Origin of the sequence: Streptomyces sp. NWU339 (assembly GCF_003143855.1) — a bacterium.
Classification (GTDB): Bacteria; Actinomycetota; Actinomycetes; order Streptomycetales; family Streptomycetaceae; genus Streptomyces.
In genome coordinates this window covers 111,110-167,811 of sequence record NZ_QFRK01000010.1, presented here as the reverse complement: position 1 = coordinate 167,811, position 56,702 = coordinate 111,110, and the positions used below count along the sequence as shown (strand labels likewise).

The 56,702-nt window shown below is 71.2% G+C and carries 52 protein-coding genes and 3 pseudogenes (2 of these 55 running past the window's edge); 35 read left to right on the top strand and 20 right to left on the bottom strand.

From position 1 onward, the window contains the following. The 9 genes from ctaD to DIZ27_RS15045 all read left to right on the top strand — a co-directional run. Positions 1-571, top strand: partial view of a cytochrome c oxidase subunit I gene (gene ctaD / locus DIZ27_RS15085; RefSeq protein WP_258308386.1) — the 3' end only. The gene continues 1,121 nt to the left of window position 1, outside the view; the window shows 571 of its 1,692 coding nt (coding positions 1,122-1,692); its start codon lies off the left edge, out of view; it ends in the stop codon at positions 569-571. A gap of 3 nt (positions 572-574) precedes the next feature. Further along, complete coding sequence (locus DIZ27_RS47075; protein WP_258308374.1) at positions 575-922, top strand: hypothetical protein; 348 nt, start codon at positions 575-577, stop codon at positions 920-922. Between the two features lie 122 nt (positions 923-1,044). Then, entirely contained in the window at positions 1,045-1,254 is a 210-nt protein-coding gene (locus DIZ27_RS15075; protein ID WP_109378912.1) for a hypothetical protein, read from the top strand. Continuing rightward, complete coding sequence (locus DIZ27_RS15070) at positions 1,245-1,496, top strand: hypothetical protein (RefSeq protein ID WP_109378911.1); 252 nt, start codon at positions 1,245-1,247, stop codon at positions 1,494-1,496. Before DIZ27_RS15075 ends, DIZ27_RS15070 begins: the two co-directional genes overlap by 10 nt. Then, a complete protein-coding gene (locus tag DIZ27_RS15065; RefSeq protein WP_109378910.1) occupies positions 1,493-1,861 on the top strand; it encodes a helix-turn-helix domain-containing protein in 369 nt (122 codons plus the stop codon). Before DIZ27_RS15070 ends, DIZ27_RS15065 begins: the two co-directional genes overlap by 4 nt. 154 nt (positions 1,862-2,015) lie before the next feature. Beyond that, the gene (gene uraD, locus DIZ27_RS15060; protein WP_109378909.1) at positions 2,016-2,525 is read left to right on the top strand and encodes a 2-oxo-4-hydroxy-4-carboxy-5-ureidoimidazoline decarboxylase; all 510 of its coding nucleotides are present in this window, start codon (positions 2,016-2,018) and stop codon (positions 2,523-2,525) included. Positions 2,526-2,532: 7 nt separating this feature from the next. After that, positions 2,533-2,928 (top strand): hydroxyisourate hydrolase, encoded by a 396-nt coding sequence (uraH, locus tag DIZ27_RS15055; protein ID WP_109378908.1) that lies wholly within the window; start codon positions 2,533-2,535, stop codon positions 2,926-2,928. A gap of 4 nt (positions 2,929-2,932) precedes the next feature. Beyond that, positions 2,933-3,868, top strand: a complete 936-nt coding sequence (gene pucL / locus DIZ27_RS15050; protein ID WP_109378907.1) for a factor-independent urate hydroxylase — start codon at positions 2,933-2,935, stop codon at positions 3,866-3,868. 26 nt (positions 3,869-3,894) lie between these two features. Further along, positions 3,895-5,289 (top strand): 8-oxoguanine deaminase, encoded by a 1,395-nt coding sequence (locus DIZ27_RS15045; RefSeq protein WP_109378906.1) that lies wholly within the window; start codon positions 3,895-3,897, stop codon positions 5,287-5,289. Positions 5,290-5,304: 15 nt separating this feature from the next. Here the strand turns inward: DIZ27_RS15045 and DIZ27_RS15040 are convergent, their stop codons facing one another. From DIZ27_RS15040 to DIZ27_RS15025, 4 genes are all read right to left on the bottom strand, one after another. Next, positions 5,305-5,997, bottom strand: coding sequence for a peptidoglycan recognition family protein (locus tag DIZ27_RS15040; RefSeq protein ID WP_109378905.1), 693 nt, complete (start codon positions 5,995-5,997; stop codon positions 5,305-5,307). Between the two features lie 131 nt (positions 5,998-6,128). Continuing rightward, entirely contained in the window at positions 6,129-7,010 is an 882-nt protein-coding gene (locus DIZ27_RS15035; RefSeq protein WP_109378904.1) for a lysozyme, read from the bottom strand. A 310-nt stretch (positions 7,011-7,320) separates the two neighbouring features. After that, entirely contained in the window at positions 7,321-7,743 is a 423-nt protein-coding gene (locus DIZ27_RS15030) for a thioesterase family protein (RefSeq protein ID WP_109378903.1), read from the bottom strand. 58 nt (positions 7,744-7,801) lie between these two features. Next, positions 7,802-8,434, bottom strand: a complete 633-nt coding sequence (locus DIZ27_RS15025) for a hypothetical protein (RefSeq protein WP_109379005.1) — start codon at positions 8,432-8,434, stop codon at positions 7,802-7,804. Between the two features lie 134 nt (positions 8,435-8,568). On the opposite strand from DIZ27_RS15025, the gene DIZ27_RS15020 reads away from it, so the two are divergent. Both DIZ27_RS15020 and DIZ27_RS15015 read left to right on the top strand, forming a co-directional pair. Next, positions 8,569-9,360: an IclR family transcriptional regulator gene (locus DIZ27_RS15020; RefSeq protein WP_258308373.1), complete on the top strand. Its 792-nt coding sequence runs from the start codon at positions 8,569-8,571 to the stop codon at positions 9,358-9,360. 286 nt (positions 9,361-9,646) lie between these two features. Continuing rightward, positions 9,647-10,957: an aromatic acid/H+ symport family MFS transporter gene (locus DIZ27_RS15015; protein WP_109378901.1), complete on the top strand. Its 1,311-nt coding sequence runs from the start codon at positions 9,647-9,649 to the stop codon at positions 10,955-10,957. A 140-nt stretch (positions 10,958-11,097) separates the two neighbouring features. On the opposite strand, the gene DIZ27_RS15010 is transcribed toward DIZ27_RS15015, so the two are convergent. After that, complete coding sequence (locus DIZ27_RS15010; RefSeq protein ID WP_109378900.1) at positions 11,098-12,306, bottom strand: pyridoxal phosphate-dependent aminotransferase; 1,209 nt, start codon at positions 12,304-12,306, stop codon at positions 11,098-11,100. A gap of 90 nt (positions 12,307-12,396) precedes the next feature. On the opposite strand from DIZ27_RS15010, the gene DIZ27_RS15005 reads away from it, so the two are divergent. Then, a complete protein-coding gene (locus DIZ27_RS15005; RefSeq protein WP_109378899.1) occupies positions 12,397-13,035 on the top strand; it encodes a winged helix-turn-helix transcriptional regulator in 639 nt (212 codons plus the stop codon). 90 nt (positions 13,036-13,125) lie between these two features. Here DIZ27_RS15005 and DIZ27_RS15000 read toward each other — a convergent pair whose 3' ends face one another. Genes DIZ27_RS15000 through DIZ27_RS14990 form a run of 3 tightly spaced genes read right to left on the bottom strand, consistent with a single transcriptional unit; the run spans position 13,126 to position 16,830 of the window. Further along, on the bottom strand, positions 13,126-13,956 hold the full coding sequence (locus tag DIZ27_RS15000) for a hypothetical protein (RefSeq protein ID WP_109378898.1): 831 nt from the start codon (positions 13,954-13,956) through the stop codon (positions 13,126-13,128). Next, positions 13,956-15,230 (bottom strand): VWA domain-containing protein, encoded by a 1,275-nt coding sequence (locus DIZ27_RS14995; RefSeq protein WP_109378897.1) that lies wholly within the window; start codon positions 15,228-15,230, stop codon positions 13,956-13,958. The genes DIZ27_RS15000 and DIZ27_RS14995 overlap by 1 nt, the downstream gene beginning before the upstream one ends. Positions 15,231-15,285: 55 nt before the next feature. Next, positions 15,286-16,830 (bottom strand): IucA/IucC family protein, encoded by a 1,545-nt coding sequence (locus DIZ27_RS14990; protein ID WP_109378896.1) that lies wholly within the window; start codon positions 16,828-16,830, stop codon positions 15,286-15,288. Between the two features lie 97 nt (positions 16,831-16,927). Between DIZ27_RS14990 and DIZ27_RS14985 the strand changes: the two genes are divergently transcribed. From DIZ27_RS14985 to DIZ27_RS14940, 10 genes and pseudogenes are all read left to right on the top strand, one after another. Next, positions 16,928-18,487: an IucA/IucC family siderophore biosynthesis protein gene (locus tag DIZ27_RS14985; RefSeq protein WP_109378895.1), complete on the top strand. Its 1,560-nt coding sequence runs from the start codon at positions 16,928-16,930 to the stop codon at positions 18,485-18,487. A 308-nt stretch (positions 18,488-18,795) separates the two neighbouring features. After that, on the top strand, positions 18,796-19,578 hold the full coding sequence (locus DIZ27_RS14980) for a CoA transferase subunit A (protein WP_109378894.1): 783 nt from the start codon (positions 18,796-18,798) through the stop codon (positions 19,576-19,578). A 1-nt stretch (position 19,579) separates the two neighbouring features. Continuing rightward, positions 19,580-20,239: a CoA transferase subunit B gene (locus tag DIZ27_RS14975; protein ID WP_109378893.1), complete on the top strand. Its 660-nt coding sequence runs from the start codon at positions 19,580-19,582 to the stop codon at positions 20,237-20,239. A 178-nt stretch (positions 20,240-20,417) separates the two neighbouring features. Beyond that, positions 20,418-21,956 (top strand): PHB depolymerase family esterase, encoded by a 1,539-nt coding sequence (locus DIZ27_RS14970; protein ID WP_109378892.1) that lies wholly within the window; start codon positions 20,418-20,420, stop codon positions 21,954-21,956. A 13-nt stretch (positions 21,957-21,969) separates the two neighbouring features. Then, on the top strand, positions 21,970-22,224 hold the full coding sequence (locus DIZ27_RS14965) for a hypothetical protein (protein WP_146228947.1): 255 nt from the start codon (positions 21,970-21,972) through the stop codon (positions 22,222-22,224). Positions 22,225-22,391: 167 nt separating this feature from the next. Continuing rightward, entirely contained in the window at positions 22,392-23,189 is a 798-nt protein-coding gene (locus DIZ27_RS14960; RefSeq protein ID WP_109378890.1) for a 3-hydroxybutyrate dehydrogenase, read from the top strand. A 95-nt stretch (positions 23,190-23,284) separates the two neighbouring features. Further along, entirely contained in the window at positions 23,285-24,679 is a 1,395-nt protein-coding gene (locus DIZ27_RS14955; protein WP_109378889.1) for an MFS transporter, read from the top strand. 156 nt (positions 24,680-24,835) lie between these two features. Then, entirely contained in the window at positions 24,836-26,836 is a 2,001-nt protein-coding gene (locus DIZ27_RS14950; RefSeq protein ID WP_109378888.1) for a GAF domain-containing protein, read from the top strand. A 35-nt stretch (positions 26,837-26,871) separates the two neighbouring features. Continuing rightward, positions 26,872-27,675, top strand: coding sequence for an SAM-dependent methyltransferase (locus DIZ27_RS14945; RefSeq protein WP_109378887.1), 804 nt, complete (start codon positions 26,872-26,874; stop codon positions 27,673-27,675). Between the two features lie 74 nt (positions 27,676-27,749). Then, positions 27,750-28,398: pseudogene (locus DIZ27_RS14940) on the top strand (transposase); the annotation flags it as partial. A gap of 69 nt (positions 28,399-28,467) precedes the next feature. Here the strand turns inward: DIZ27_RS14940 and DIZ27_RS14935 are convergent. The 6 genes from DIZ27_RS14935 to DIZ27_RS14910 are packed head-to-tail and all read right to left on the bottom strand — an operon-like array spanning position 28,468 to position 34,013. Next, complete coding sequence (locus DIZ27_RS14935; RefSeq protein WP_181383532.1) at positions 28,468-29,367, bottom strand: alpha/beta fold hydrolase; 900 nt, start codon at positions 29,365-29,367, stop codon at positions 28,468-28,470. Then, entirely contained in the window at positions 29,364-30,422 is a 1,059-nt protein-coding gene (locus tag DIZ27_RS14930) for a branched-chain amino acid ABC transporter permease (protein ID WP_109378886.1), read from the bottom strand. The genes DIZ27_RS14935 and DIZ27_RS14930 overlap by 4 nt, the downstream gene beginning before the upstream one ends. Beyond that, positions 30,419-31,345 carry a branched-chain amino acid ABC transporter permease gene (locus DIZ27_RS14925; protein WP_109378885.1) on the bottom strand — a complete coding sequence of 309 codons (927 nt, stop codon included), beginning with the start codon at positions 31,343-31,345 and terminating at the stop codon, positions 30,419-30,421. The genes DIZ27_RS14930 and DIZ27_RS14925 overlap by 4 nt, the downstream gene beginning before the upstream one ends. After that, the gene (locus DIZ27_RS14920; protein ID WP_109378884.1) at positions 31,345-32,085 is read right to left on the bottom strand and encodes an ABC transporter ATP-binding protein; all 741 of its coding nucleotides are present in this window, start codon (positions 32,083-32,085) and stop codon (positions 31,345-31,347) included. The genes DIZ27_RS14925 and DIZ27_RS14920 overlap by 1 nt, the downstream gene beginning before the upstream one ends. Further along, entirely contained in the window at positions 32,085-32,825 is a 741-nt protein-coding gene (locus DIZ27_RS14915; RefSeq protein WP_109378883.1) for an ABC transporter ATP-binding protein, read from the bottom strand. The genes DIZ27_RS14920 and DIZ27_RS14915 overlap by 1 nt, the downstream gene beginning before the upstream one ends. A 3-nt stretch (positions 32,826-32,828) precedes the next feature. Then, positions 32,829-34,013: a substrate-binding domain-containing protein gene (locus tag DIZ27_RS14910; protein ID WP_109378882.1), complete on the bottom strand. Its 1,185-nt coding sequence runs from the start codon at positions 34,011-34,013 to the stop codon at positions 32,829-32,831. A gap of 1,160 nt (positions 34,014-35,173) precedes the next feature. Here DIZ27_RS14910 and DIZ27_RS14905 point away from each other — a divergent pair. Beyond that, positions 35,174-36,442, top strand: a complete 1,269-nt coding sequence (locus DIZ27_RS14905) for a MalY/PatB family protein (protein WP_109378881.1) — start codon at positions 35,174-35,176, stop codon at positions 36,440-36,442. A 79-nt stretch (positions 36,443-36,521) separates the two neighbouring features. Further along, the gene (locus tag DIZ27_RS14900; RefSeq protein WP_109378880.1) at positions 36,522-37,241 is read left to right on the top strand and encodes an IS6 family transposase; all 720 of its coding nucleotides are present in this window, start codon (positions 36,522-36,524) and stop codon (positions 37,239-37,241) included. A gap of 170 nt (positions 37,242-37,411) precedes the next feature. Here DIZ27_RS14900 and DIZ27_RS14895 read toward each other — a convergent pair whose 3' ends face one another. The 3 genes from DIZ27_RS14895 to DIZ27_RS14885 all read right to left on the bottom strand — a co-directional run bounded on the left by DIZ27_RS14895 (position 37,412) and on the right by DIZ27_RS14885 (position 40,444). Further along, the gene (locus DIZ27_RS14895; protein ID WP_109378879.1) at positions 37,412-38,002 is read right to left on the bottom strand and encodes a cadmium resistance transporter; all 591 of its coding nucleotides are present in this window, start codon (positions 38,000-38,002) and stop codon (positions 37,412-37,414) included. Between the two features lie 1,033 nt (positions 38,003-39,035). Next, entirely contained in the window at positions 39,036-39,272 is a 237-nt protein-coding gene (locus DIZ27_RS14890) for a hypothetical protein (protein WP_109378878.1), read from the bottom strand. A 44-nt stretch (positions 39,273-39,316) separates the two neighbouring features. Next, positions 39,317-40,444, bottom strand: a complete 1,128-nt coding sequence (locus DIZ27_RS14885; RefSeq protein WP_109378877.1) for an inorganic phosphate transporter — start codon at positions 40,442-40,444, stop codon at positions 39,317-39,319. A gap of 665 nt (positions 40,445-41,109) precedes the next feature. Between DIZ27_RS14885 and DIZ27_RS14880 the strand changes: the two genes are divergently transcribed. The 4 genes and pseudogenes from DIZ27_RS14880 (at position 41,110) to DIZ27_RS14865 (ending at position 44,080) form a co-directional block, all read left to right on the top strand. After that, entirely contained in the window at positions 41,110-41,316 is a 207-nt protein-coding gene (locus DIZ27_RS14880) for a DUF6417 family protein (RefSeq protein ID WP_109378876.1), read from the top strand. Positions 41,317-41,621: 305 nt separating this feature from the next. Continuing rightward, positions 41,622-42,611 carry a hypothetical protein gene (locus DIZ27_RS14875; RefSeq protein WP_109378875.1) on the top strand — a complete coding sequence of 330 codons (990 nt, stop codon included), beginning with the start codon at positions 41,622-41,624 and terminating at the stop codon, positions 42,609-42,611. 238 nt (positions 42,612-42,849) lie between these two features. Next, a pseudogene (locus DIZ27_RS47070) lies at positions 42,850-43,140 on the top strand (XRE family transcriptional regulator); the annotation flags it as partial. A 157-nt stretch (positions 43,141-43,297) separates the two neighbouring features. Beyond that, entirely contained in the window at positions 43,298-44,080 is a 783-nt protein-coding gene (locus DIZ27_RS14865; RefSeq protein ID WP_109378874.1) for a DUF899 domain-containing protein, read from the top strand. 285 nt (positions 44,081-44,365) lie between these two features. Here the strand turns inward: DIZ27_RS14865 and DIZ27_RS14860 are convergent, their stop codons facing one another. After that, positions 44,366-44,782, bottom strand: coding sequence for an alpha/beta hydrolase (locus DIZ27_RS14860; protein ID WP_258308372.1), 417 nt, complete (start codon positions 44,780-44,782; stop codon positions 44,366-44,368). A gap of 92 nt (positions 44,783-44,874) precedes the next feature. On the opposite strand from DIZ27_RS14860, the pseudogene DIZ27_RS14855 reads away from it, so the two are divergent. The 3 genes and pseudogenes from DIZ27_RS14855 to DIZ27_RS14830 form a co-directional block, all read left to right on the top strand. Beyond that, positions 44,875-45,561: pseudogene (locus tag DIZ27_RS14855) on the top strand (IS6 family transposase); the annotation flags it as partial. Positions 45,562-45,912: 351 nt separating this feature from the next. After that, on the top strand, positions 45,913-46,827 hold the full coding sequence (locus DIZ27_RS14845; RefSeq protein WP_109378873.1) for a HipA family kinase: 915 nt from the start codon (positions 45,913-45,915) through the stop codon (positions 46,825-46,827). Between the two features lie 674 nt (positions 46,828-47,501). Next, on the top strand, positions 47,502-50,033 hold the full coding sequence (locus DIZ27_RS14830; RefSeq protein WP_109378872.1) for an ATP-binding protein: 2,532 nt from the start codon (positions 47,502-47,504) through the stop codon (positions 50,031-50,033). Between the two features lie 8 nt (positions 50,034-50,041). Here the strand turns inward: DIZ27_RS14830 and DIZ27_RS14825 are convergent, their stop codons facing one another. Next, positions 50,042-50,794 carry a DUF4118 domain-containing protein gene (locus DIZ27_RS14825; protein WP_109378871.1) on the bottom strand — a complete coding sequence of 251 codons (753 nt, stop codon included), beginning with the start codon at positions 50,792-50,794 and terminating at the stop codon, positions 50,042-50,044. A 258-nt stretch (positions 50,795-51,052) separates the two neighbouring features. Here DIZ27_RS14825 and DIZ27_RS14820 point away from each other — a divergent pair, with 258 nt between their 5' ends. The 4 genes from DIZ27_RS14820 to kdpC are packed head-to-tail and all read left to right on the top strand — an operon-like array spanning position 51,053 to position 55,562. After that, positions 51,053-51,142, top strand: coding sequence for a potassium-transporting ATPase subunit F (locus DIZ27_RS14820; RefSeq protein WP_109378870.1), 90 nt, complete (start codon positions 51,053-51,055; stop codon positions 51,140-51,142). A 1-nt stretch (position 51,143) separates the two neighbouring features. Beyond that, on the top strand, positions 51,144-52,808 hold the full coding sequence (gene kdpA, locus DIZ27_RS14815) for a potassium-transporting ATPase subunit KdpA (RefSeq protein ID WP_109378869.1): 1,665 nt from the start codon (positions 51,144-51,146) through the stop codon (positions 52,806-52,808). Next, complete coding sequence (gene kdpB, locus DIZ27_RS14810; protein ID WP_109378868.1) at positions 52,805-54,913, top strand: potassium-transporting ATPase subunit KdpB; 2,109 nt, start codon at positions 52,805-52,807, stop codon at positions 54,911-54,913. The genes kdpA and kdpB overlap by 4 nt, the downstream gene beginning before the upstream one ends. A 13-nt stretch (positions 54,914-54,926) precedes the next feature. After that, positions 54,927-55,562, top strand: coding sequence for a potassium-transporting ATPase subunit KdpC (kdpC, locus tag DIZ27_RS14805; RefSeq protein WP_109378867.1), 636 nt, complete (start codon positions 54,927-54,929; stop codon positions 55,560-55,562). Between the two features lie 144 nt (positions 55,563-55,706). On the opposite strand, the gene aceB is transcribed toward kdpC, so the two are convergent. Then, positions 55,707-56,702: the 3' portion of a malate synthase A gene (aceB, locus tag DIZ27_RS14800; RefSeq protein ID WP_109378866.1), read on the bottom strand. The gene runs 630 nt beyond the window's last position; the window shows 996 of its 1,626 coding nt (coding positions 631-1,626); its start codon lies off the right edge, out of view; it ends in the stop codon at positions 55,707-55,709.

Here is a 56,702-nt window from a genome sequence, read left to right as displayed (position 1 = left end):
GTTCCTCTTCGGCGGGCTGACCGGAGTCATCCTGGCCTCGCCGCCGCTGGACTTCCACCTCACCGACTCGTACTTCGTCGTCGCGCACTTCCACTACACGGTCTTCGGCACCGTCGTGTACGCGATGTTCGCCGGGTTCCACTTCTGGTGGCCGAAGTTCACCGGCAAGATGCTCGACGAGCGCCTCGGAAAGATCACCTTCTGGACGCTCACGGCGGGTTTCCACCTCACCTTCCTGGTCCAGCACTGGCTGGGCGCCGAGGGCATGCCCCGCCGGTACTCGGACTACCTGGCGGCCGACGGCTTCACCGCCCTCAACACCCTGTCGTCGATCGGGTCGTTCCTGCTGGGCATGTCGCTGCTGCCGTTCTTCTACAACGTGTGGCGGACGGCCAAGTACGGCGAGAAGGTCGAGGTCGACGATCCCTGGGGCTACGGCCGCTCCCTGGAGTGGGCCACGTCCTGCCCGCCCCCGCGCCACAACTTCACCTCCCTGCCCCGCATCCGGTCCGAATCCCCCGCCTTCGACGTACACCACCCGGAGATCGCCGCCATGGAGACGGTGGGCTGAGCCGTGTCCCATCCAGTCCTGGCCCTCGGCGCCGCGGCGGTGACCGCGGCCGGCTCCGTCTGGTACGTGCCGGCCCTCGTGGATCTGCGCGCGGGGGCCGACCGGCCCGCGTCCCGTCGTGCCGAGGCGGTGGCCTGCCTCAGCGGCTGGAGCACGCCGGCCGTCGTCGCCGTACTCCTGTTCGTGACCGGGGGCTGGTGGCTGCCCTGTGCGGCGGCCCTGACAGGTTCGACCGTCGCGACCGGCCTCTGGGCCCGTGCCGCCGTCCACCGCCGGCGCAGCGCACACGAAGCGGCCCGCCTCTGGGCACAGCTGTGCCGTCCCGGCCCCGCCCGCACGCCGGAGGAGTGAACGACAGGACCTCCTCGAGGCGATGACCTCGCGTCCACCTCGGGAGCCGCAGCAGTCGGTGCGGCTGCGACCACTTCGTCTCCGCCGTCCTGCTGATCGCCGCGGGGGAGTCCGTTAAGGTCGTGCCGGAGCGGCCGGGGCACACCGACGCCGCGATGACCCCGAACGCCCACAGCCACCTCTTCCCCGATCCGGAACAACGGACCGGGGCGGCGGTGGGACGGGCGTTCGGCGCCCTGACGGGAGGAAGTGCCCCGAATGTGCTCTCTCGGCCGGAGGACCGAGAGAACGAGCAGGTCGGAGCCGACGTCATGGGGGAGCAGTGCGATTGAGAGTGGAGTTCACGACCGAGCCCTTCGACCTGGACGAGGCGCCCGCGCACGCGGTGGCGGCCCGGGAGGTCGTGGAGGCGGCCGAGCTGGACTCGGTGGACGTCGGGCCGTTCGGGAACACCGCGGAGGGCGGCGCGGACACGGTGCTCACCACCGTCGACGCCCTGCTCCGCCGGTCCCTGGAGGCGGGTGCCACCCGGATCTCGCTCCAGGTCAACGTGATCGCGGAGGGCGAGGAATGAGCGGCGCGGCGGACGAGCCGTTCATCGCGGCCGTCAAGCCACTCGTCGACGCCATGGGCGGGCAGCTGCTCCCGCCCGACGAGGCCGGTCCCGACGACGTCGTACTCGTCTGGGAGGGGGTCGACGCCGTCGCCGTGCGCCTGCCCCAGCTCGCCGACTCCCTCGATCACATGCTCGCCGCCCTCGAGCGCCGGCAGGGCAGACCCCTCGCCGAGCTGGACCGCAGGGCCAAGCAGGAGATCGTACGGAGTCTGGAGGCGCGCGGCGCCTTCGCCGTACGGCACGGGGTGGAGACCGTGGCGAGCGCGCTCGGCGTCAGCCGGTTCACCGTCTACAACTACCTCAACCGCGAGAAGGGCTCCTGAGCCCTGACCAGGGCGTACGAACCGCTCATGGCGCTGCGTGGCGTGGTGGCCGTCCGCCAGTTTTCAACAAACTGTTGACGTGACGGCCCGTGGCGACGTTAGCTGTCGGCACGCCCGCTCAGCACCGAGGCCGCTCGCGGCCGGGGAGGCCACCGTGACGTCCACTGCCACGCCGCCGGGCCTGGCCCGCTTCAACGCGCTGGAGGAGCCGGCGGCCCTCGCCGCCCTCCACGAGGCGTGTGCCTCCACGGCGTGGGCCCGCCGACTGCTCGCCGACCGGCCCTACGCCACCGCCGACGACCTGTACGCCGCCTCCGACGCCGCCGTGAGCGGGCTGAGCGCGGCGGACCTCCAGGAGGCGATGGCCGGGCACCCGCCGATCGGCAGGCCCCGGCCCGGCGACCCGGCCTCGCAGCGGGAGCAGAGCGGCATGACCGCCGCGCCGGACCGGCTCAAGGCGGAGATGCTCGAACTGAACCTCGCCTACCAGGAGAGGTTCGGCCATGTGTTCCTCATCTGCGCCACTGGCCGGACCGGCGAGCAGCTGCGTGACGCGCTGACCGCGCGCCTGGGCAACACGCCGGAGCGGGAGCGCGGGATCGTCCGCACCGAACTGGGGAAGATCAACCGCATCCGTCTGGCCCGACTCGTCGACGAGGACTGACGCAGAGATGAGCACCGACACCACCGCCTCCGTGTCCACGCACATCCTGGACACCAGCGTCGGCCGCCCCGCCCGGGGCGTCGCCGTCCACCTCTCCGCCCGCTCCGGCCGGCAGGCGCCCTGGCAGGCGCTCGGCGGCTCCGCGACCGACGCGGACGGGCGGTGCAAGGACCTCCCGGTGCCGCCGGAGGGAACCACCCACCTGCGGCTCGACTTCGCCGTGGAGCCGTACTTCACCGACCAGCGGGCCGAGGCGCGGCAGGACGCCCCCGCGGACCGGGACGGCGGCGCCGGGGTGTTCTTCCCGGAGGTGGCGATCACGTTCGCCGTCGTACCGGGCGAGCACTACCACGTACCGCTGCTGCTCAACCCGTTCGGCTACTCCGTATACCGAGGGAGCTAGCAAGATGACCGACACCTCCAGCCCTGCCCGCCCCGTGGTCCTGGGCCAGAACCAGTACGGCAAGGCCGAGAACCGGGTCGTCAGGATCACGCGGAACGGCGCCACCCACCACATCAAGGACCTGAACGTCTCCGTCGCCCTGTCCGGCGACATGGAGGAGGTCCACTACTCCGGCTCCAACGCCAACGTCCTGCCGACCGACACCACCAAGAACACCGTGTTCGCGTTCGCCAAGGAGCACGGCATCGAGTCCGCCGAGCAGTTCGGCATCCACCTCGCCCGGCACTTCGTCACCTCTCAGGAGCCCATCCACCGGGCCCGCATCCGCGTCGAGGAGTACGCCTGGGAACGGATCGCCACCTCCGACGCCCACGAGGGCGAGCACTCCTTCGTCCGCAAGGGCCAGGAGACCCGGCTGACGCAGGTCACCTACGACGGCGAGCGGTGGGAGATCGTCTCGGGCCTGAAGGACCTGACGGTGCTGAACTCCACCGACTCCGAGTTCTGGGGCTACGTCAAGGACAAGTACACGACGTTGAAGGAGACCCACGACCGTATCCTCGCCACCTCGGTCGCCGCCCGCTGGCGGTTCAACTGGACCGGCGACGAGCAGCAGATGCCCGACTGGGAGACGTCCTACGAGCGGACCAAGCAGCACATGCTCCAGGCATTCGCCGAGACCTACTCCCTGTCCCTGCAGCAGACGATGTACCAGATGGGCGCGCGGATCATCGACCACCGCGACGAGATAGACGAGGTCCGCTTCTCCCTCCCCAACAGCCACCACTTCCAGGTGGACCTGGAACCCTTCGGCCTCGAGAACGACAGCGAGGACGGCGCCGTCTACCTCGCCGCCGACCGCCCCTACGGTCTGATAGAGGCCACGATCCTGCGGAACGGCTGTGAGGCGCTGATACCGGCGGACCTCACCAACCTCTGAGGGCAGAAGGGACGAACGGACGCATCATGGCACCGGACCAGCACACCGTCACAGAACGCGTCGTCATCGAGAACTGCGCGATCGCGACCGTCGACGCGCAGGACACCGAGTACGCCTCCGGGCACCTCGTCCTGGCCGGCCACCGCATCGAGTCCCTCGGCGCGGGCAGGGCACCCGACGGCCTGGAGAACGTCGTACGCCGTATCGACGCCACCGGGCATCTGGCGACCCCCGGCCTGGTCAACACCCACCACCACTTCTACCAGTGGCTCACCCGGGGCCTGGCCACCGACCACAACCTGTTCGACTGGCTCGTCGCGCTCTACCCGACCTGGGCGCGCATCGACGAGCCGATGGTGGACGCGGCGGCCCGGGGATCCCTCGCGATGATGGTCCGCGGCGGCGTGACCACCGCCATGGACCACCACTACGTCTTCCCGCGGGGCACCGGCGACCTGTCCGGCACCATCATCCGCGCCGCCCGTGACATGGGGGTGCGCTTCACCCTCGCCCGCGGCTCCATGGACCTCGGCGAGAAGGACGGCGGACTGCCCCCGGACTTCGCCGTCGAGACGCTCCAGGACGCCCTCGCCGCGACCGAGGAGACCGTCCGCCGGCACCACGACACCTCCTTCGGTGCCATGACCCAGGTCGCCGTCGCACCCTGCTCACCGTTCTCCGTCTCCACCGAACTGATGCGGCAATCAGCGGAGTCGGCCCGCGGACTCGGCGTGCGCCTGCACACCCACGGTTCGGAGACCGTGGAGGAGGAGAAGTTCTGCCACGAACGGTTCGGCATGAGCCCGACCGACTACTTCGAGTCCACCGGCTGGCTCGGCGAGGACGTGTGGATGGCGCACTGCGTCCACATGAACGACTCCGACGTCGCCGCCTTCGCCCGTACGAGCACGGGCGTGGCCCACTGCCCCTCCTCCAACGCCCGCCTCGCCGCGGGCATCGCGCGCGTCCCCGACCTGCTGGCGGCCGGCGTCCCGGTCGGCCTCGGCGTGGACGGCACGGCGTCCAACGAGTCCGGCGAACTGCACACCGAACTGCGCAACGCCCTGCTCGTGGGCCGCCTCGGCCCGCACCGCGAAGCGGCCCTGACGGCACGTCAGGCGCTGCGTCTGGGCACCTATGGAGGCGCCCAGGTGCTGGGCCGTGCCGCCGAGATCGGCTCGCTGGAGCCGGGCAAGCTCGCCGATCTGGTGCTGTGGCGGATGGACACCCTCGCCCACTCCTCCATCGCCGACCCGGTGGCCGCGCTGGTCCTCGGCGCGGCGGCCCCGGTCACCGCGTCGTTCGTCAACGGCCGTCAGATCGTGGAGGACAGCCGGCTCCGCACGGCCGACGAGGACGAGATCGCCCGCTCCACCCGCGCACAGGCCCGGCGACTGGCCCGGATCGCCGCTCAGACCTGAGCACGGGCCGGGCGGCTACGCCAGAGCAGCCCCGACCTCGTCGCGCAGCCGGGGCAGCATGTCGTGGAACACCCCGGGGCAGAGGGTGTCGCCGTAGTCCTTGTGACCGTGGAGCCGCGTAGCGGGGATGCCGTAGCGCGCGCAGGTGTACGCGCACAGGGCGACCAGCACCTCCCACTGCGCCTGCGGAGGTGTGGCGCCCGCGTGGTAGGCGCCCTCGTTGGCGATCCCGACGGCCTGGTCGTTCTGCCCGGAGGTGTGGGCGCCGAGGACGAAACCGCTCCCGCCGGTGAGGGCCTGGAGGCTGCCGTGCCGCCCCTCGGTGATCCAGCCGCCCCGGCTGACCAGGAAGTGGTAGCCGGTGTCGACCCATCCGTTCTTGTCCATGTGCAGGTCCTGGACCCAGTGGGCGTGGGAGTGGGCCTGGGCGCGGGAGAAGTCGGAGGTGTTGGCGCTCACCGTGTGGTGGACGATGATCCGGCTCGGCCGGTACGACAGCCGGCTGATGCTTCCGCGTGGTGAACGGGCGCCCCAGGCACGGGTGCTGTCGATGTCCGGCTCGACGGCGTCGGCGGCCTTCGCGCCACCGGCGCTCCGCGCCCGGGCGGTGCTCTGTGCATGGGCGGTGCCCGGCAGGGCGGTGGCGGCGGCCAGGCCGGCCGCACCGGCGAGCAGGAGACGGCGCCGGAGCGCGTTCTCGGCGTTCACGATCGCTCCTTGGGGGAGACGGTGGGGGGAAACGGAGGAGCCGACGGGGTCGGCCGTCGGCTCCACCGCGTGATCGCGTGCTGGGGGAGCGGCGAGGAGGGGTCCCCTGCCGGTGCCGGATCGGGTGCCGGTTACGTGTTGTTGGCGAGGGCCAGGAGCCGGTCGCGCGAACCGTTGAACTGGTTGCGGTCCACGTTTCCGGAGACGCCGCTGACCGAGCCGGTGCTGGTGTACTGCCACACCGTCCAGGTCGGGAAACCGCTCGGGATGGTCGGGGACGACGCCGAGGTCCAGTGCGCCACCCACAGCGGGCTCTTGCCGGACATGCCGGTCCAGTTGCCGGTGCAGGTGTTCCACCAGCCGGACGTCGTGTAGATCACCGCGTCCCGGCCGGTGCGGGACTTGTAGGTGGTGTAGAAGTCGTTGATCCAGGTGCGCATCTGCGTGGTGGACAGGCCGTAGCACATGGCCCCGTAGGGGTTGTGCTCGATGTCCAGGACACCCGGCAGGGTCAGGTTGTCCCGCGACCAGCCGCCGCCGTTGGAGGCGAAGTAGTTCGCCTGGACCGCCCCGCTGGAGATGTCGGGGCGCGCGAAGTGGTACGCGCCGCGGATCACGCCGGCGCCGTGCGCGGCCGGGTAGTTGGTGTTGAACCGCGCGTCCTTGTAGCTGGTGCCCTCGGTCGCCTTGATCCAGGCGAACTGGATGCCGGAGTTGCGCACCGAGGTCCAGTTGATGGCGCCCTGCCAGTGCGAGACGTCGATGCCCTGGACGCCGTCGGTCGGGGCCATGGTGCCCATCGACGGCGGTTCCGCGGGGACGTCGTGGACCCGGGCGCCCACACCCATGTACGCCTGGCCCGGCTTGACCTTGACGCGGTCCTTGTCGGGCTGGGGCGCGGCGGCGGTGTTGGACGCAGTGGTCGCCGTCAGTGCGAGAGCCGCGACGAGGACGCCGAGCGCCGTGGTCGCCCGTCTGCGGGGGCCGGTCGGGCGGTTGGGGAACGAGAACATGACTGCCTCCGGTACGCATGTGGGGATGAGAGGAGGAGGTGCCGACGGCCCTGCCACCTGGACAGAGCCGCGCTGTTCCGTACTTTGACGTGCGCGCGTCATTAGTTAGGCACGGGGGTTCTACGCGTGTAAAGCCCTCACGGCCGCCTCTGGAGGTCTGGTCCTCTGGAGGTTCGGGCGGCCTGGGGAATCGCCGTCCGACGGCGGAAACTTTCACGCCGTGAAAAACGCGGTGAGGGCGGAAGCGGCCCCGACGTGGCGGCCGGATGCACGGGGCGAGCGGGATGCCGCCCCGTGCGCCGACGCCGTCCTACAGCCCGAACAGGCCCGGATCCTCGGCCAGTTTCCGGAAGACGTCCTGCGGGCTCGGCACCAGCTTGCGTTCCTTGAGGTCCAGTACGCCGCCGACCGCCGTGATCTCGGCGGCGACCGTGCCGTCCGCCTTGGTGATGGTCTGCTCGATGCGGAACGTCTTGCCGGTGCCCCAGGTGAAGGCACAGCTCACGTCGACCTCGTCACCGGCGAGCAGCTCCCGCTTGTAGCGGATGGTGGTCTCCAGGGCGACCGGTCCCACACCCTGCCCGATGAGGCCGGACTGCGTGATCCCGGCCTCCTGGAGCAGCGACCAGCGCGCGTGCTCCGCGTAGTTGAGGTACACGGCCTGGTTGAGGTGGCCCTGCACGTCGGTCTCGTATCCACGCACGGTCACCCGGACGGAAAACGGCTCGCTCACTGGTTTCCTTTCAAGCCTGCTCGATTCGTTGCCCTGACCACCGATCCTGGCACGCCCCTCACACCCGGCGCGGGGAGGCCAGCAGATACCGTGCCCGCGTCCTCGGCTCCGTGTACTCCCCGACCTGCCATCCGGCCCGCTCGAGCGTTCCGGCGCAGGCCCGTAGCGCCGTGCCGTCCGGCTCGTGCACGGCGACCGCCTCCGGCTGCGGGGTCCCCCGCACCCGGTAGCCGCCCTCGGTGTCCCCGACGGCCGGATCGTGTCCGGCGGCCTCCAGGGCGAGCGCGGCGGCCTGCACCAGGTGCGAGCGTTCCCAGGCGCAGGGCCGGTCCGTCGCACCGTCGGGGTTGGTCATCCTGCGCAGCTCCAGCATGCCCTGCCAGGCGCCGCGCACCTCCCGGAGCCGAGCCGGCCCGGTCCCGGGAGCCGTGTCCTCGCCACCGACCCGTGCCGCGAACACCCCGGTGGTGGCGGGCTCGGGCGTGGGCTCGGTCTTCGCTTCCGCCTCCGCGTCCCGTGCCCTGTGCCCCGCGGGCGTCAGGAAGTGATGGTGCGGCGCCCGCGGATGCCGGAAGGCGAGCCCGCGCCTCACCAGCGCGGCAAGCTGCGCCTCCGTCCCCTTCAGGCGCCCGGTCACGGGATCGGCGCCTTCGATGACCCGCCGCAGCCCCGCACTCAACGCTCTCGTCACCACAGCCCCCGAACCCCGACCGGCCGATCGTCCCTTTCAATCTTTCGAAGACTACGACCGGGCGCTGACACTCCCGGCGTCCGGAGCCCCGGCGCGATGCGTGCCGCTCCATGAGCCGGTCGTAGAATTCTGCTGTGAAGAACTCAGATCGTACGTCGCAGCCCGGAGCGGAACCGCGGAACGCGGGCGGTAAACCCGCGCAGGGCCTGGAATCCGTGGAGAACGCCCTCTCCCTGCTGCTCCTGCTCCGCAAGCAGGGGCGCGTGCGGCTGAGCGAGGCCGCCGACGAGTTGGGTGTGGCCCGGTCCACGGCCCATCGTCTGCTCTCCACCCTGCGCGGGCGCGGCTTCGCGGTGCAGGGCGCCGACAAGGTGTACCGGCCCGGCCCCACGCTCTACCGCCTGGGGGTGTCCCAGCGCTCCGAGTACGACCTCGTGGAAACCGCCCGGCCGCACATGCTGTGGCTCAACGGACAGCTCGGCGAGACGGTGCACCTGGCGGTCCGGGCCGGTGCCGAGGCGCGCGTCCTGCACAGCATCGAGGGGACGCACGCACTGCGCGTCGGCAGCCGCGCCGGCGTGAATCTGCCCGCGCACCTCTCCGCCGGCGGCAAGGCGCTCCTCGCCGACCTGGGCGTCTCCGAGCTCGCCGACATCTACGGCACCCGGCACGCGGCGCAGGCGGACACCGACCCCGAGACACTGCACCGCACGCTCGCGACCGTCCGCAGGCGGGGCTACGCCGTCAATATCGGGGGCACCGAGCGCGGCATCTCCGCGGTGGGCGCCGCCGTGCGGGAGCCGGGCGGCCGCGCCGTGGCGGCGATGATCGTCTCGGCCCCTTCGCTGCGCTTCACCCGCGCCCGTCTCGGTGATGCGGCCGCTGTGCTCGGGGAGGCGGTGCGCCGCATGGAGGGGGCACTCTGAGCCGGCGGCCGGTGTCCGCGTACGCGCACGGCCGAAGCGAAGGAGCATGGTACGGCGGCAGGCCCCTGGCGCAAAGGGGTGCTCCCCCCTGTACCGCAGAGCGGAATTACTGGGCAGTTTTATTGCTCTCTACGCAACAGGGCTGCTTCCATGCTGGTCACCGATGGGTCATTCGCTTGTCGCCGGAAGGACACCGGGGTCTGCGGAGCCGCCCACCGTGTCGGTGCTCCGCATCGCGGCCCGCCCGGCTCCCTTCCCCCACCTCTCCGCGACAGGACGTGGCCGCATGACCACCGATGTTCAAGCCCCCGCCTCCGCCCGGCCCCCGGCTCCGGACCCGACGGACCGGCGCACCCGCGCCCTGACGCTTGCGGTCGTCGCCCTGTGCACGGCGGCGATCACGGTCGAGGGGTTCGACCTCATCGTCTACGGCGTGGCGATGCCGTCGATGCTCGCCGACTCGAACCTGGGCCTCGACAAGTCCCTCGCCGGAACTCTCGGCAGCCTCGTCTATCTGGGCATGCTCATCGGCGCCATCGTCTGCGGGCCGCTCGCCGACCGTTTCGGCAGGCGTCGTCTCGTGCTGGCATCGGGAGTGATCTTCACCCTGTTCACCGTCGGCTGTGCCGTCGCCGCCACGCCCTGGCAGTTCGGTCTCTTCCGGCTGCTCGCCGGCATCGGCATGGGCGGCGTGATGCCGTCCTGTGTGGCCCTGGCGAAGGAGTACGCGCCGCGCGGCCGCTCCGCGCTGGTGGCGACCGTCGTCCTCGCGGGCGTTCCGGTCGGCGGCGTGCTCGCCGCGCTCACCGCCGCGGCCTGGGGCGAGACCCTCGGTTGGCGCGGCCTGTTCGGTGCCGGCGCGGCGCTGTCGACGCTGGTGTTCGCCGGCGTGTACGCCCTGCTGCCGGACTCGCGGCCCGGAGCGGCCGACGCCCCCGGCCCCGAAGTCACTTCCTCGACGGCGGCTGTCGGCATCCCCGGGTCCAGCGGCCTGACGGCCGGGGCGAAGGCCCCCTCGCCGGCCCGCTCCGTGCTCTCGGACGGCCGCGCCCGCACCACCGTGCTGTTCGTCGTCGCCAACTTCGCGGTGCTCCTGTCCTGGTACGGCCTGAACACCTGGCTGACCCAGCTGATGCGCGAGATGGACTACCCGCTCGGCTCGGCGCTGCAGTTCACGCTCGTGCTCAATCTGGGTGCCGTGATCGGTTCGTTCGGCATCGCCGCCGTCGCCGACCGGGTCGGCCCGCGCTTCGTCACCATCGGCAGTGCGGCGCTCTCCGCGGTCGCCGTCGTCGGCCTGACGTGGGGCGGCAACACCGTCGTCGTCCTCTGTCTGACCGCGCTCGCCGGTGTCGGTGCCCATTCGGCCCTGACCGTGCTCAACGACTGGGTGGCGTCCAGCTATCCGGCCTCGATCCGGGCCACGGCGCTCGGCTACGTCTCGGGCTTCGGACGCGGCGGCGCGATCGTGGCGCCGCTGCTCGGCGGCTGGATCCTGACGGCCTCTCTCGGCCCGACCACGGTCTTCTACGTTTTCGCCGCAGCCGCCGCCCTGAGCGCCGCGGCCCTCCTCGCCATCCCGGGCCGCCGGTCCTGACGCCCCCGCCGCGAAGCGCGACGCCCCGTCTCCAGCAGGAGGCGGGGCGTCCTCGTCAGGTGGGAGGAGTCTCACCGGTGGCGACCCGGCCGGACCGTACGGGAAGCCGTGTGCGGCCTGGGCACGGCCGACCGGCCGCGCTACTGACGGTATCCGCTCAGGAAGCGGCTGATGCGGCCGATCGCCGCCTCCAGATCCTCCGCGTGGGGGAGGGTGAGGATGCGGAAGTGATCGGGGAAGGGCCAGTTGAAACCCGTGCCCTGGACGACCTGGATCTTCTCCCGGAGCAGCAGGTCGAGGACGAACTTCTCGTCGTCGTGGATCTTGTGCACCTTGGGGTCCAGGCGGGGGAACGCGTACAGGGCGCCCTTCGGCTTCACGCAGCTCACGCCGGGGATCTCGTTCAGCTTCTCCCAGACCACGTCCCGCTGCTCGTGCAGCCGCCCGCCGGGCGCGGTGAGCTCACGGATGGACTGGCGGCCGCCGAGCGCGGCCTGGATGGCGTACTGGGCGGGCGCGTTGGCGCACAGGCGCATGGAGGCCAGCATGGTCAGGCCCTCCAGGTAGTCCTTCGCGTGCTGCTTGGGGCCGGTGACCACCAGCCAGCCGGAGCGGAAGCCCGCCACGCGGTAGGTCTTCGACAGCCCGCAGAAGGTGAGGACCACCAGGTCGGGGGCGAGCGCGGCGGCCGAGTGGTGCACGGCGTCGTCGTAGAGGATCTGGTCGTAGATCTCGTCGGCGAGGACCATCAGACCGTGCCGGCGGGCCAGGTCGAGGATGCCCTCGACGACCTCCTTCGGATAGACCGCGCCGGTGGGGTTGTTGGGGTTGATGATGACCACGGCCTTCGTACGGTCCGTGATCTTCGACGCCATGTCGTCCAGGTCCGGGTACCAGTCGGCCTGTTCGTCGCACAGGTAGTGCACCGCCTTGCCACCCGCGAGGGTGGTCACCGCCGTCCAGAGGGGGAAGTCCGGAGCGGGCACGAGGACTTCGTCGCCGTCCTCCAGGAGCGCCTGGACGGCCATCGAGATCAGTTCGGAGACGCCGTTGCCGAGGAAGACGTCGTCGACGTCGACCTCCAGGCCCAGGGTCTGATAGCGCTGGGCCACCGCGCGGCGGGCGGAGAGGATGCCGCGCGAGTCGGTGTAGCCGTGCGCCTGCGGCAGCATCCTGATCATGTCCTGGACGATCTCCTCCGGCGCCTCGAAGCCGAACAGGGCCGGGTTGCCGGTGTTCAGCCGCAGCACACTGTGCCCCGCCTCCTCCAGCGCGTTCGCGTGCTCGATGACCGGGCCGCGGATCTCGTAACAGACCTCGCTGAGCTTGCTCGACTGCCGGAACTCCATGCGCCGCTTCCCCTCGGTATCCGGTGTTGCTTGCTTGGTTTTACCAAGTGACTGCTTGGAAAGTCCAACAACTTGTCTACACTGCGTCGCATGTCACCTCGCCGAAGCTACGACCAGTACTGTTCCGCCGCCCGTGCGCTCGACGCCGTCGGCGACCGCTGGACCCTGCTGATCGTCCGGGAGCTGCTCGCCGGTCCGAGGCGCTACACCGACCTGCACGCGGACCTCCCCGGCGTCAGCACGGACGTACTGGCCTCGCGGCTGAAGGGCATGGAGCGCGACGGGCTGACCAGCCGCCGGCGGCTGCCCCCGCCCGGCGCGGCCTTCGTGTACGAACTCACCGCCCGGGGGCGCGAGCTGCTTCCGGTGCTCCAGGCTCTCGGCGCGTGGGGGCAGGGCGCGCTGGGGGAGCGGCGGCCCACCGACGCGGTGCGGGCGCACTGGTTCGCGCTGCCGCTGCTGCGCGTCCTGGAGGGCGAGGGGCTGAGTGGGGGACTGGTCGAAGTCCGGCTGGACGAGGGGCGGTTCCACCTGCGCGTCGGGGCTGAGAAGGGGGCCGTCTACGGCGACGGGCCCGCCCCCGGTGAGCCCGACGCCACCCTGGCCCTCGACGCCGACACCTGTACGGCGATCAGCCGCGGCGAGTCGGCCGTGGCCGACGCGGTGCGGGACGGGCGGATCGAGGTGGGCGGCGACGGACCGCTCGCCAAGGCGCTCCGGGAGGCATGACGGGGAGGGGCGGCGGCAACGGAAGGAGGCCCGCACAAGGCGGGCCTCCTGGGCAGACGTCACGTGCTGCCGATGGTCAGCTGTCGACCGTCACACACCCGGCGGTACCCGGGACGGCCGTCCCGACCCCCGGGTCAACCGGTAGCCGGCGACACCCGCCAGCGAGGCCAGCGCACCGCCCACCGCGGTCCACACCCAGCGGTCGGACCACCAGCCGGAGGTCCAGCCGTCCTCGGGCTCGAGAGCGGCGAGTACGGCCGAGGACGACTTCTCCTCGCCATCCCCGTCGCCTTCGCCGTCCGTCTCCGTCCGCAGCGCGATGCCCGGCACCAGCGGCTCGGCGAGTGAGCCGTCCACCGCCGCGGCGCCGCCCATGTCCTTGGAGTCGGCCCGGACTTCGACGTCCACCGACTGGCCCAGGTCGGACGCCGAGAGGTTCACCGCGGTGAGCCGGATGTAATACGTGCCCGGCAGCGGGTCGTTGGCCCATGGCTCCGACCAGGCACGGACCGTGCGCAGCACGCAGGCGAGTTCCACGGAGGCCGCGTCCGCCGGCGCCGTGCGGGTCTGGGCGCCGTACTGGCAGGCCTGGCGGCGGCGCAGACCGTCGTACACGTCGACCCGCCAGGTCTCGGCGGCGTGCGTCTCGGGCAGCTTCACCGTCGCCCGCACGGTGGGGCGTTGCCCCGCGTCCGCCGGGAACGACCAGTACAGGTAGTCGCCGACGGAGGCACGTGCCGTGGCGGTCTGCCCCTGCTCGAACTCCGTCGCGGTACGGAACGAGGTGCCCGCACGGGTCGGCCCGGCGGCGTCCTCGGACGCGCCGGGGGAGGGACTGGAGTCGGCCGCCGCGGGGGCCACGGCGGCCGCTGCCAGCCCGAGCGTGAGCAGGGCGGCGCCCAGCAAGCGGGTGATACGCATCAGTGGGTCCTCCAGACCGCGAGCCGCCAGCGGGACAGCCAGCCCCAGACGAGACCGGCGAGGAAACCGGTGAGGACCAGCGCGCCGAGCAGCCACCAGCCCCGGCCCAGGCCGAAGGAGGCCACGTCGCTCGACTCGCCCGGCCCCTCGACGACGTCGATGGTCAGTTCCAGCGGCAGACCGGGCGTGGTCTTCACACCGGAGCCCGGCGAGAACGAGTTGGTCACCGCCAGGCACACCGTTTCGGCGGCCGGCTTGTCGCTGTCGTCGTCGTCCCGTTCGGGCGCGGGGTAGCGCAGGCCGGTGGACAGGACGTCCGTACGGCCGTTGCCCGTGGCCTCACCGCGGACGATCTCCCGGTCGTGCACCGTCACGGCCCGCAGCAGCACGCCGTAGTCCGGGTTCACCGCTCGGTCGGCCGCCACGCTCACCGACGCGCGCAGTTCCTGACCGGCCAGTACGTCCACGCGGTACCAGCGCTGCTGCCCGAACTCCTCGCGGTCCGTGTAGAGACCGGACTTCAGTGTCGGCGCCTTGGCGCAGGACGCGGCACCCTCGGTCGCGACCGGCGTCACCACCGGTTCGGCCGCGCGGTCCACCAACTCATTGACCCGGTCAGTGAGTTCGTCCTGGTGCTGGACCGAGGTGTAGGTGCCGCCGGTCGCCTCGGCGATGCAGCTGAGCTGCCTGCTCAGCTTGGCGTTCGGCACCAGGCCCAGGGTGTCGATGGTCAGGCCGATGCCCTTGGCCGCGATCTCCCGGGCCACCTCGCACGGGTCGAGCGGGGCACAGGTGTCCTCACCGTCGCTGATCAGCACGATGCGCTTGGAGCCGTTGCCGTCCTTGAAGTCGTCGGCCGCCTGCAACAGGGCGGGGCCGATGGGGGTCCAGCCGGTCGGGGTGAGCGTGGCCACCGCCGTCTTGGCCTCCGTACGGTCCAGCGGGCCGACCGGGTAGAGCTGTGCGGTGTCCTTGCAGCCCTCCTTGCGGTCGTCGCCGGGGTAGTTGGCGCCGAGGGTCCGGATCCCCAGCTCGACCTCCTCCGGCGTCGCGTCCAGCACCTCGTTGAACGCCTGTTTCGCCGCCGCCATCCGGGACTGGCCGTCGATGTCCTTGGTCCGCATCGAACCGCTCACATCGAGGACGAGATCGACCTGGGGCGCGTCCTGGCCCGTGGGTTCGCCGGCGGCCGCCGCGGTCGGGAAGGTGAGCCCGGCCGTCAGGGCGGCGAGCAGGACACCGACGCCCGCTGCCGGCCATTTTCTTCTGATCATCGAGGGATCCTATTGATCGGGGACGGCCCGCTCCGAAGCGGGGCCCGTAAGGCCCCTAGACCAGCAGGGGATTGGGTAGTTCCGCCCATTCGTCCCCGGTCGCGCGGGGGGACAGCCGCATCAGCGTCAGGGCCTTCGCGGGCAGTGGTTCGCCGAGCAGGGCGGCGAGGTCCGGCGTGCGCGGCAGATCCCGTACGGCCGTTTCCAGCGCGGTCCGAAGCGCCGGGCCCGAACCCGTCGTACCGGCCAGCGCGCCCGCGACCAGGGACCCGAACAGTTTGCGCCGCAGGGCGGGTTCGTCGTCCGTGACCATACGGGCGGGCAGCTCGGGCACCGGGACGCCGTGCCGCGCCAGCCGCTCGGGGCTGACCCGCAGATCGGCCAGATCGCGGTAGACCAGCCGCACCGGCTCCCCGTCCGGCGACAGCACCACCAGGAGGTTCTGACCGTGCGCCTCCAGAGCCACGCCCAGATCGAGCAGTCGCAGCCCGACCGTGAGGGCGAGCCGCGCGAACCGGGCCACCCGGGCGGGGGAGCGGGACACCTCGGTGGTCGCCAGCGCCGCCACCGGGACCACCCGCTCCCCGGCCGACACGTACTCCTGCGGCGACTCGCGCACCACGGCCGCCAGATCGGGGGAGCCGGCCGCCGCGGCGCCCAGGGTGCGGGTGATGTGCAGCAGCCCGCCGGTCCGCGCGGCCACCGACTCCCCGAAGTCGGACAGCACCGCGGACGCGGCGACCGAACCGAGCGAGATGTCCCGCACCGAGGACGTCAGCCGCGTACTCAACGCCGTTTTGACATGAGGGCCTTCGGGCAGGGCGAGGGTGCGCAGCGCCATCAGCGGATGCGCGGCGATCCGCCGGGCGGGGTCTGCCCACTCCCCTTTCCCAGGTTTCTCAGGTTTTCCGGGTTCTCCCCGCTTGAGCACATGCGCCGCCTGCCAGGGATGCACGGGGATCACCACCCGCCCCCCGTCCCGCAGCCACTCCGGCCAGACCCCCGTCACCAGACAGTCGTCGGCCGGCACCGGCACCGGCCCCAACTCCACGACCGGCCGGTGCTCGGGCCCGTACGCCAACTGCTCGGCGACCGAGAAACCGGGCCGGGAACGGCAATTGGGATGGAACGGATGCCCGTCGACCACCCGCTGTTCCCACTCCCAGTCCCACCGGGGCCACTCGTCCGGGCCACCCTCCGGCCGGTCCGCCCGGGACAGCGCCAACGAGGCGACACTGTGCGCGAGTTCGACGGCGAAGGCCGCCGAGCGCGGCACAGCGAGCCGCGTCATCAACCGTGCCGGATCGTCGTACGCCACCTCGTCCAGGTGGACGACGGTGACGTACGCGGCGGTCGCATACGGATCCGGGCGCGGACCGTGCAGCCGCCGCCCGTCCGCCAGCCGCAGGGTGAGCCCGTCCCGATCCGGCTCCCGGCCGGTGATCCACGGCAGCGGATCGTACGCGAGGCCACGCCACAGCCGGGTCAGCACGGCCGCGCGGGCCCCTGGCAGCGCTGCCGCGTACCGGGGCGCCAGAGCCGGCCGGACGGCGGCCAGCTCGTCGGCGATCTCGGCCTCGGCGGTGGGGGGACGGTGCACGGGCGGGCTCCTCGGGTACGAACAGCGTTGCGGGACGGACAGGCGGTCCGCGACGGACATACTGATCGTCCCCGTCCGGACAGACCGTTGGGAAACAGTGGAACGCGTGGACCTCATGCCCCAGCCCGCAGACGACGACGCGGCGACCGGCGCCCACCACTCCGCCGGGCTCGCCGCCCGCGCCGACGCGTACGCGGCCGTACCGTTGCTGAACTGTCTGCTGCGCGAGGTGGCACGACCCGTGCCGGCCACGGACGTGAATGTCGACGGGGAGGAGGACGTCCGGACCTACCGCCTGCCCGGCGTCGACCGCCTGCTGCGGGTCCGCGGCACCCGGCGCCCCGCCGCACCCGAGATGCGCGTGGACGGCGCCTGGCACCGCGTGAACCACACCGAACTGGTGAAACTCGTCGCGGAGGAGCTGCGCCGGCACACCGGCCTGCCGAACCACGAGCTGCCCGCCGAGATGATCGACAGCAGGGACGCGGTGGCCGCGCTGCTCGCGGCGCGGGCCCGGACGGCCCCGCCCGTCGACCCCTATCTCCACTCCGAACAATCCCTGCTCACCGGCCACACCCACCACCCCGCCTCCAAGGCGCGCGGCGGCGGCCCCGCTGCGAACTGGCTGCCGTACGCGCCGGAGGCGTACGCCCGCTTCCCGCTGACGCTGCTCGGGCTGCGCGAGGACACGGTCGCCGAGGAGGGCGACACCTCGGCCCTCGACCGGCTCGGCACCGCCCCGCCCGGATACCGCCTGCTGCCCGCCCACCCCTGGCAGTTGCAGCTGACGGCCCACAACCTCGCCCCCGCGTTCGCCGACGGCCGCCTGATCAGGCTGGGCGCGACCCCGTTCGCGGCATGGCCCACGGCCGCGATCCGCACCCTGTACGCACCCGCACGCGACCTGTTCCTGAAGTTCAGCCTCGACGTCCGCATCACCAACGACATCCGCCGCCTGTGGCGCCACGACCTGCTGAAGCTCCGCAGGACCGACACGGCGGTACACGAGGCGTTCGCCGCCTTCGACGGTCCGGCGGCCTGGCTCAGCGACCGCGGCCACCGCACCGCGGACTTCGCCTTCGAGGAACTGGCCGTCGTCGTCCGTGACGGCCTGCGCGACCACCTGCTCCCCGGCGCGGTCCCCCACCTGGCCGCCGCCCTGGTCGAGGAGTACGACGGCAACCCGCTCGCCGCCACCACGACCCCCGCCGCCTGGTGGGAGGCCTACCTGGCCCAGGTCATTCCCCCGGTCCTGACCGCCTTCACCCGGCACGGAGTCGTCGTGGAGGCGCACCTGCAGAACACCCTGGTCGCGGTCGGCCCCGACGGCATCCCCGTGCAAGCGCTGTTCCGGGACGCCGAGGGCGTGAAACTCCTGCCGGAAGTGTCCAGGGAGGCAGGCTGGGAACGCCTGGTGTACTGCCTGATCGTCAACCACCTGACCGAGATCGCCGCCGCCCTCGCCGAACACCACCCCGGCCTCGACCCCTGGCCCGCGGTACGCCACGAACTGGCCCGTCACGACCTCCCCGAGATGCCCGCCCTCCTCACCGGCCCCACCCTCCCCGCCAAAACCAACCTCCTCCTCCGCTGGACCAACGCCGACGGCGCAGCCGCCCGGTACCGTCCGCTGCCCAACCCGCTGGCCGGCGGATAGGAGCGGGAGCGCGGGCGCGCACAGGTGAAACCGTGGGTGCCGGAACGCACGGCTGAAGGCCGCAGGCGTGGTTGCCGGCGCCATACCGGCCGGTCGCGCGGAGGGTGCGCTCGAGCGTGATTCCGCGCTGTGCGCCTGGGCGCGGACCACACACTGACCGTGCGGTAGGTGTCGGAGGCAGCCATACCGGTTGGCTCCTGTGCGTCCTTAAGGTCGTCACGTCGATGGATGCCGGGGCGCGAAGGCCACATCCTATGCGCACCTCGGCTGCTCGGGGCGGTACGCGCCCCTTGATGGAGAGGGGCCGTATGGGGCTGGACAAAACGGTCGACAGCGTGGGCGAGGCAGTGGCGGACATCCCCGAGGGGGCGTCGCTGGCCGTCGGCGGGTTCGGCCTGTGTGGCATACCGAGCGCCCTGATCGCCGCACTGCTGCAGCGGGAGGCGGGCGGGTTCAAGGTCGTCTCCAACAACTGCGGGGTGGACGACTGGGGGCTGGGGCTCCTGCTGCGGGCCGGCCGGATCGCGCGCATGACCAGTTCGTACGTGGGCGAGAACAAGGAGTTCGCCCGCCAGTACCTCAGCGGGGAACTGGAAGTGGAGCTGGTGCCGCAGGGCACGCTGGCCGAACGCCTGCGGGCCGGCGGGGCGGGCATCCCGGCGTTCTACACACCGGCCGGGGCCGGGACGCAGATCGGGCAGGGCGGGCTGCCCTGGCGGTACGGCGCGGACGGGCAGGTCGCGGTGGCGTCGCCGCCGAAGGAGACGCGGGTCTTCGACGGGCGTGAGTACCTGCTGGAGGAGGGCATCAGGACCGATTACGCCCTGGTGCGGGCGGCCGTCGGGGACCGTCACGGCAACCTGGTGTTCCGCTCCTCGGCCCGCAACTTCAACCCGCTGGCCGCGATGGCCGGGCGTATCACCGTCGCCGAGGTCGAGCACCTGGTGGAGCCGGGTGAACTGGATCCGGACGAGGTGCACCTGCCGGGGGTGTTCGTGCAGCGGGTGGTCCGGGTCTTCCCCGACGACCCGACCGCCACCCGGCGGATCGAACGACGGTGCGTGCGGACCGAACAGGAAGGCGGTGCCTGACATGGCGCTCACTCGCGAGCAGATGGCGGCCCGGGCGGCCCGCGAACTGGTGGACGGCACGTACGTCAACCTCGGCATCGGCCTGCCCACACTGATCCCGAACCACCTCCCGCCGGGAGTCGAGGTGGTGCTGCAGTCCGAGAACGGCATTCTCGGTGTCGGCCCCTACCCGCTCGAGGAGGAACTCGACGCGGACCTGATCAACGCGGGCAAGGAGACGGTGACCACCCTGCCCGGGGCGTCGTTCTTCGACTCCGCGCTGTCCTTCGGCATGATCCGCGGCGAGCACATCGACGCCGCGGTGCTGGGCGCCATGCAGGTGTCGTCCTCCGGGGACCTGGCGAACTGGATGATCCCGGGGAAGATGGTCAAGGGCATGGGCGGTGCCATGGACCTGGTGCACGGGGCGCGCCGGGTCATCGTGCTGATGGAGCACACCGCCAAGGACGGCAGTCCCAAGCTCGTCGAGCGGTGCGATCTGCCGCTGACCGGCACCGGGGTCGTCCAGCGCGTCATCACCGATCTCGCCGTCATCGACATCACGCCGGAGGGTTTCTCGCTGGCCGAACTCGCTCCCGGCGTCGGCGTCGACGAGGTACGGGCCGCGACAGGGGCCGACCTGCGCGTTCCCGCGCGGCCGGCGACGGCGGCAGGTGTCTGAGTAGCAGATGCCACCCGGCGGCACAACCCGTTCGGGTCCACATCGTGGCAAGCAGGCTGTGGTGCTCCCTGCCATATCGTTGCGCGTTAAACGGATCCTACGGTGCCGACACCGGGCCGCTCCGACTGTTCCACGCCGAGGAGCGGCCCGGTGTCCCCCACTGCACCGAGGAGCCGCCATGCAACCGTCGTCTTTCCGGGGCACCGTCGCCCCGCTGTCCCGCACTTCGTCCGCACCGCCCGCCGATCCGCCGCCGCGCCCGGCGGGGGGCGTGTGGCGCGGACTGCTGTCCCGTCTTGTGACCGTCGTGGCCCTCGCCCTCGCGGCTGCCCTGGTCGGCCCGGCGCCGACCGCTCAGGCCGCGGTCGGCTTGACCAAGGTCACCGACTTCGGCGCCAACCCGGGCCAGTTGAACATGTACGTCTACCGGCCCACGTCCCTGCCCGCCAATCCGGCGGTGGTGTTCGCGCTGCACGGCTGCAGCCAGAACGCCCAAATGTACGCCGACAACTCCGGCCTGCCCGAACTCGCCGACCGGCACGGGTTCCTGGTGGTGTTCGCCGAGACCACTTTCTCGAACCACATGAACAAGTGCTTCAACTGGTACCAGACCACCGACATCCGCAGAGGCCAGGGCGAAGCCGCATCGATCCGGCAGATGGCCGCGCACGCGGTTTCCGCCTACGGCGCGGACGCCGGGCGGACCTACGTCACCGGCCTGTCCGCCGGCGGCGCCATGACGTCGGTGATGCTCGCCATGTACCCGGACGTCTTCCAGGCCGGCGCGGTCGTCGCGGGTCTGCCCTACGGTTGCGCCAGCGACGTCACGGCCGCCTTGAAGTGCATGGCCCCCGGAGTCAACCTGACTCCGGACCAATGGGCGAAGCGGGTCCGCGACGCCAATCCCTCGTGGTCCGGACCCTGGCCCCGCGTGGCCATCTGGCACGGTGACAACGACCCCACGGTCGTCCCGCTCAACGCCGACGAACTGCGCGACCAGTGGACCGCACTGCACGGCCTGTCCCAGAAGCCGACCCGCACGTCCGTGATCGGCCCGAACTCCACCCGGCACGAGGAGTACGCCGCTGCGGACGACTCGGTGGCCGTCGAGGTGAACCGGGTCCCGAACATCGGGCACGCCACGCCGGTCGATCCCGGCAGCGGGCCCCAGCAGTGCGGCAGCACCGGCACCGTCAACTTCCAGGCCTCCATCTGCTCCAGCCACTGGATCGCCCAGTTCTTCGGCCTGGACGACTCCGACCCCGGGCGTGAGGGGCTGCCCGCTCCGACCGGCCTGGCCCCGACCGGCATCACGGACACCACCGTCGACCTGAGCTGGGACGCCGTCGAGGGCGCCGAAGGCTATACCGTCCACCGCGACGGTGCCCCGATCGGCACGGCGGACTCCACGTCCTACACCGACACCGGTCTGGCCCCGGGCTCCTCCCACACCTACGCGGTCGCCGCCCGCGACGCCGACGGCAAGCCGGGGCGGCTCTCCAGCACGGTCACGGCGCGGACCACCGGCGCCACCGCCACCTGCTGGACCGCCACCAACTACGCCCACGTGCAGGCGGGACGCGCCACGACCAGCGGCGGCTATACCTACGCCAAGGGCTCCCAGCAGAACATGGGCCTGTACAACATGTTCGTCAGCCACACCCTGAAGGAGTCACCCGCCGGACACTTCACCATCGCGGACGGAACCTGCAACTGACGCAGGGCCGGCCATGACTGTGGACGCCTCCCCGCACCATCCACGGTCCCGTGCCCGTCATGGTGGCGGCCCACCTGAGAGAAGCCGCCGCCGCGGCGGGCACACACGTTCCCGTACCGAGCTTGCCGCCTGGCCTCCGGCCCGTCCGTCCATCGCCCTGGAGAAGTGGCTCTCCACCGGGCACCGCCCGCCCGCGAGCCACACCGTCGCCCGGCCCGAGGGCGCCGATCCGGCGGCCCTGCTCACCGACTGCCGCCTCGACAAGTGACGCACCCGCGGCGGCCGTGACGAAACGTCACGGCCGCCGCGGGGCCCATCCCACGGAGTGCGTCACGTCATGTATCGGCTTGTGGATGAGGGCGCTATAGAAGTAGCTCTTACTGTGTGGGTCACATACATAGGTGTGTCTGGGCGGCGTCCGTACTGTTTCCGGCCATGACAAGCGAATTCCCTCCTCCCACCGCCCACTCGGCGCCGTCCGGCGCCGGCGTGGACCTGACGTCCCGGGCCGCTCTGGTCACCGGTGGCGGCAGCGGCATCGGCAAGGCGTGCGCCACGGCGCTGGCCGCCGCGGGTGCCACCGTGCACGTGGTCGACCGGGACGCCGATTCGGCCAAGGAGGTCGCCGCCGAGATCGGGGGCGAGGCGCACATCGTCGACCTGGCCGACCCGGCCGCGATCGAGGCACTGCCGACCGAGGTCGACATCCTGGTCAACAACGCCGGCCTGCAGCACGTGGCGCCCCTGACCGAGTTCCCGCCGGAGCGGTTCGCCCTCATCCAGCAGGTGATGGTCACCGCCCCGTTCCTGCTGATGCGCCGCAGCCTGCCGCACATGTACGCGCGGGGCTGGGGACGGCTGATCAACCTCTCCAGCGTCCACGGACTGCGGGCCAGCGCCTACAAGTCCGCCTACGTGGCCGCCAAACACGCGCTGGAGGGCCTGAGCAAGGTGGCCGCGCTCGAAGGTGCCGCCCACGGTGTGACCAGCAACTGCATCAACCCCGGCTACGTCCGTACCCCCCTGGTCGAGAACCAGATCCGCGATCAGGCCGTCGCGCACGGAATCAGCCCCGACGACGTCCTGACCGATGTGCTGCTGACCCGCTCACCCATCAAACGCCTGCTGGAGGCGGAGGAGGTCGCCGCGGCCGCGCTGTGGCTGTGCGCCGACCACAGCAGCTACATCACCGGAACCTCACTGCCCCTCGACGGCGGCTGGGGAGCCAACTGACCCGCCGCGCCCCGGGCGCCGCTCCTGCGCCGCCCCCGTCCCCATGACTGCCCCCCACGCCTGTCCCCGCACCTCACCCGAGAATCGGTGAACCCATGTCCGAGACCACAACCGCCAAGCCGGGCGAGCCCCGCTCCAGCGGCATCGCCCGCATCGTCGGGGCGAGCCTGATCGGCACCACCGTCGAGTGGTACGACTTCTTCCTCTACGGCTCCGCCGCCGCGCTGGTGTTCAACACCCTCTTCTTCCCCAGCAGCGACCCGCTGGTGGGCACGCTGCTCGCCTTCATGACCTACGCGATCGGGTTCCTGGCCCGGCCGATCGGCGGCATGGTCTTCGGGCACTACGGCGACAAGATCGGCCGTAAGAAGCTGCTCGTGCTCAGCCTGCTGATGATGGGCGGCGCCACCTTCGCCATGGGTCTGCTGCCCACCTACGGCAGCATCGGCGTCGGCGCCCCGATCCTGCTCACCGTCCTGCGCCTGATCCAGGGTTTCGCCCTGGGCGGCGAATGGGGCGGAGCCGTACTGATCGTCTCCGAGCACGGGGGCGACAAGCACCGCGGCTTCTGGGCCTCCTGGCCGCAGTGCGGCGTCCCCGCCGGCAACCTGCTGGCCACCGCCGTTCTCGCGGTGCTGGCCTCCGTCCAGTCCGAAGCGGCGTTCCAGTCCTGGGGCTGGCGCATCCCCTTCCTGCTCTCCGGCGTCCTGGTCCTGATCGGACTGTGGATCCGCGTCTCGGTGTCCGAGTCCCCGGTCTTCCTCGCCGCCCAGGCCAAGGCCGATGCGGCCGCCGCCCAGGGGGCCGAGGAGAAGCCGCCCGTCGTCGAGGTCTTCCGCCACAGCTGGCGCGAGGTGCTCGGGGCCATCGGCGTCCGGTTCGGCGAGAACATCTCCTACTACATCCTGACCTCCTTCCTGCTGGTCTACGTCACCACCTATCTGGAGCTGCCGAAGAGCACCGCGCTGAACGCGGTCCTGATCGCCTCCGCCGTCCACTTCGTCACCATCCCGCTGTGGGGGGCGCTCTCCGACCGCCTCGGCCGCAGGCCCGTGACGATGATCGGCGCAGTCGGCATGGCCGCCTGGGCGTTCGCCTTCTTCTCCCTGGTCGACACGGAGTCCTTCACCGTGATCACCCTCTCGGTCACCGCGGGTCTGCTGCTCCACGGCGCCATGTACGGACCGCAGGCCGCCTTCATCTCCGAGATGTTCGACACCAAGGTCCGCTACTCCGGGGCCTCAGTGGGCTCGCAGCTCGCCTCCATCCTCGCCGGCGCCCTCGCCCCGATCATCGCCGTCGAGCTCCTCAGGCGGTACGGATCCTCGACGCCCATCGCCGTCTACCTCTGCGCGGCCTCGGTGGTCACGGCCATCACCGTCGCCGTCATCAAGGAGACCCGCGGCCGTGACCTGACCGTCTCGATCGCGGACGAGCCGTCGAAGCAGCAGCGGCAGGAGGCATCGCTCACCGGCACCGACCGGGTCTAGAAGTCCAGAGGCCCAGAAGCCACCGTGTCGCGGTCCGCCCCGTGAAGGAGAAAACGGGCGGACCGCGGCATGCCCGTCCGTAGACACCGTGCCCGCCACGCAGGCCACCACAGCCCGTCCACACACCAGCCGCACAGCTGGAGGGAGGACTGCCCCATGCCCCCCGTGAGCCCCGTGACCGTCGGCAGCGACCCCTCCCACACGGCGACGGCCGCACTCCGGCAGCTGCTCGACCTGCTCGCCGCCGACGCACCCGTCGAACACCTGGCCCAGCCCGCGGCCCGGGCCCGCGCGGCCGGAGCCGACCCGAGCGAGCAGGCCGTCATCGACGAGGCCACCCGGACCGCACTGGACATCCACCGGACCCTGGCCCAGCGCCGACGCCGGGAGGCCGAACTCGCCGCCCTCTTCGACACCGCGAGCGACCTGGCCGCACTGCGCGACCTGGACGCCGTACTGCGGGCCATCGTGCACCGGGCCAGAACCCTGCTGGGCACCGACACCGCGTACATGACCCTGAACGACCCCACGGCCGACGACACGTTCATGCGGGTGACCGCCGGCTCGGTCTCCGCCAAGTTCCAGCAACTGCGCCTCGCCATGGGGGAGGGACTCGGTGGTCTGGTCGCGCAGACCGCCCGCCCCTACGCGAGCACCGACTACCGCACCGACCGCCGTTTCAAGCACACCGGGACCATCGACGAGGGAGTCGACGAGGAGGGCCTGCGCGGCATCCTCGGCGTGCCCCTGCGCGTCGGCCGGCGCGTGATCGGCGTCCTGTTCGCCGGAGACCGCGCTCCGCGCGACTTCACCCCCGAGGCCATCGCCCTGCTCTCCTCCCTGGCCGACCACGCCGCCGTGGCCATCGACGGCGCGCGCCTGCTGGAGGAGACCCGCTCCGCGCTGGTCGAGCTGAACGCCGCCAACGAAACGGCCCGGGCCCACAGCGAAGACCTGCACCGCGCGGCCGACGCCCACGACCGGCTCACCGACCTGGTCCTCAGAGGCGGCGACGTCGATGACGTCACCCGCGAGATCGCCGCCCTCCTCGGCGGCGGCCTGGCCGTTCACGACGCGGACGGCACCGAACTCGCCCGCCTGGGGACCGGCCCGGTCCGCCCGCCCGAGCAGGGGATCGAAGCCTCCCGCCGAGGCGGACGGGCCGTCCCCGTCGGCGGCAACTGGGTGTGCGCCGTCCTGGCGGGCCCGGAACTCCTCGGCAGCCTGGTGCTCACCGACCGGGCCGATCTCACCGACGCCGACCGGCGTCTGTTCGAACGGGCCGGCATGGTCACCGCCCTCCTGCTGCTCCTGCGCCGGTCCGTGGCCGAGGCCGAGGACCGGGTGCGCGGCGAACTCCTCGACGACCTGCTCACCGCCCAATCCCCCGGAAGCCACCGCAACATCGGCAGTCTGACGCTGCGTGCCAGAAAGCTGGACATCAATCTCACCCAGCCGCACGCGGTGCTCGTCCTCAACTGCGACCCGGACCTGCGCTCACGCCTGCTGATCGAGGCGGCACGCCGTGCCCGCACGCTCGGCGGCCTGGCCGGCACCCGCAACGGGCACACCGTCCTGCTGGCACCCACCACGACTCCGGGCCCCCTCGCCCAGGAACTCGCCCAAGGCCTCTCCCGGGGCCTGGGCACCCCCATCACCGTCGGAGCAGCGGGCCCCGGCACGGGCCCCGAACACCTCCCCGACACCTACGACGAGGCACGCCGCTGCCTCGAAGCCCTCGAAGCGCTCGGCCGCACCGGCACCGGCGCCGGCCTGGCCGACCTCGGCTTCCTCGGGGTGCTCCTCGGCGACCGGGCGGACATCCACGGATACGTGGATCGCGTCCTGGGCCCCGTACTCGCCTACGACGCCCAGCGTGGCACCGAACTCGCCCGCACCCTCAGCGCCTACTACGACCACGGCGCCAGCCTCGCCAGAGCCAAGGACGCCCTGCACGTCCACGTCAACACCGTGGTCCAGCGCCTCGACCGGGTCGCCCAACTCCTCGGCCCCGACTGGAACACGCCCGGCAAGGCCCTGGAGATCCAAGTCGCCCTGAGCCTGCACCACCTGGCCCAGAACCCGCTGCACGGCCACCGAGCTGGATCCGGCGACCGGCGCCGTGGGCCCAACGCCGAGCTTGAACAAGGAGGTTGAGAGCTCTGAGGGCCGCCGTGTGCCATGCTTCGATCATGACTGACCGAGAAGCCCGGGGCAGCGGGCTGCAGACCGATCGACCCCACTCGGCGCGTGTGTGGGACTACCTGCTCGGCGGGAAGAACCACTACCCGGTGGACAGTCAGGCCGGCGACCTGATCCTCCAGAACTTCCCCGAGTTCGCGGCCGTCGCCCGCGTGCAACGGCGCTTCCTGGTGCGAGCGGTGCGGTTCCTGGCGCGCGACGCCGGGATCCGCCAGTTCCTCGACATCGGCACCGGGTTGCCCACCGCCAACAACACCCACGAGGTCGCCCAGGGCATCGCGCCGGAAAGCAAGATCGTCTACGTGGACAACGACCCCATCGTCCTCGCCCACGCCGACGCCTTGCTGCGCAGTACGCCGGAAGGAAAGTGCGCCTACCTCGACGCCGATGTGCGGGATCCGCGGAAGATCCTCACCCAGGCGGCCCGCACACTGGACTTCGACCGGCCCGTCGGCCTGATGCTGCTCAACATCATGGGCCAGGTCTCGGACGAGGAGGAGCCCGAGCGGATCATGGCCGAGCTGATCGACGCGTTGCCGCCGGGCAGCCATGTGGTCCTGAGCGACGGCACGGCCACCGACGAGCGACTCGAGGCGGCCGTCGAGGCGTACAACGCGCAGTCCGTCAATACGTACCACCTGCGCTCGCCCGAGCACATCGGGAGCTTCCTGCAGGGGCTGCGTCTGGTCGAACCGGGCCTGGTCAGGTCTGCCGACTGGCGTCCGGACCCCGACTCCGCGGCCGTCACCCACGAGCAGGGCCACGCCGTCGGGGCGGTGGGCCTGAAGGAGTAGGGCCGAGCCGGGGAGAGGCGTGCGGGGAGAGGCGTGCGGGGAGAGAACATGCCCTGCGTCGGAGCCGGTCATGACGTGCGCACGGCTGTCATCTGCGGGCCGTGGCCGACGTGCCCGTGGACGGGCGGCGGGTAGTGGTCCGTGTCCGGGTGCGGCGCCTGGTGTGTCCCACGCGCGGCTGCCGCCACACCCTCCGCGGGCAGATGCCCGGAGTCTGGAGCGACACCGACGGCGTACAGCCCGTTCGATCGGGCAGGTCAAGCCCGTGGTCAAGGAGTCGGCGGGCCGGGCGGGTGCCCCGCGTGATCGGCGTCGACGACTTCGCCCTGTGGCGGTGGCACCGCTGTGCCACGTCGGTGACCGACGCCGAGAGCCATGAGCGGATCGACGTGCTGCCCGGCCGCACGGCCGACGCGCTTCAGGCGTGGCTGCGCGAGCATCCGGGCACCGAGGTCGTGTGCCGGGACGGTTCCGCTGAAGCCCCGCCCAGGAAGCGCCGACACGCTCGAGCTCTGGATCGCCCAGGTCCACGCGGCCGACCTGCCACACCTGCACGCCTTCACCCGCGGTCCGGAGCGGGACCGTGACGCCGTGACCGCCGCGTTCACGTTCCCGTACCACAACGGTGGAACCGAAGGCGTCACCACCAGGACCGAGCTGATCGCGCGGCAGATGTACGGGCGGACAGGCTTCCCGCTCCTCCGCCACCGCGTCCTCCTCGGCCGACGTGACCCCCTGTCACCACCGGAAGTGATACAGGGCCGCCGACCGGACGCCCCCATCCGGCGCGCCTCACCACCTGCTCGAAGTGTGCGTCGAGGCCCGCACCGCGGTCGCGACCTCGTCGGCGGCCGGCGGGAACAGGATCGAGTAGTGGTTGGTGTCGCCGATACACCGGGCGGGCATCCGGTCGGGGTCCAGGGCAGCCGCGGCGATACGGCCCGGATCGTAGAGGGCCTGCGGTTCGTCGAGCAGGCCGCGTTCGGCCCAGAGCAGGGCGCCGTGCACATGTGGCTGATGGATGGCGGCCAGGGTTTCGGGGTCACTGAGCACGTCGGCGCCGTCCGCGCGTACCGCGTCGAGTACGCAGCTGCTGCGCAGCTCGGGTGAGCGACCTGTGAGGTCGCGGTCGACGTAGGCGGCCACCTGTGGGCCCCAGTGCGGGGCGAGCGCGGGGTGGGCCCGGAAGAACTCGAGGTAGGCCTCTCGGTCTTCGAAGGTCATCGACAGCCGGTCCATCGCCGGGCCGATGACGGCCTGCAGCAGCTCGTCGATGGTGGTGCCCGTGGGGGCGGGAAAGCCCAGGCCGCCGTCGACCAGGACCACGCGCGGAAAGCGCTCCGGGTGCCGGGCGGCGGCCAGGGCGGCGACGAAAGCGCCCATGGAGTGGCCGAGGAGCACCGCCTGCTGCCGGCCGAGGTGGTCGAGCAGCGCGAGGATGTCGCGGACGTGGGCGGTCAGGCCGTACGGACCGGGCAGAGCCGCGCTGGCGGCCCGGCCTCGCAGGTCGGGAGCGTAGAAATCGGCGTCGGGCAACGCTTCGGCCACGGCGGCGAAGGCCAGGGAGTTGGCGGTGATGCCGTGCAGCGCGATGACCGGCGGGCCGTCGCCCGGCCACCGGGTGACGGCGAGTTCACCGCCGTCCACCGGGGCGGTGAGACTCTGCATGATGCCTCGGGTGGGCACGGTCATGAACTCCTCCTCCGGCCCAGGGCGGTGATGCCGCCGGGGGCCGCGTAGACGGCGATGATGAAGAGCGCACCCAGAATCAGCATGGGCTCCACGCCGAGGTTCCAGCCACCGAGCCGCTGGTCGAGGTAGGTGAAGAGCACCCCGCCGACGATCGGCCCCCAGCGGGTGCCGCTACCGCCCAGCACCGCCATGACCAGCAGGGTGAGCGTGAACTCCGAGGTGGAGGTGTGCGGAGTGGCGCCCGCGGTGACCAAGAGGTGCAGCACGCCGCCGAGAAGGGCGAGTGCGGAAGCGAGGGTGAAGGCGCCGAGCTTGTAGACGAACGGGCTGCGGCCGAGGACCGCGACGCGCTGTTCGTTGTCGCGGATCCCCTGCCAGACACGGCCGACCGGGCGGGCGGTGGCGATCCACACGACGGTGGCGACCAGAGCCAGGTAGCCGAGGGCGAGCCAGTAGATGTTGGCGGTGTTCTGCACGCCGACCAGCGCTGCCGGCACCCCGTCGGTGTGCAGTGGCAGGCCCTCCTCGCCGCCGGTGAGACCGCCGGGGTTGCGCTCCACCCAGATCGCACCCGCCTGGGCGAAGGCCAGGGTGACCATGGCGAAGCCGACGCCGCCGAGGGCGAGCGTGCGCAACGAGATGGCGCCGAGGACGAGGGCGGCCACAGTGCCGAGAACCAGGGTGAGCAGGGCGGCGGGCAGCAGACCGAGGCCGAGTTCGGCCATGGCCAGCTGCGTGCCGTAGGCGCCGCCGGCGATGTACAGGGCGTGGCCGAAGGACAGCAGCCCGGTGCGGCCGAACATCAGGTCGTAGCCGAGCGCGAGCGCGCCGAAGACCAGGCAGAGCGCGAACAGCTGCAGTGATCCCGGGGAGTTGACCGGGCCGTCGAGGAGTACGGGGATGTCCACTGCCGAGTACGGCAGCAGCGCGAGCACCAGCAGCACGGCGGCCGGGACGGTCACCGACCGGACCCGCCGCAGTCGCCCGGCCCGCGGTGCTGCGGACCGCTTCACCGGTGCGGCGGGGGTCGCCTGCGGGGTACGGGTGGCGGTCATGCCGTGCCTCCTGCGGATTGTGCCCGGGGTGCGGTGAGCGCGCGCCGCAGCCGCTGCAGCGGCGAGTCGGTGCCGGCCTTCGGCCGGGCCAGCACCACGGCGGCGAGCAGGATGATGACGGCGAGGTCGCCGTAACCGCCCGCGTAGTAGTTGGCGTACTGCTGCACCAGGCCCACGCTGAGTGCGGACAGCGCGACGCCGGTGATCGAGCCGAGGCCGCCGATGATCACGACCACGAAGGCGAAGATGAGCAGCGACGTTCCCTGATGCGGGGAGAGCGAGCTGAAGTAGATTCCGCCCAGCACGCCGGCGAGCCCCGCCAGGGCACCGCCGAGCGCGAAGACGAGGGTGAAGGCCCGGGTGACGTCGATGCCCAGCGCCGTCACCATCGCCCGGTCCTCGACCCCGGCGCGGACGATGAGCCCGTAGCGGGTACGGGACAGGAACATCTGGACGCCGAAGAGAACGAGTACCGCCACCGCGATCAGCAGGAAGCGGTTGACGGGCACCTGGGCGCCGAGCACCCCGACGGTGCCGCTCAGCGCGTCCGGTACCGGGAAGGCGCGGGCGTCGGCGCCCCAGATGGTCTGTACCGCCGCCGGAATGGCCAGTGAGAGCCCGACGGTGACCAGGATCTGCTCCTTGACCCGGCCGTACAGCCGCCGGATGAGAACCAGCTCCACCACCACCGCCAGGGCGAGGCCGGTAGCCGTTCCCACCACAGCTGCCAGCAGCAGCCCCGGAACCCCGCCGACCGCCTCGGCGGTGAGCCAGGCGGTGTAGCCGGCGACGGTGAGGAACGCGCCGTGCGCGAAGTTCAGCACGTCCATCAGCCCGAAGATCAGGGCCAGACCGGAAGCGATGAGGAAGTACAGGGCTCCCAGGCCGAGACCGGTCAGGGTGAGCAGGACGAGGGTGTCCATCAGGCGGCTCCGTTCTTCGAGTGGCTGCCGACACCCAGCAGCGCGGTCGTCCGCTCCGTGTCCGCGAGCAGTTCGCGCGCGTCACCGGTGTGCACCACCTGTCCGGCGTCCAGCACGACGGCGCTGCGAGCCAGTCGGCGGACGACGGCGAGGTTCTGTTCGACCAGCAGGAGCGGCACCCGCTCCGCGGCGCGCTCCAGGACCTCGGCGGCCTCGGTGACCACACGGGGAGCCAGGCCCTTGGTGGGTTCGTCCACGATGACCAGGGCGTTGTCGTTGAGCAGGGTCCGGGCGAGGGCGACCATCTGCTGCTGGCCGCCGGACAGGGTGCCGGCGCGCTGGCCGCTGCGGGTGGCGAGTTCGGGGAACAGATCGTGCACGAGGTCGTAGTGGTGGGCGCTGCCCGGGCGTTCGGCCAGGGCGAGGTTCTCGGCGACGGTCAGGCCGGCGAAGATCCCGCGGTCCTCGGGGGCGTAGCCGATGCCGCGGCGTATCGTGCGGTGGGTGGGCTCGGCGGTGATGTCGTGGCCCTCGAAGGTGACGCGGCCCGCGGTCACCTGTCCGCCGTCGGGCAGCAGTCCGAGGACCGCGCGGATCGTGGTGGTCTTTCCGACGCCGTTGCGCCCCAGCAGGGCGGTCACCCCGGAGGCCGGGACGTCGAAACTGATGCCCTTGAGGATGTGCGACCCGGCGATGTTCACTTCGAGGCCGCTGACGGTGAGTATCGGTGGAGATGACATCAGAGCTCGTCTCCCAGGTAGGCCTGCTGGACGGTCGCGTTCGCCATGACCTCGGCCGGTGCCGCGGCGGCGAGCAGCTGTCCGTGGTGCATGACGGCGACCCGGTCGGCCAGGCCGAGTACCACTTCCATGTGATGCTCGACGAGCATCACGGTCCGGCCCTCGTCGCGGTGCAGCGAACGGATGAGGTCGGTGAGTTCGCCGGTCTCCTCCGCGGCCACACCCGCCATCGGCTCGTCGAGCAGCATCAGTCGCGCTCCGGCCGAGCCGCCGGCGAGGGTGGGCGCGAGAAGCATCGCCAACTCGAGTTTGCGCTTGTCGCCGTGGGACAGGCCGGCCGCGAGATCGGCGCCGCGGTCGGCCAGGCGAACCCGGGCCAGCACCCCCGTCACGTCGGCCGCGCTCACGCGGCGCACCCCGGCGGACCGGGCGGCCAGCTCCACGTGTTCGGCCACCGTCATGGTCGAGAAGACCGAGGACGACTGGAAGGTCCGCCCGATGCCCCGGCGAGAGCGCCGGTGCGGCGGCAGGGAGGTGATGTCGTGACCGTCGAGGCGGATGGTGCCGCCGGTCGGAGAGGTCAGGCCGGAGACGAGATTGAACAGGGAGGTCTTTCCGGCCCCGTTGGGGCCGATGACGGCCAGCAGTTCCCCCTCGCGCACGGCGAGGGACACCTCGTTGATGATGCTGGCGCCACCGACCGACCAGCTGAGCCGGTCCAGTTGCAGTACGGGCGTCATGCGTCAGCCGATCTTCTTCTCGGCGGGCGCGACCTGCTCGGCGGGGAAGGTCCTTGACACCTCCGGGTGGTCGGCCGAGGCGAACTTCGCCTGGAAGGTGGGCTGCAGCAGTGCGTGGTCGCCCGCCCGTACGGTGTTCTTCCCCTTGACCCCGGAGAAGGTGAAGCCCTCCAGGGCCTTGATCATGGCGTCGGTGTCCCCGTCCGCTCCACCGGCCTTGATGGCCTCGACGACCATCTGGGCGGCGTTGAAGCCGTCCGGTGAGAACAGGTCCTCGTCCCACTTCTTCTTCGCGAAGTACGCCCGCATGGCCTCGGCCTCCGGCGTGCTGGTGGCCTCGGGCACGTAGTGGGCCAGCAGGGTGACCTTCTCGCGGGCCTTGCCGAAGACCGGGTAACTGGCCCTGATGTCCAGGCCGGTGACGACGGTGGCGGCATCCAGCACGCCCTGCTGGTCCAGGGTGGACCACATCGACTGGGCGGTGTCTCCCGCCCAGGCGACGAAGACCATGTCCGGCTCGGCCGCCTTGACCTTGCTCGCCACGGGGGTCAGATCGGTGGCGCTGGGCGGTGCCAGCACCGGGGTCACCGTGGTGCCGTCGGTGCCCAGCACGGCTTTGACGGCCTCGGCGTTGGCCTGCCCGAAGGCGCTGTCCTGGGCCAGGACGACGACCTTCTTGCCCTGGGAGTCGCCCAGGATGTTCTTGGCGGTCGTCACGTCCTGGTAGGTCTGGCGTCCGGAGCGGAAGGTGTAGCGGTTGACGCCGGTGAGCGCGTCGGTGGCCGCGGGTCCGCTGATGTACAGCGTCTTGTTCTGCGCCGCCACCGGGGCGATCTGGGTGGCCACCCCGGAGGCCGCGGTGCCGGCGATGATCGGCACCCCCTGGCCGATGCGCTTCTTGGCCAGGGAGACGCCCTTGGCCGGATCGCCGGCGTCGTCGTCCTTCAGCACGGTGACCTTGATGCCGTCGACGGCGCCGGTGCCTTCGGTGGCGTGGTCGAGGCCGGCTTCGAAGCCTTGCAGGTACTGCTCGCCGTAGGAGGCCAGCGGCCCACTGGTGGAGGTGACGAGGGCGACCTTCACCTCCTTCGACTCGGAGGCGGTGCTGCTGCCCGGGCTGGAGCACGCAGCGGTGAACGCGGCGGCGATCGCGGCCGCGGTGGCGGGAAGAAGAACGGATCTACGCATGGCCGTACGGCTCCTCAATACGACGACGGATACGCCCCAGGGGTCCATCACGGATTCATTCCTGAGCGACGTCCGGGCAGTGTGTTTCACGCCACCTGGACGCCACAATGTGGCTCACCCCCATGCGGCACCGTCCGGCTATGTCTGTGGCGCCTATCGGTGGCGCCTGCCGGTGACAGTGGGGTGATCAGGGGCAGCCGTCGTCGGCGATGACGAACTGGACGCCATAATGTGGCTCACCCCCATACGGCACCGTCCGGCTATGTCGGTGGTGCCTGTCGGTGGCGGTGGGGTGATCAGGGGCAGCCGTCGTCGGCGATGACGGATGCACCGGGGGCGGCTCCTTCACCGTCCCGGCCCCGACAACGGGCTCGCTCATCTGGCGTCTCTCCTTGATCAGCAGATCCGCCGTTGAGCAGGCCTTGGCGCACTTTCGGTGGTGACTGAGCCCGGATTCACCGGCTTGATTCCGACGTGATCATTCCGAGGGCGTAGGAGACGCGCGATGGGTGATCTGCGGGTTCGGGCATGTGACGGCAGCCGACCCGCCCGTCTTTTCCCGTGCTCCTCTCTCGGGCCCTTGCGGGCGAGTCGGTCAAGGCGCGTCAGACGGGGTGCGGTGGCGCATGCGGTGCGGTGAACAGTTGCGTGAAGCCGTCCCGCCCGGACCGGCGTTCGGTCAGGCGGACCGCCGGACCCGGCCCGCCGTGGGTGAGCAGGTTCCCAACGTCGAACGCGGCGAAGGTCGTGGCGGGACCGTGGGAGGACCTCACTCACGAGGTGCCTTGCTGGTAGGGCCGGATGGAAGCGGCGGAGCCGGACCTGCGCGAGCTCCCCGGCATTCTGGGCCCCGACCGGGTCATCGGCTCGGTCATGTCCCTCGCTTCCGGTCCCGGAGGACCGCGCCACCCGTCCCGCACGGAGCCGGCGGGACCCGGGCGCGGGTGCGGCTGCCGGACACGGTGGCACCGGCTCGCCGGCCGACCGGCCCGGGAGGGCCGACCACACCGGCTGCCGGGCGTCCACCGGCAGCCGGTCCGGCGACCGCTCGCCCCGTCAGATCTCCTGGCCGGCACGCGGGGGAAACGGAGTAATGTCCAGCAGGACGATCACACGGTCACCACACAGGCCCGGCTCTCCCGGGCGAGGGGAGCTACCGCATGAGCGAGGCCACGCACCACTCACCCTCCGAGTCCGAGCCCGGGGACGGCGACCGCACCGATCCGCTGGCTCGGCTGTCCCTGGACCAGTTGCGGCAGCGCACCAGCATGAAGTGGCGCACGCACCCCGAGGACGTCCTCCCGCTCTGGGTGGCGGAGATGGACGTCCCCCTGGCCCCCGCCGTCGCCGACGCGCTGCACCGGGCCGTCGACCTGGGAGACACCGGATACCCGTACGGCACCGCTTACGCCGAGGCCCTCGCCGACTTCGCCGCCGCGCGATGGCGGTGGGACGGCCTGCGGGTGGAGAACACCGCGATCGTGCCCGACGTCATGCTGGGCATCGTCGAGGTCCTCCGCCTCATCACCGGCCCCGGCGACGCGGTCGTCGTCTGCTCACCCGTCTACCCGCCGTTCTACGCGTTCGTCGCGCACGACGGCCGGGACGTCGTCGAGGCCCGCCTGGGCCCCGACCGGCGGATCGACCTCGCCGGCCTCGAAGAGGCGTTCATACGCGCACGACGCCACGGCCGCCGCGCGGCCTTCCTGATGAGCAACCCGCACAATCCGACCGGTGTCGTCCACACCCGCGCGGAGCTCGAAGCGATCGCCGCGCTCGCCCGCCGGCACGGTGTCCGGGTGGTCTCCGACGAGATCCACGCCCCGCTGGTGCTGCCGGGAGCCGTCTTCACACCGTTTCTCAGCGTCCCCGGCTCCGAGAACGGGTTCGCCCTGACCTCCGCGTCCAAGGCGTGGAACCTGGCCGGTCTCAAGGCCGCCGTGGCCATCGCCGGCACCGAGGCCGCGGACGACCTTCGACGTATGCCCGAAGAGGTCGGCCACGGCCCCAGCCACCTGGGCGTCCTCGCCCACACAGCGGCGTTCCGCGACGGCACCGACTGGCTCGACGAACTCCTGCTCGGACTCGACGACAACCGGAGCCTGCTGGGCAAGCTGATCGACGAACACCTCCCCGGCGTGGGGTACGTCCCGCCCCAGGGCACCTACCTCGCCTGGCTGGACTGCACCGGGCTCGGACTGCACGACGACGGTCCGGCCGACGGACCGGGCGTCGTCAGCGACCTCGCCGGACCGGCGCGGATGTTCCTGGACGAGGCTCGCGTCGCCCTCAGCTCCGGGCACGTCTTCGGCACCGGCGGCGCCGGATGCGTACGTCTCAACTTCGCGACCTCACCGGCGATCCTGCGCCAGGCACTCGCACGCATGGGACGCGCGCTCACCGGCCTCGACCGAGCACCCCGCACCTGACACCGACCGGTGCGGCACTGTCACGTTGATTGACCGGGTGGGATGATCTTCTGGTGGGTCATGCCGGGAGGGGTCGTCCGTGGGCAGTGCGCCGCCGGCGTACCAGGGGCACCGGTACCCGGTCGAGGTGATCTCCCCCTGCGTGTGGCTGTACTTCCGCTCCCCGCTGTCGTTCCGGGAGGTCGAGGAGCTGATGCTGCAGCGCGGCGTGCTCGTCTCCTGTGAGACGGTCCGCCGCTGGTGCGCCACGTTCGGCCAGGCCTACGCCAACGGCCTGCGCCGCCGCCGGCCGCGGCCCGGGGACACATGGCATCTGGACGAGGTCTTCGTGAAGATCAACGGAGAGCGGAAGTACCTGTGGCGGGCCGTCGACCAGGACGGCACCGTGCTGGACATCCTCGTGCAGAACCGGCGGGACAAGGCCGCCGCCCGGCGGTTCTTCCGCGGGCTGCTGAAGAAGTCCCGTACGGTGCCCCGGGTGATCGTCACGGACAAGCTGCGCTCCTGTGGTGCCGCCCACCGTGAGGTCATGCCGTCGGTGGAGCACCGCTGCCACAAGGGCCTGAACAACCGGGCCGAGAACAGTCATCAGCCGACGAGGCAGCGTGAACGCGCGATGAAAGGCTTCCGCAGCGTCGGCGGAGCCCAGCGGTTCCTGGCCGCGTTCAGCGGCATCTCACCGCACTTCCGGCCCCGCCGCCATCTGATGACCGCCCCCGACCACCGAGCCGAGATGACCATCCGCTTCGCGATCTGGGACCAGGGCACCGGCGCTGCCAACCTGCCTACCACGGCCTGAACACAGGCCCGGGCCGCGGGCCCGCCATGCCCCGACACACCATCAGACAGTCACGCACTCAACAACGTGACAACGCCCTTGACCGTGCAGGTCAGGCGCCGGTTTCCTGTGACAGCGGAGGCTGAGCCGGTGTCGTCGAAGTTTGAGCGGCCGACGCCGGCGACGTCGGCTCAGAGCCCGAAGGCGCCCCCCTCGATGAGGAGGAACAAGCCGATCGCGATGAGGACCACCGGGAGCAGGAGGTCGCCCCAGCGGCCGAAGGCCTTGGCGACGGCCGGGCGGGTGGCGAGGAACCGGCCCGCATAGCACCACACCGCGAGCAGGACGAGGAAGACGACGGCGTAGGCGCTCACGGCGCCGAGGCCGGCGGTGGCGAAGACGGGCACATAGGCGCCGAGGTTGTCGCCGCCGTTGGCGACGGTGAGGAGTACGACCTCCAGCAGGCTCGGGCCGGCCTTTTTCCCCGCGCCGTCGGTCTCGTCCGCACCGTCCCGGTGGTTCCTCCACGTCTGCCGGGCCGCCCTGAGGCCGAGGGCGAGCGGCAGGAGGCCGAGGTAGGCGATGACCGCCGCGGGCAGGAAGGTCCCGCTGAGCGAGGCGGCGAGGATGGCGGCGAACCCGAGGTACTGGCCGAGCACGATGCGGCGGGTCGAGCCGCGGTGTCCGGCGCCCTGGGCGAAGAGCACGGACAAAAGCAGGAGGTCGTCGAGGTTGGTGACGGCGAACAGGCCCACCGCCTGCCCGAGGATGCCCAGGTGCACGTGACCAGCTCGCTCTGCTCGTACCGCAACGACGCGGTGACCCTACGCGGGACAGCACGCCACACCGCGAAAGCCGCGAGGAACACCGTGCTCAAGGTCCACTGTCACGAAACCGAGGCCGGTCACACCTCCCCGGCAAGCACTCAGGGCCCACTGCCACGGGACAGCCAGGCCAGTGCCGGACGGGCGACCCTGACGCAAGTCGTAGGGCAACCTCAGTCCGAAACGACGACGGCGACCAGGACCAGGAGCGGCGGGCGCCGAAGGCCGCCGGTTCCTCGAGGCGGACTGCCGCAGAGGGCGCTGTGGGAAGCAGTCGGTGTGGCCGGCCCCCTTGACCAGGCCTGTGAGGTGCGGGTTTTCCCGTCAGGACCGGACCGGTGAGGCGTCCTGGGCGGCGCCTTGTCAGGCGCCCTCGCCGTCGGCCCCGCGCTGCGCGCTCCCAGCGCCCGCACGTTCCGCATGGGTAGTCACAGACGGTAGTGGTGCAGCGGAGCGAGGCGGCGGCAGAACCCCTTGACCATCCCTGCCGGAACCCGGGTCAAGGGGTTCTGCCCTCGCCACGCCGATACGGTCCGTGACGGGTGCGTGAGGGCAGCGTCCGGCGGCAGGCTGGGCACGACGATGGCTGATGTCGGCGTACCGGTCGTCCTCGCCAGACTGAGTCTGGCCAGCACCTGGCGGGGGGCAGTGAGGCATACGGCCTACACGGCGATGGCGTGCTGCCTGAACGGGGCAGGTCGTGCCCGAGCAGAAGGACGGCGCCCAGCCTTCACGTCTCGGGTTCTGCCAGAGGGCACGAAATGACATTGGTTGTCTTGTCACTGGTGGGTGATGCTTGGCCACCGGCCCGGGGCGCGGGCCCGCCATGCCCCGACGCGCCGTCAGGAGTTCAGGTACCCAACAAGGTGACAGCACCCTCCGACGCTGCTCAGTTCTTCAGTCCGCCTCCGACACCTGCCGGCGCCGCCACTCTCCCGGGCTCGGTGTGCGGCACCTCGCGCACCGGGCGAGTGAGGTGACCGGAGCAGGTTCAGACGGGAACGATCAGATCGATCCCGTAGGCCGCGACCGCGAGGCAGGTGGCGAAGCACAGCACGGCCGTGGCGGCCGCCACCTTCTGCTGGCCCCTAGGCACGTCGGGGGCGGGCTCTCCGTGTCCGGCGCGATCCCATGCGGCCAGGCCGAGCGAGAACATCACGATCACCACCACCGTGACCCCGAGGCTGACGCCGAAGACCCCGGCAAGAGCGCCCCAGTCGATGTCCATCCCGTATCCCCTTCCTCGGCGAAGGGCCGCCCCGCCGGGCCGGCTCAGGCGGCCGACCTGACGGCGGGTTCCGGCACCTCGCTGACGTTCTCCGCGCTCACCGGACGGCGGCGCGAGAGCATGTAGAAGGCTGCCGCGGCAGCCAGCGCGACGCCCGCCACCAGCGCCACCCCGGCGTCGCCCTGGTCGGCCACCCACGCCGCCATGCCTCCCACGGCGGCCGCGGCCGGCAGTGTCAGCAGCCAGGACACCGCGATCCGCCCGGCGATGCCCCAGCGCACGTGTGCCAGCCTGCGGCCCAGCCCTGCGCCGAGGATGCTGCCCGTGCACACCTGGGTGGTCGACAGCGCGAACCCCATGTGCGACGAGGCCAGGATCACGGCGGTCGCGCTGGTCTCGGCGGCGAAGCCCTGCGGGGCCTGGATGTCGGTGAGCCCCTTGCCCATGGTCCGGATGATCCGCCAGCCGCCCATGTAGGTACCCAGGGAGATCGTAAGGCCCGCGCTCAGCACCACCCACCAGGGCGGCCCCGCGCCATGGGCGAGCACCCCGCTCGAGATGAGTGCGAGGGTGATGACCCCCATCGTCTTCTGGGCGTCGTTGGTGCCGTGCGCCAGCGCCACCAAGGACGCCGACCCGATCTGTCCCGTGCGAAAGCCCTTCCCGACGGCGCGGCGCGATGTCCCCCGGGTGATCACATAGGCGAGGTAGGTGGCCAGCATCGCAATCACGCAGGCCACCACCGGTGAGGCAACCGCAGGGATCACGATCTTCTCGATGATCGCGTCGAAGCGCACCGCAGAACCCCCGGCCCCCACCCACACTGCGCCGATCAGCCCGCCGAACAAGGCGTGGGACGAGCTGGAGGGCAGCCCGAGGAGCCAGGTGACCAGATTCCACAGGATCGCCCCGATCAGCCCGGCAAAGATCATCACCAGAGACACTTCGCTGTCCTGGACTATGCCGCCCGAGATCGTCTTGGCCACTTCCGTGGAGAGGAAGGCTCCGGCCAGATTGAGCACCCCCGCGACGGCGACGGCAACCCGGGGGCTCAGCGCCCCGGTGGCGATCGAGGTGGCCATCGAGTTGGCGGTGTCGTGGAACCCGTTGGTGAAGTCGAAGGCCAGGGCGGTGAGGATCACGGCCACGAGCAGGAAGGAGACAGATGCCATCCCGGTCCTCCACGTCGAGGGCGGTCCGGCCGCGCGCACTGAAACGTGCGTGCGAACCGCCGTCCCTCCCACGCTAAGCGCCCCTCCGAACGGCCGCCAACGCGACGGCGCGGGCCGGTCGCTGGCGGCCGGCTGCAGTCAGTGCCGTGCCGGACTCAGCGACGGGCGTGGGTAGTACGACGACCTCGGAGCCGCGACGCATTGCCGTGGTCCACCTGAGTTCGCACCGTACCCAGGGGACAAGGATCCTGCCGAGTGGATGCCGCCCGCCAAGGACCACGTATGCGCCTACGCTGCCGACTGGATCGCCTCACAACACGGGTGGAAGTTGACCGCTGGCCGACCGAGATCAGGCCCGAAACTCACCCGCAGGTAGGTACTACCTGTAGTACCTACCAGCAGAGAAGATGTGATCACGCGGCGGTTTGGTGCCGACGTGTGGCCCTTCGGTGAGGGGTGTCCTGCCGCGCGGCAGCCCGGAGGGGCGCGGCTGCCGTGTAGGTGGTGGAGTTGGGCGTTCCGCGGTACGCGCCGGCCCGGCCTCTGGGGCCCCTGTGCGCTGACAGCACGCCGGAGGTGGGGGCGGCCCGCATGCTCCGTGCCCCGGTGGGGCCGCCCCAGAACTTGTGCGTGACCGTGGCGCCCGGGGAGTCGTTGCGCTGGTCATGGATGACGACGAGCACCTCGATCCGGAGGAGAGTGGGTACGCGCCGGTGGATCCCACGGCCCAGCGGCTGGCGCTGCTGACCCTGGAGGAGGCGCACGATCTGCTGCGGCTGCTGCTGACGGTGGCGCAGCAGGAGGGGCCGATGTCGCCGGAGGCGGACCGGCTGGCGAAGGAGATCGCCGCGCGCATCCCGTCAGAGAACTGACCGTCCTCACCGCTACAGCCGAGCTGTGCCCGGCTTGTGTAACATTCCGCGAGTTCGCCGCCCCCTCGGGTCCTTGGCAGGGGGCCTGACCAGGCACCTCGTCGCCCTCGGCCGGTGCGTCTGCGTAGGGATCATGATGGTTCTTCAGGATTCCTGAAGAACCATCATGATCTAGGCGAATCCATCGCTCCCGTCTGTCGGGCTGACCTGCGGCAACGGGAGATGAAAGCCAGGGCGAATCCGCAGGATGTCGCACAATCGGGGGATCCCCACCCTGGCCGCCTTTTCCGATAGTCTGACCGATCATGTCCATATCATTTGATCGCCGCCGTCGTACCGCCGGGGCTCCGGCCCGAAGATCGGCCGCCGTCGCCGCCGTATGCGGTCTGCTGCTCACCACCGGCTGTTCCCTCACCTCCGGCTCGGGATCCGACTTTGAGGACGCTTCAGGACTGTCCGCGGCGCTCGGGAAGGTCTCGTCCGAGCCCGGGACCTGGAGCGTCGGGTATACGGACAGCGCGAGGCTTCGGGAGCTGACGAAGCAGGCCCCGGAGCGGTTCGCCGACTTCCGGCCCTTCCCCGATTCGGAGTTCGCCACCGAGCTCAGCGGCTCGGCTGTCTCGAGATACCGGATCGACCCGGACCAGGTCGAAGAAAGGCTGTGGATCCAGTCGCCCGACTCCCCGCTCATGGCCGGTTACTGGCGTGGCGCCTTCGACTCCGAGTCGATCATCAAGAAACTCAAGGCCGAAGGGCGTCCGGAGCGCGAGCAGGACGGGGCGACGGTCTGGAGCGGGGACGAGGACAGCCAGAATGACTACACCGTGTCCGACCAGGAGTTCACCCACGTCCGCCCGGTGGGCACCCGGGTGTTCCACCCCGCCGACGGCAAGGCGCTCGCCGACAAGGCCGAGTACCGGCAGCTTGTCGCCTGTCTCGGTGACGTCTACTCGGTGAGCATCGAACCGCGCCAAAGCGGCATCGACCCGCGCCGGGGCGGGAAGGAGCTCTCGCACCTGGCGATCGGCCAGCTCGCCCGGTCCGCCGACGACACCTCCGGAGTCGTCTGCGCGGTCGCCCGCAGCGAAAAGTCCGCGCTGAAGGTCTCCGAGACCGTCAAGGCCGTGCTCGAGGGCCAGTCGCAGTACGCGGGGTCCGAGGTGACGGTTCTTGAGGGGGACGAGGGCGAGGGGCAGCCGTCCGTGGTGAAGGTGACCGTTCCCGACAATCCGGATGACAGGAAGGTCGGCAAGATCATGCGCGGCCCGCTGCTGACGGCGCTGCTGAAGCTGTGACCGGCCGGGCGCGCCGGGGGACAACACGCCCGCGGCGACAGGCCGTGGGCGGTGCCCGACGTACGGGGGTTGGGCGCGGGGGGAATGCCGGTGTGTCGCGAGCAGAAACCGCAGACGGGCCTCGGTGCTTGAGGGAACGGGCCGGGTGCGTAACGCGTGCTCCAGCCCCTGCTCGATCTGCCCCAGGTCCGCAGAAGAGCAGCACCGCACCTGGCTGAAAACTTGACGCCGATCATCAGCTCGGGCCAAGGCCGCGGCCACGACTGGGATCACGGCAGAGACCCGGGCCCGGTTCGGCTTCACCGCCGCGCCCGGTACCACCGACGACGCCCGCATCCGCCACCTCACCCTGCCCCCGCAGCACGCGGCCCGCCTCTTCGCCGCCCAGGACGCCGGCGCCAGTGAGCGGCAGCTGCGCACCCTCGCCGCCGAAGGCCTGGGCGAGGTCTACTTCCGCGACGGCGGCTGGCGTGCCCACGGCCTGCAGGTGGCGTTCACCGACGTGGAGCACCTGGAGTTCGAGCTGTGAGAGCGCGTCTGTGAACTCGTCAGCCCGACGTAGTTTGTGCAGGCCCGGCCGGGGCGCCCCCGCCGCGATGAGTTCCGGCCGGGTCACGGGTCTGTTCTGGTGAGCGTCCCAGGACGTCGTACGACGCTGCCCGGCACGAGACACCACGGAGGACACCATGACGACCACACCGGACGACCCGACCACCGCGCTGCCCGGCCGCCCGCCCGTCGTCGACCTGGCCACCTGGCAGACCGCCCGGGACGAGCTGCTGGTCCGGGAGAAGGCCCACACCCGCGAGGGCGACGCCCTCGCCGCGGCCCGCCGCCGGCTGCCGATGGTAGAGCTCGACCAGGCGGTCGAGGTCGTCGGAGCCGACGGCCCGGTCCCGTTCCTGAACCTGTTCCAGGGCCGCGAGGAGCTCGTGGTCTACCAGCACATGTGGTACGACGGCGCGCCGCACCAGGGGCAGTGCGAGGGCTGCACCACCACGGCTTGGCACCTGAAGGATGCTGTCTACCTCAACGCCCGCGGTGTCTCGTTCGCCGTCCTGACCACGGGCCGATGGGACGAGGTGGCCGCCTACGTCGCGTTCATGGGCTACACCCAGCCCTGGTACTCGGTGCGCGACACGGACGCGCCGGTCGGCGGGGAGATGGGGCACCTGACCTGCTTCCTGCGCGACGGCGACCGCGTGTTCCTCACCTACTCCACGACGGGCCGCGGCAACGAGCCGGTCAACGGGTCCCTGGGCCTGCTCGACATGACGCCCTACGGCCGCCGTGAGGCGTGGGAGGACAACCCCGAGGGCCGGCCCGAGGGGCGCCACCCGTGCTGGTACTGGCGCTCGGACGCCGACGGGAACGCCACCTGGGGTCCGACCAGCCGCCCCGTGCCGCAGTGGACCCGCCCCGGCGCGATCCCCGTGGAGACCCTCGGCCGGCACGGCCACCACCACTGACGCGCCTTCGTCGACGGCGTCGGCAAAAGGTGTCAGGGCCGTCTGGGACCAGGTCACCGGCAGCACCGGCCTTGCCGCGGCGGCCTGATCCAGCACACCGGCCAGGCACAACACGCCCCGGCATGCCGCCGGCCGCCCACACCCTGTCAACGTGAGAACGCCATCGAGAGAAGCATCCCGGATAACCTCGGGTTGGAATCGTGCCGATCGCGGGCGCGCGGCCGGATCGAGCCTTCGACGTCCATTGCTGCGTGGAGGCCAGACCCGCGCGGCACCCGCCGTCCTCTATCCGAGCGTGAGCATCGCCTCGGTGACCTCGCCGACCGCCGCATCGGGGATCGCAGTGGCGGCCTCCTTGAGGACGAGCAGCCGCGCCCCAGGGATCTCGCGCGCGATCGCCTCGCCGTTGCCAACGGGGAAGAACCGGTCGTGGCGGCCGTGGACGACGAGCGTGGGGGCCTCGATCTCGGGCAGGCGCTCGCGCCAGCGGGGTGTGCAGTCGAGCCTGGAAAACACCATGCCCATCTGGTTGGCCATGTGGACCGGGGGTGCGGTGCCGGGAGTGCGGTCCCAGATGCGCGCAGCGATTGCGCGCGCGGCGACGGGGTCGTCGCCGAGGATCTCCGCGCCGGCGGCAGCGAACTCCGCAACCGCCTCGCGGTCGGTCCAATTGGGCATCGGACGCGCGAACAGCCGGTTCATCGTCGCCTGGTCATGGTCGGGGAGGGTGCTGTCACGTTGGCTGACCGGGTGGGATGATCTTCTGGTGGGTCATGCCGGGAGGGGGATCGTCCATGGGGAGTACGTCGCCGTCGTACAAGGGGCACCGGTACCCGGCGGAGATCATCGCGCACTGCGTGTGGCTGTACTTCCGCTTCCCGCTCAGCTTCCGGGAGGTCGAGGAGCTGATGCTGCAGCGCGGTGTCGTCGTTTCCCACGAGACCGTCCGCCGCTGGTGTGCGAAGTTCGGGCAGGCCTACGCGAACGGACTGCGCCGCCGCCGGCCCCGGCCCGGGGATACATGGCATCTGGACGAGGTGTTCGTCAGGATCAACGGAGAGCGGAAATACTTGTGGCGGGCCGTCGACCAGGACGGCAACGTCCTGGACATCCTCGTGCAGGACCGCCGGGACAAGGCCGCCGCCAGGCGCTTCTTCCGCCACCTGGTGAAGACGACGCGTGCGGTGCCGCGGGTGGTCGTCACCGACAAGCTGCGTTCCTACGGCGCCGCCCACCGTGAGGTCATGCCCTCCGTCGAGCACCGGCAGTCGAAGTACCTCGACAACCGGGCGGAGAACAGCCACCAGCCCACCCGGCAGCGTGAACGCGCGATGAAGGGCTTCCGTTCGGTCGGCGGGGCGCAGCGGTTCCTGTCCGCGTTCAGCGGCATCTCACCCCACTTCCGGCCCTACCGCCACCTGATGACCGCCTCGGATCACCGCGCCGAGATGACCGTCCGCTTCGCCCTCTGGGACCAGATCACCGGCGCCGTCGGCCGGCCTGTCGAGGCCGGAACACCGGCCCGAAACCCGGCCCTCATCACGTCCCGACGCGCCGTCAGGGACCCACGCAGCCCACAACGTGACAACGCCCGCGATGGCTCGGGCACTCCTCGCCGGCCATCACGCTCGGTTACTAGGCTCACTTCATGCCGGAGGCCGGGAGCAAGGGGCGCACCGTGATCGACGGACTGCTCGGGGAACAGGGAGATCAGGGCGCCGGCCGGAACTCCCCAGATTCTCCCCAGGGCTGATCGTGGCCGATTCCCCGGAATACGGGGATCTTGGGGAGGTCATGGATTGCAAGGTCAGGGGATCGCGTAGCCTGGCGAAATGCTGACCGAGGTCACCGCCACCCGCTACATCGAGCCCCTGAGGTCCGGCGGCTCCGTGCCCGGGCTCGTCGAGGCCGACGACCTCGGCACGTACGTCGTCAAGTTCACGGGGTCCGCGCAGGGGCGCAAGGCGTTGGTCGCCGAAGTGATCGTCGGTCAGCTGGCCCGCGCCCTGGGGCTGCGTTTTCCGGAGCTGGTCCTGGTGGACTTCGACCCGGCGATCGCCGCCGGCGAGCCCCACCAGGAGGTGCGGGAGCTGCACTCCGTCAGCGCGGGGACCAACCTCGGCATGGACCACCTGCCGGGCGCGCGGGACTTCACGCCCGAGGTCGCCGAGGTCTTCCCCGTCGATCCGGTGGAGGCCGGGCGGATCGTCTGGCTCGACGCGCTCACGGTGAACGTGGACCGGACCACGCACAGCTCCAATCTGATGGTCTGGCCGACGCTCGGCGTCGCCCCGCCGCGCCTGTGGCTCATCGATCACGGGGCCGCGCTCGTCTTCCACCACCGCTGGGCCGCCTCCGACCCGGCGAAGGCGTACGACTTCCGCCACCACGCCCTCGGCCGCTACGCGCCCGACGTCCGCGACGCCGACGCCGAACTCGCTCCCCGGGTGACCGAGGAACTGCTGCGGGCCATCACCGCCGAGGTGCCCGACGCCTGGCTGGCCGACGACCCGGACTTCGCGACGCCCGACGCGGCCCGCGAGGCGTACGTGGGGTATCTCCACGCGCGCGTGCGGGCCTCCTCGGCGTGGCTGCCGACCGACTTCCCCGCCGCTGAGGAACTGGCCGAGGAGAACGCGCGCCGGGCGGCCCGGACCCGGCAGGGCCGCCCGGACTGGCTCAAGCGCGTCCCCGACCTGCACGGCAAGCCGGAGGCGGCCCAGGACTGGTCGGTGCATCTGGGATAACGGCCGGGATGAGGGCTGGGTCCTGCCACTTCTCGTATCCCGCGTCCCCCTCCCGCCGTCGCCTGCTGGGGGGACGGTGAGGTCGAAGAACCCCGGTGCGCCCCGGCGGGCAGGGCGCCCGACAGGATCCGGTTGCACTTCTGCGTCACGGTGTGAGAGGAACTCCGGTGCAGGCTTCCGGCGTGGCTGTCGCGGAAAAAGCGTTGCCACGCGCCGTCGCGCATGACCTGGACACCCGCGAAGCGATGCACGAGCTGACTGGTCTCCAGCGCGGTCCGGGTGGTGAGGCCGCAGGCGAGCCGCGACATCGTCTCCCGCTCGTCGTCGAGTCGGGCCTCGGCCGCGAGCGTCGACCCGTTGTCGCGCCAGGTCCCCCGCGGCAGTGCCATGGTGCCCCGGACGTGTGAGAAGTGCCGTACGCACTCCGCGAAGAACTCGTCACCGGCGACCGGGGATCCCGCAGCCAACCAGTCCCGACGACGTCGTCGGCGAAGCGGACATCACCCGTGTGATGCTCTACCGGCACTTCGAGTCCAGGGCAGACATGCGCCGTGCCGCCCTGGACCGCACCTGCGCACGGCTGCCCGGATCGACCGGGCCGTACAGGGCAGCATCGAGGCCGCTCAGTGCGACCATGGAGCTGCGGGACGGGCGAGGAAGGACCCCGATCGGTCATGGCAGGCAAGCTGCGAGTGTTCCTGGGAGCCGCGCCAGGCGTCGGGAAGACGTACGCGATGCTCGCCGAGGGGCGCCGGCTGCGCGCGGGCGGCCTTGACGTGGTGGTGGGGTTCGTCGAGACGTACGGCCGTCGGGGCACCGAGCAGCAGCTGGCCGATCTGCCGGTGGTGCCGCGCCGGGTGTTGCGGTACCGGGGGATCGAGCTGACCGAGATGGACCTGGACGCGCTGCTGGTCCGACGGCCCGCGCTGACCCTGGTGGACGAGCTGGCCCACACCAACGTGCCCGGCAGCAGACACGCAAAGCGTTGGCAGGACGTGGGGGAGCTGCTGCGGGCCGGCATCGACGTCGCGACGACGCTGAACATCCAGCATCTGGAGAGCCTCAACGACGTGGTCGAGCAGATCACCGGCATCGTCCAGCACGAGCGGATCCCCGACGCGGTCGTCCGGGCCGCCGACAGGATCGAGCTGGTGGACCTCAGCCCCGAGGCGCTGCGCACCCGGATGGCGCAGGGCGAGATCTACGGGCCCGACAGGATCGACGTGGCGCTGGACAACTACTTCCGGGCCGGCAACCTCGGTGCGCTGCGCGAACTGGCGCTGCTCTGGCTGGCAGACCGGGTCGAGGAAGAGCTCGCCGACTACCGGGCCCGGCACGGTATCAGTGCCCCCTGGGAGACCAAGGAACGGATCGCGGTCGCCCTGAACGGTGCCCCGCAGGGCGAGCACCTGATCCGCCGGGGTGCCCGAACGGCCGCCCGGGTGCACGGCGATCTGATCGGCATCCACGTCCGGCTGGACGACGGCACGCTGCAGTCGGAACCGCCGGGCCTGGAGGAGCAGCGCCGGCTGCTGCGCGAGCTGCACGGCAGCTATGTGGAGATCAGCGGCAGCGACGTCGCGCAGGCCCTGGTGGACTTCGCCCGCGCGGAGAGCGCGACCCAGATCCTGCTCGGGCCGACGAGCCGCTCGAGGCTGAAGGAGCTGATCGGTGGTTCGGTGATCAACCGGGTGATCCGCATGGCCGGGCCGATCGACGTCCGGGTGCTGCCACCGCCCGACCCGGATCTGCTCGCCGTACCGCCGGCGCCGCACCGCCGCAGGCCCGCACCGGTGCCGGCGCGGCGGAGCTGGGCGGCCTGGTCGCTCGGGCCGGCCGGAGCGGCCGCGCTTGCGGCGGTGCTGTCGCCGCTACGCGGCTCACTCGGCCTTTCCGGGGCGCTGTTGTGCCTGCTGCTGCTCGTCGCCGGGGTGGCCCGGCTGGGTGGGCTGTTCCCGGCGGCGGCCACCACCGCGACGGCGGCGGTGGCCGCGGACTACTTCTTCACCACCCCCTGGCACAACCTGGTCATCGGCCGGGCGGCGGACATGGCGGCCCTGCTGTTGTTCCTGGCCGTCGCGGGGATCATCGCGCACCTGATCGACGGTCTGGCCCGGCGTTCGCAGCAGGCCGCCCGAGCCCGCGCGGAGGCGCAGGTACTGGCCCGGCTGGCGGGGGAGACGGTGGATTCCGCCGCCCGGGCGCTGCCCGAGCTGCTGGGGGAGCTGTGCCGGGTCTTCGCCCTGGACGGCGCGGCCGTCATGGTCCGGATGGGCGAGGAGTGGCGCCCGGTGGCGTCCTCGGGCCCGGTGCCGCCCGCCCGGCCGGAGGAGGCGGCCTTCGCCGCAGACCTCGGGCAGGACACGGCGCTCGTCCTGACGGGCCCGTCGCTGAGCCAGGAGGATGCCCGGTTGCTCGGCCCGTTCGTCACCCAGCTGCGGCTGGTCCGGGAGCGGGAGCGGCTGACCGCCCAGGCCCGGGCGGCGGAGGCGCTGGCCCGCACCGACGCACTGCACATCAACCTGCTGGAGGCGGTGGAGCACGACCTGCGTACCCCGTTGGCGTCGATCAGCGCGGCCGCCGCCGGTCTCCGGTCACCCGAGACCGAACGGAACGCGAAGCGCGTTCGCTGGCTGGCCACCCGGATCGGCGCCGAGTCGGAGCGGATGAACCGCCTCGTGGCCAACCTCCTGGACCTGAGCCGTTTGCAGGTCGGCGCGGTGCCGGTGACGCTCCGGCCGGCCGATCTCGACGAGGTGGTCCGGGCGGCAGTGGACAGCCTTCCGGACGAACAGGCCGCCGCCGACGTCAGGATCGCGATCGCCGACGGCCTGCCGAAGGTCGAGGCCGACCCCGGACTGCTGGAGCGTGCGTTGGCCAACGTGGTGGCCAACGCACGCCAGTGGTCCCCGCCGGACGCCGAGGTGATGGTCGACGCCGGCGCCGTGGCCGGCCGGGTCGACGTGCGGGTGATCGATCGTGGCCCCGGCATCTCGGAGGTCGACTCGGACAACCTCTTCCAGCCCTTCCGGCGCAGTCGGCCCCATGACGGCGGCGCCGACGGCGGGGTGGGGCTCGGCCTCACGGTCGCCAAGGGCTTCGTCGAGGCGATGAGCGGCGAACTCACGGTCGAGAGCACCTCGGGAGGCGGGACCACCTTCGTCTTCGGCCTGCGCGTCTGGCCGGGAGAGCCGGCCACGGGCTGAACGCCCCGTCATGCCGCCTTCGCCGGCTGCCACAAGGCGTCCATGGCCGCCCCGGCCTGGTCCGCCAGGGTGACCGCGACCAGCCGCGCCTGCCGAGAGGGCACCGCTCCGGGCGTGGGGGCGAGCATGTACCGGCCGATGTACCTGCCGTTGCCGAACATGCGCACCTCCACCTCCTGGTCGGGCAGGCCGAGCCGGTCCGCGTCCCACTGCCTGCGCCCGATGGTGATCGAGCCGTCGTGCTCCAGACGCGGCGGGTGGCCGATCAGGGAGCCGTACTGGAAGCGGCAGCCACGTAGCTGCAGCAGGTCGATCAACTCGTCCCCCACGTGGTCGACCACGGTGAGGGCGGAGTCGGCCGAGCGGGAGAGCACGGCGGTGTCGTGGATCCGTGCCAGGTATCCGGCGTCCGTGATCGCTGTCACCCGGAAACGCCGTGCGCGGACCGCCAGTTGGGAGACCGTCAGGCCGACACAGAGCAGCAGGAGTGCGGTGGTGACGTCGGTGGACTTGCTGATCGTGAACCGCTCGTAGGGCCGGGTGAAGAAGAAGTCGAACCACAGGGCGGCGCCCACCGCGGCAAGCGCAGCGGCCCCCCGGTGTCCCAGAGCGGCCACCGCCACCACCACGACGACCAGCATCAGGGCGACGTCGGTGTTCGCCAGGCCGCCGCGCCACGGCAGCAGCACCGCACACAGGGCAACCGGGGCCAGCACCGCTGCGAGCAGGGAGAACGGCCCACGGGTGATGAACCGGAGCATGGCGCACCTCCTGACCTCAGGTGTAGCAGGCCCGGCACCCCGCGCGACAAACCAGCACCGATCGTTGATGCGATCCTTGCACCCGACTCCGACGGCCCAGGAAAAGTCGGCATGCCCTTCCTCCGCGGCCGACAATCTCCTCACCGGACCGATCGATCAGTTGCGGAGTGGAGCCACCGTGGTGGACCTGGCCTTCATCGGTGTGACCGTCCTCGCGTTCGGCGTCCTTGCCGTTCTGGCCAAGGGTGTGGGGCGCCTGTGACGGCCGACAACATCCTGGGACTGGTGGTCGCTGCGGTCGTCATCGTCTATCTGGTACTGGCCCTCATCCATCCGGAGAGGTTCTGAGGTGGACCCGGCGCTTGCGGGCAGCCTGCAGGCGCTGTCCCTGGTGGTCGCGCTCGCTCTCTCGCACCGGCCGCTCGGTGACTATCTGGCGCACCTGCTGACCAGCCGCAGGCATCTGCGGACAGAACGCGGCCTCTACCGCTTGATCGGTGTCGACGCGGACTTCGACCAGCCCTGGATGGCCTATCTGCGCAGCGTGCTCGCCTTCTCCGCGGTCTCGGTGCTCTTCCTCTACGGCTTCCAGCGTCTGCAGAACCACCTGTGGCTCTCGCTCGGCTTCCCGGCGGTGCCCGCCGCGACCGCCTGGAACACCGCGGTCTCCTTCGTGACCAACACCAACTGGCAGTCGTACTCGGGCGAGTCGAGCATGGGCCATCTGGTGCAGATGGCGGGGCTGACGGTGCAGAACTTCCTCTCGGCCGCCGTGGGCATCGCCGTCGTGACGGCGCTGATCCGGGGATTCGCCCGCAGCCGCACCGACCGGGTGGGCAACTTCTGGGTGGACGTCACCCGGCTGACGCTGCGCCTGCTGCTCCCGGTCTCAGTCGTCCTCGCCGTCGTTTTCGTGGCCTGCGGCATGGTGGAGAACCTGCACGGGGCTGTCCAGGTCACCACGATGAGCGGCGGCACCCAGAGCCTTCCAGGAGGTCCGGTGGCCACCCAGGAGGCCATCAAGGAGCTGGGCACCAACGGAGGGGGCTTCTACAACGCCAACTCCGCTCATCCGTTCGAGAACCCCACGCCGCTGACCAACTGGCTGGAGATCTACCTGCTCCTGGTGATCTCCTTCTCGTTGCCGCGCACCTTCGGGACGATGGTCGGCGACCGGCGCCAGGGCCACGCCGTCGTCGCCGTGATGGCACTGCTCTGGATCGCCTCCGCCTCCGTGCTGACCTTCTTCGAATGGCAGCACGAGGGGACGGCACTCCAAGCGGCGGGCGCGGCGATGGAGGGCAAGGAGGTCCGCTTCGGCATCCCGGCCTCGACGCTGTTCGCCGCCTCCACCACCTCGACCTCGACGGGCGCGGTCAACTCGGCCCACGACTCGTACTCTCCACTCGGCGGAGGCGTGCTGCTGTTCAACATGATGCTCGGCGAGATCGCGCCGGGCGGTGCGGGTTCGGGGCTGTACGGCATGCTGATCCTGGCGATCGTGACCGTCTTCGTGGCCGGTCTGATGGTCGGTCGCACACCCGAGTACCTGGGCAAGAAACTCGGCAGCCGGGAGATCAAGTTCGCTTCCCTCTACATTCTCGCCACCCCGGCGCTCGTGCTGATCGGCACCGGCACGGCGATGACGTTCACGGCGGAGCGGGCCGCCATGCTCAACAGCGGCCCGCACGGCTTCTCCGAGGTGCTGTACGCCTTCACCTCGGCAGCCAACAACAACGGCTCCGCGTTCGCCGGTCTCACCGCCACCAGTACCTGGTGGAACACGGCGCTCGGCCTGGCGATGCTGTTCGGGCGGCTGCTGCCGATGGTGTTCGTGCTGGCCCTGGCCGGATCGCTGGCCCAGCAGAGCCCGGTGCCGGCGACGGCCGGCACGTTGCCCACCCACCGGCCCCTGTTCGTGGGGATGCTGACCGGCGTCGTCCTGATCGTCGTCGGGCTCACCTACTTCCCGTCCCTCGCCCTGGGGCCGCTGGCGGAAGGGATCCGCCGATGACGGCGTCGGCGGGCGCGCCGCCCGCGCACCAGGCGCACCGCGTCTCGGGCGGGATGCTGGATGCGAAACAGCTGGTCCGCTCCCTCCCGGACGCGCTGCGAAAGCTCGACCCCCGGGTGATGGCCCGTCGCCCGGTCATGTTCGTGGTGGAGGTCGGTTTCGCGCTGACCACCTACTCGGCGATCCGGCACACCAGCGTCTTCGCCTGGCTGATCACCATCTGGCTGGGGCTCACGGTGGTCTTCGCCAACCTGGCCGAGGCCGTGGCCGAGGGCCGGGGCAAGGCCCAGGCGGATACGCTGCGCCGCACCCGTACCGAGGCCGTCGCCCGGCGGATCACCTCACCGTGGCACCCCGGCCTGGTGGCACTGCCACAGGAGACGATCCCCGCAGCCGACCTGGGGCCCGGTGACCATGTGATCGTCGAGGCCGGCCAGCTGATTCCGGGCGACGGCGACGTGGTCGAGGGCGCGGCCTCGGTCGACGAGTCCGCGATCACCGGGGAGTCGGCTCCCGTGATCCGCGAGTCCGGTGGCGACCGCAGCGCGGTCACCGGCGGCACCACCGTGCTGTCCGACCGGATCATCATGAAGATCGTCTCCAAGCCCGGGGAGACCTTCATCGACCGCATGATCGCCCTGGTCGAGGGCGCCGCCCGGCAGAAGACCCCCAACGAGATCGCACTGGACATCCTGCTGGCATCGCTGACGATCATCTTCCTGCTCGCGGTGGTCACCCTGCAGCCGATGGCCGCCTACGCGGGCGCCGAGCAGAGCATCGTCGTCCTGGTCGCCCTGCTGGTGGCGCTGATCCCCACCACCATCGGCGCACTGCTCTCGGCGATCGGCATCGCGGGCATGGACCGGCTGGTGCAGCGCAACGTGCTTGCCATGTCCGGCCGGGCGATCGAGGCGGCCGGTGACGTCTCCACCCTGCTGCTCGACAAGACCGGCACCATCACCTTCGGCAACCGCCAGGCCGCCGAGTTCACCCCGGTCGGCGGCACAGACGTGCGGCAACTGGCCGACGCGGCGCAGCTCTCCAGCCTCGCCGACGAGACACCGGAGGGCCGGTCCGTCGTCGTCCTCGCCAAGGAGAAGTACGGCCTGCGCGCCCGGACCCAGCAGGAGATCGGGCACGCCGAATGGATCCAGCTCTCCGCCCAGACCCGGATGAGCGGCGCCGACCTGCCCGAGGACGGCGGCATCCGGTGCATCCGCAAGGGCGCGGCCGGTGCGGTGATCCGTTGGGTGCAGGACAACGGGGGCACGCCAGGCCCGGAGATCGGCCCGCTCGTCGACGGGATCTCCGCCGTGGGCGGCACACCGCTCGTGGTCGCGGACCGGCACGGTGACGAGCCCGCCCGCGTCCTGGGCGTCCTCCACCTCAAGGACGTGGTCAAACACGGCATCCGGGAGCGGTTCGAGGACCTCCGCAGGATGGGCATCCGGACCGTCATGATCACCGGCGACAACCCGCTCACCGCCCGGGCCATCGCCGACGAAGCCGGGGTGGACGACTTCCTCGCCGAGGCCACCCCGGAGGACAAGATGGCGCTGATCCGGCAGGAACAGGGCGGCGGAAAGCTGGTCGCGATGACCGGTGACGGCACCAACGACGCCCCGGCCCTCGCCCAGGCCGACGTGGGCGTGGCGATGAACACCGGTACCTCGGCCGCCAAGGAGGCCGGCAACATGGTCGACCTCGACTCCAACCCCACCAAGCTGATCGAGATCGTCGAGATCGGCAAACAACTGCTCATCACCCGCGGCGCGCTGACCACCTTCTCGATCGCCAACGACATCGCGAAGTACTTCGCGATCATCCCCGCGATGTTCGCGGGCGTCTACCCGGGCCTGAACCACCTCAACATCATGGGCCTGCACAGCCCCACCTCGGCGATCACCTCGGCGATCATCTTCAACGCGCTGATCATCGTCGCCCTGATCCCGCTCGCCCTGCGCGGCGTCCGCTACCGGCCCTCCTCGGCCTCGGCACTGCTGCGCCGCAACCTCGGCGTGTACGGGGTGGGCGGGCTGATCCTGCCCTTCCTGGGGATCAAGCTCATCGACCTCCTGGTTCAGTTCCTTCCCGGTCTGCACTGAAGGGAGAGCCGCCGTGCCGACCTCACGCACGCCCTGGATCCGGCTGCACCTGACCGCGTTGCGCCTGCTCCTGGTCTTCACCGTGATCTGCGGGCTGGCGTACCCGCTGCTGATCACCGGAATCGCCCAGAGCGCCTTCCCCCGGCAGGCCAACGGCTCGCAGCTCGAACACAACGGGCAGGTGGTCGGTTCCGGCCTGCTGGGCCAGAACTACAACCTGCCCAAGAAGAACCCGAACGACCCGAAGGAGCAGCCGCGACCGGACCCGAAGTGGTTCCAGCCCCGGCCCTCGGCGGCGGGCACCGGCTACGACCCGACCGCCTCGGGCGGGTCCAACCTCGGCCCCGACGACGCAGCCCTGACCAAGACCGTCCAGGACCGCAGGGCGGCCGTGGCCGCCTTCGACGGTGTCGACCCGGCACAGGTCCCGCCGGACGCGCTCACGGCCAGCGGCTCCGGTCTCGACCCGCACATCTCCCCGGCCTACGCCGATGAGCAGGTCGACCGCGTCGCCACAGCGCGCGGCCTGGACCCGGCGGCCGTACGCCGACTGGTCGAGCAGCACCTGCAGGGCCGCGATCTCGGCTTCCTCGGTCAGCGCCGGGTGAACGTCGTCAGCCTCAACCTCGCCCTCATGCGGCTCGGCTGACCGGTGGCCCAAGTGAGGTGTCCGGTGGCGCAGCGGCAGACCGAGCGGCGCGTCCCGACCGGTCACCCCTCGGACGAGGCCGGTTCGCGCCGCCGGCCGGCCGTGGCCCCAGGGCCGCTCCGGGGCCACGGACGCGTGTGGGCGTCAGCCCCGGAGCTGCTCGTACGCCGGCAGGGTGAGGAAGTCGGCGTAGTCCTCGTCGAGGGAGACCTTCAGGAGCAGGTCGTGGGCCTGCTGCCAGTGGCCCGCCGCGAAGGCCTCGTCGCCGGTCTCGGCGCGGATGTCCGACAGTTCCTCGGCGGCGACCCTGCGGGCCAGTTCCGCGGTGACCCGCTCGCCGTTGTCGAGGACGACACCCGCGTTGATCCACTGCCAGATCTGGGAGCGGGAGATCTCGGCGGTGGCCGCGTCCTCCATCAGGTTGAAGATGGCGACCGCACCCGTGCCGCGCAGCCAGGCCTCGATGTAGCGGATACCGACCTGGACGGCGTTGACCAGGCCCGCGTACGTCGGCTCGGCCTCCAGGGAGTCGATCGCGAGCAGGTCGGCGGCGCTGACGTCGACGTCCTCGCGCAGCCGGTCCTTCTGGTTCGGCTTGTCGCCCAGCACCCGGTCGAAGGACTCCATGGCGATCGGGACCAGGTCCGGGTGGGCGACCCAGGAGCCGTCGAAACCGTCGTTCGCCTCGCGGTCCTTGTCGGCGCGGACCTTCTCGAACGCGACCTTGTTGACCTCCGGGTCCCGGCGGGACGGGATGAAGGCCGCCATACCGCCGATCGCGTGCGCGCCCCGCTTGTGGCAGGTACGCACGAGGAGTTCGGTGTACGCCCGCATGAACGGGGCCGTCATCGTGATCGCGTTGCGGTCCGGGAGGACGAACTTGGCGCCGCCGTCACGGAAGTTCTTGACGATGGAGAACAGATAGTCCCAGCGTCCCGCGTTCAACCCCGAGGCGTGGTCGCGCAGTTCGTAGAGGATCTCCTCCATCTCGTACGCAGCCGTGATCGTCTCGATGAGGACGGTGGCGCGGACGGTGCCCCGGGGGATGCCCAGGTGGTCCTGCGCGAAGACGAACACGTCGTTCCACAGGCGGGCTTCCAGGTGGGACTCCGTCTTCGGGAGATAGAAGTACGGGCCCTT

Bases quoted from the DNA above. Each gene is read 5' to 3' on its own strand.
- kdpB (WP_109378868.1), top strand. From the start codon at position 52,805: ATGACGGCGTCGGCGGGCGCGCCGCCCGCGCACCAGGCGCACCGCGTC.
- uraH (WP_109378908.1), top strand. From the start codon at position 2,533: ATGAGCACCGACACCACCGCCTCCGTGTCCACGCACATCCTGGACACC.
- DIZ27_RS14980 (WP_109378894.1), top strand. From the start codon at position 18,796: ATGGGGCTGGACAAAACGGTCGACAGCGTGGGCGAGGCAGTGGCGGAC.
- DIZ27_RS14890 (WP_109378878.1), bottom strand. From the start codon at position 39,272: ATGGACATCGACTGGGGCGCTCTTGCCGGGGTCTTCGGCGTCAGCCTC.
- DIZ27_RS14970 (WP_109378892.1), top strand. From the start codon at position 20,418: ATGCAACCGTCGTCTTTCCGGGGCACCGTCGCCCCGCTGTCCCGCACT.
- DIZ27_RS14915 (WP_109378883.1), bottom strand. From the start codon at position 32,825: ATGACGCCCGTACTGCAACTGGACCGGCTCAGCTGGTCGGTCGGTGGC.
- DIZ27_RS14865 (WP_109378874.1), top strand. From the start codon at position 43,298: ATGACGACCACACCGGACGACCCGACCACCGCGCTGCCCGGCCGCCCG.
- DIZ27_RS15035 (WP_109378904.1), bottom strand. From the start codon at position 7,010: ATGTTCTCGTTCCCCAACCGCCCGACCGGCCCCCGCAGACGGGCGACC.
- DIZ27_RS14825 (WP_109378871.1), bottom strand. From the start codon at position 50,794: ATGCTCCGGTTCATCACCCGTGGGCCGTTCTCCCTGCTCGCAGCGGTG.
- DIZ27_RS14875 (WP_109378875.1), top strand. From the start codon at position 41,622: ATGTCCATATCATTTGATCGCCGCCGTCGTACCGCCGGGGCTCCGGCC.
- DIZ27_RS14995 (WP_109378897.1), bottom strand. From the start codon at position 15,230: ATGATCAGAAGAAAATGGCCGGCAGCGGGCGTCGGTGTCCTGCTCGCC.
- DIZ27_RS14925 (WP_109378885.1), bottom strand. From the start codon at position 31,345: ATGGACACCCTCGTCCTGCTCACCCTGACCGGTCTCGGCCTGGGAGCC.
- DIZ27_RS15045 (WP_109378906.1), top strand. From the start codon at position 3,895: ATGGCACCGGACCAGCACACCGTCACAGAACGCGTCGTCATCGAGAAC.
- DIZ27_RS14945 (WP_109378887.1), top strand. From the start codon at position 26,872: ATGACTGACCGAGAAGCCCGGGGCAGCGGGCTGCAGACCGATCGACCC.
- DIZ27_RS14885 (WP_109378877.1), bottom strand. From the start codon at position 40,444: ATGGCATCTGTCTCCTTCCTGCTCGTGGCCGTGATCCTCACCGCCCTG.
- DIZ27_RS14920 (WP_109378884.1), bottom strand. From the start codon at position 32,085: ATGTCATCTCCACCGATACTCACCGTCAGCGGCCTCGAAGTGAACATC.
- DIZ27_RS14905 (WP_109378881.1), top strand. From the start codon at position 35,174: ATGAGCGAGGCCACGCACCACTCACCCTCCGAGTCCGAGCCCGGGGAC.
- DIZ27_RS14860 (WP_258308372.1), bottom strand. From the start codon at position 44,782: ATGAACCGGCTGTTCGCGCGTCCGATGCCCAATTGGACCGACCGCGAG.
- DIZ27_RS14960 (WP_109378890.1), top strand. From the start codon at position 22,392: ATGACAAGCGAATTCCCTCCTCCCACCGCCCACTCGGCGCCGTCCGGC.
- DIZ27_RS15000 (WP_109378898.1), bottom strand. From the start codon at position 13,956: ATGCGTATCACCCGCTTGCTGGGCGCCGCCCTGCTCACGCTCGGGCTG.
- DIZ27_RS14950 (WP_109378888.1), top strand. From the start codon at position 24,836: ATGCCCCCCGTGAGCCCCGTGACCGTCGGCAGCGACCCCTCCCACACG.
- pucL (WP_109378907.1), top strand. From the start codon at position 2,933: ATGACCGACACCTCCAGCCCTGCCCGCCCCGTGGTCCTGGGCCAGAAC.
- DIZ27_RS14935 (WP_181383532.1), bottom strand. From the start codon at position 29,367: ATGACCGTGCCCACCCGAGGCATCATGCAGAGTCTCACCGCCCCGGTG.
- DIZ27_RS15065 (WP_109378910.1), top strand. From the start codon at position 1,493: ATGAGCGGCGCGGCGGACGAGCCGTTCATCGCGGCCGTCAAGCCACTC.
- DIZ27_RS15015 (WP_109378901.1), top strand. From the start codon at position 9,647: ATGACCACCGATGTTCAAGCCCCCGCCTCCGCCCGGCCCCCGGCTCCG.
- DIZ27_RS15005 (WP_109378899.1), top strand. From the start codon at position 12,397: ATGTCACCTCGCCGAAGCTACGACCAGTACTGTTCCGCCGCCCGTGCG.
- DIZ27_RS14880 (WP_109378876.1), top strand. From the start codon at position 41,110: ATGGATGACGACGAGCACCTCGATCCGGAGGAGAGTGGGTACGCGCCG.
- DIZ27_RS14955 (WP_109378889.1), top strand. From the start codon at position 23,285: ATGTCCGAGACCACAACCGCCAAGCCGGGCGAGCCCCGCTCCAGCGGC.
- DIZ27_RS15010 (WP_109378900.1), bottom strand. From the start codon at position 12,306: ATGGAGTTCCGGCAGTCGAGCAAGCTCAGCGAGGTCTGTTACGAGATC.
- DIZ27_RS14930 (WP_109378886.1), bottom strand. From the start codon at position 30,422: ATGACCGCCACCCGTACCCCGCAGGCGACCCCCGCCGCACCGGTGAAG.
- DIZ27_RS14975 (WP_109378893.1), top strand. From the start codon at position 19,580: ATGGCGCTCACTCGCGAGCAGATGGCGGCCCGGGCGGCCCGCGAACTG.
- DIZ27_RS14830 (WP_109378872.1), top strand. From the start codon at position 47,502: ATGGCAGGCAAGCTGCGAGTGTTCCTGGGAGCCGCGCCAGGCGTCGGG.
- DIZ27_RS14910 (WP_109378882.1), bottom strand. From the start codon at position 34,013: ATGCGTAGATCCGTTCTTCTTCCCGCCACCGCGGCCGCGATCGCCGCC.
- DIZ27_RS14845 (WP_109378873.1), top strand. From the start codon at position 45,913: ATGCTGACCGAGGTCACCGCCACCCGCTACATCGAGCCCCTGAGGTCC.
- DIZ27_RS14965 (WP_146228947.1), top strand. From the start codon at position 21,970: ATGACTGTGGACGCCTCCCCGCACCATCCACGGTCCCGTGCCCGTCAT.